Source organism: Mesorhizobium sp. M0862, assembly GCF_040319795.1.
In the GTDB taxonomy this organism is placed as follows: Bacteria; Pseudomonadota; Alphaproteobacteria; order Rhizobiales; family Rhizobiaceae; genus Mesorhizobium.
On record NZ_JAMYOJ010000008.1, the window covers coordinates 110,628 to 165,811 of the forward strand.

General features: G+C 62.4%; 57 protein-coding genes and 1 pseudogene (2 of these 58 cut by a window edge). 25 read left to right on the forward strand and 33 right to left on the reverse strand.

Annotation, left to right across the window (positions count from 1 at the left end; all coding sequences use genetic code 11):
- A protein-coding gene (locus NKI15_RS14565; RefSeq protein ID WP_352514871.1) for a LysR family transcriptional regulator crosses the window boundary here: on the reverse strand, positions 1-429 show its 5' end (the start). It extends 465 nt beyond the left edge of the window; the window shows 429 of its 894 coding nt (coding positions 1-429); its start codon is at positions 427-429; its stop codon lies off the left edge, out of view.
- 119 nt (positions 430-548) lie between these two features.
- Between NKI15_RS14565 and NKI15_RS14570 the strand changes: the two genes are divergently transcribed.
- Together NKI15_RS14570 and NKI15_RS14575 are read left to right on the forward strand one after the other, a co-directional pair.
- Positions 549-1,433, forward strand: a complete 885-nt coding sequence (locus NKI15_RS14570) for an NmrA/HSCARG family protein (protein ID WP_023751008.1) — start codon at positions 549-551, stop codon at positions 1,431-1,433.
- A 47-nt stretch (positions 1,434-1,480) separates the two neighbouring features.
- Positions 1,481-1,750 carry a DUF2798 domain-containing protein gene (locus NKI15_RS14575; protein WP_023729801.1) on the forward strand — a complete coding sequence of 90 codons (270 nt, stop codon included), beginning with the start codon at positions 1,481-1,483 and terminating at the stop codon, positions 1,748-1,750.
- A 237-nt stretch (positions 1,751-1,987) separates the two neighbouring features.
- Here the strand turns inward: NKI15_RS14575 and NKI15_RS14580 are convergent, their stop codons facing one another.
- From NKI15_RS14580 to NKI15_RS14595, 4 genes are all read right to left on the reverse strand, one after another.
- Positions 1,988-2,596 (reverse strand): hypothetical protein, encoded by a 609-nt coding sequence (locus tag NKI15_RS14580; RefSeq protein ID WP_023751009.1) that lies wholly within the window; start codon positions 2,594-2,596, stop codon positions 1,988-1,990.
- Positions 2,597-2,833: 237 nt separating this feature from the next.
- Positions 2,834-3,484, reverse strand: a complete 651-nt coding sequence (locus NKI15_RS14585) for a YiaD family glycine zipper/OmpA-like lipoprotein (RefSeq protein ID WP_023667470.1) — start codon at positions 3,482-3,484, stop codon at positions 2,834-2,836.
- Positions 3,485-3,634: 150 nt separating this feature from the next.
- Positions 3,635-4,003: a GFA family protein gene (locus NKI15_RS14590; protein ID WP_023667471.1), complete on the reverse strand. Its 369-nt coding sequence runs from the start codon at positions 4,001-4,003 to the stop codon at positions 3,635-3,637.
- 147 nt (positions 4,004-4,150) lie between these two features.
- Complete coding sequence (locus NKI15_RS14595) at positions 4,151-5,041, reverse strand: LysR family transcriptional regulator (RefSeq protein WP_352514870.1); 891 nt, start codon at positions 5,039-5,041, stop codon at positions 4,151-4,153.
- A gap of 103 nt (positions 5,042-5,144) precedes the next feature.
- Here NKI15_RS14595 and NKI15_RS14600 point away from each other — a divergent pair, with 103 nt between their 5' ends.
- Complete coding sequence (locus NKI15_RS14600; RefSeq protein WP_023708479.1) at positions 5,145-6,014, forward strand: NmrA/HSCARG family protein; 870 nt, start codon at positions 5,145-5,147, stop codon at positions 6,012-6,014.
- 54 nt (positions 6,015-6,068) lie between these two features.
- On the opposite strand, the gene NKI15_RS14605 is transcribed toward NKI15_RS14600, so the two are convergent.
- From NKI15_RS14605 to NKI15_RS14625, 5 genes and pseudogenes are all read right to left on the reverse strand, one after another.
- Complete coding sequence (locus NKI15_RS14605) at positions 6,069-6,464, reverse strand: hypothetical protein (RefSeq protein ID WP_023751010.1); 396 nt, start codon at positions 6,462-6,464, stop codon at positions 6,069-6,071.
- Positions 6,465-6,751: 287 nt separating this feature from the next.
- Positions 6,752-7,172, reverse strand: a pseudogene (locus NKI15_RS14610) (GFA family protein).
- A 118-nt stretch (positions 7,173-7,290) separates the two neighbouring features.
- Positions 7,291-8,422, reverse strand: a protein-coding gene (gene prfB / locus NKI15_RS14615; protein WP_155922402.1) for a peptide chain release factor 2 whose coding sequence is annotated in 2 segments (ribosomal slippage) — positions 7,291-8,355 and positions 8,357-8,422 — 1,131 coding nt in all. Because the reading frame shifts where the segments join, the coding sequence is not laid out codon by codon here.
- Positions 8,423-8,552: 130 nt separating this feature from the next.
- Positions 8,553-11,009, reverse strand: coding sequence for a penicillin-binding protein 1A (locus tag NKI15_RS14620; RefSeq protein ID WP_023751012.1), 2,457 nt, complete (start codon positions 11,007-11,009; stop codon positions 8,553-8,555).
- Positions 11,010-11,222: 213 nt separating this feature from the next.
- Positions 11,223-12,482 (reverse strand): N-acetylmuramoyl-L-alanine amidase, encoded by a 1,260-nt coding sequence (locus tag NKI15_RS14625; RefSeq protein WP_023751013.1) that lies wholly within the window; start codon positions 12,480-12,482, stop codon positions 11,223-11,225.
- Positions 12,483-13,131: 649 nt separating this feature from the next.
- Between NKI15_RS14625 and NKI15_RS14630 the strand changes: the two genes are divergently transcribed.
- The gene (locus tag NKI15_RS14630; RefSeq protein ID WP_352514869.1) at positions 13,132-16,050 is read left to right on the forward strand and encodes an Rne/Rng family ribonuclease; all 2,919 of its coding nucleotides are present in this window, start codon (positions 13,132-13,134) and stop codon (positions 16,048-16,050) included.
- 93 nt (positions 16,051-16,143) lie between these two features.
- Here the strand turns inward: NKI15_RS14630 and NKI15_RS14635 are convergent, their stop codons facing one another.
- Positions 16,144-17,073 (reverse strand): glutaminase, encoded by a 930-nt coding sequence (locus NKI15_RS14635; protein WP_023715789.1) that lies wholly within the window; start codon positions 17,071-17,073, stop codon positions 16,144-16,146.
- Between the two features lie 11 nt (positions 17,074-17,084).
- Entirely contained in the window at positions 17,085-18,233 is a 1,149-nt protein-coding gene (locus NKI15_RS14640; RefSeq protein ID WP_023715790.1) for a pyridoxal phosphate-dependent aminotransferase, read from the reverse strand.
- A 152-nt stretch (positions 18,234-18,385) separates the two neighbouring features.
- On the opposite strand from NKI15_RS14640, the gene NKI15_RS14645 reads away from it, so the two are divergent.
- The 6 genes from NKI15_RS14645 (at position 18,386) to aat (ending at position 23,735) form a co-directional block, all read left to right on the forward strand.
- Positions 18,386-19,798: a M48 family metalloprotease gene (locus NKI15_RS14645; protein WP_023691221.1), complete on the forward strand. Its 1,413-nt coding sequence runs from the start codon at positions 18,386-18,388 to the stop codon at positions 19,796-19,798.
- A gap of 58 nt (positions 19,799-19,856) precedes the next feature.
- On the forward strand, positions 19,857-20,660 hold the full coding sequence (locus tag NKI15_RS14650) for a DsbA family protein (RefSeq protein WP_023667484.1): 804 nt from the start codon (positions 19,857-19,859) through the stop codon (positions 20,658-20,660).
- A 150-nt stretch (positions 20,661-20,810) separates the two neighbouring features.
- Complete coding sequence (gene aroQ / locus NKI15_RS14655) at positions 20,811-21,245, forward strand: type II 3-dehydroquinate dehydratase (protein WP_023667485.1); 435 nt, start codon at positions 20,811-20,813, stop codon at positions 21,243-21,245.
- A 26-nt stretch (positions 21,246-21,271) separates the two neighbouring features.
- On the forward strand, positions 21,272-21,736 hold the full coding sequence (accB, locus tag NKI15_RS14660; protein ID WP_023681496.1) for an acetyl-CoA carboxylase biotin carboxyl carrier protein: 465 nt from the start codon (positions 21,272-21,274) through the stop codon (positions 21,734-21,736).
- A 10-nt stretch (positions 21,737-21,746) separates the two neighbouring features.
- Positions 21,747-23,090: an acetyl-CoA carboxylase biotin carboxylase subunit gene (gene accC / locus NKI15_RS14665; protein WP_023681497.1), complete on the forward strand. Its 1,344-nt coding sequence runs from the start codon at positions 21,747-21,749 to the stop codon at positions 23,088-23,090.
- Between the two features lie 27 nt (positions 23,091-23,117).
- Entirely contained in the window at positions 23,118-23,735 is a 618-nt protein-coding gene (gene aat / locus NKI15_RS14670) for a leucyl/phenylalanyl-tRNA--protein transferase (RefSeq protein ID WP_023688381.1), read from the forward strand.
- Between the two features lie 42 nt (positions 23,736-23,777).
- Here the strand turns inward: aat and NKI15_RS14675 are convergent, their stop codons facing one another.
- From NKI15_RS14675 to NKI15_RS14685, 3 genes are all read right to left on the reverse strand, one after another.
- Positions 23,778-24,161, reverse strand: a complete 384-nt coding sequence (locus tag NKI15_RS14675; protein WP_023667489.1) for a hypothetical protein — start codon at positions 24,159-24,161, stop codon at positions 23,778-23,780.
- Positions 24,162-24,236: 75 nt separating this feature from the next.
- A complete protein-coding gene (locus NKI15_RS14680) occupies positions 24,237-24,788 on the reverse strand; it encodes a DUF2155 domain-containing protein (RefSeq protein WP_023741414.1) in 552 nt (183 codons plus the stop codon).
- A 115-nt stretch (positions 24,789-24,903) separates the two neighbouring features.
- Complete coding sequence (locus NKI15_RS14685) at positions 24,904-25,302, reverse strand: NADH:ubiquinone oxidoreductase subunit NDUFA12 (RefSeq protein WP_023667491.1); 399 nt, start codon at positions 25,300-25,302, stop codon at positions 24,904-24,906.
- Positions 25,303-25,625: 323 nt separating this feature from the next.
- Here NKI15_RS14685 and panB point away from each other — a divergent pair, with 323 nt between their 5' ends.
- From panB to NKI15_RS14705, 4 genes are all read left to right on the forward strand, one after another.
- Complete coding sequence (gene panB, locus NKI15_RS14690) at positions 25,626-26,456, forward strand: 3-methyl-2-oxobutanoate hydroxymethyltransferase (protein ID WP_352514868.1); 831 nt, start codon at positions 25,626-25,628, stop codon at positions 26,454-26,456.
- Positions 26,457-26,467: 11 nt separating this feature from the next.
- On the forward strand, positions 26,468-27,325 hold the full coding sequence (gene panC / locus NKI15_RS14695; protein ID WP_023706622.1) for a pantoate--beta-alanine ligase: 858 nt from the start codon (positions 26,468-26,470) through the stop codon (positions 27,323-27,325).
- A gap of 224 nt (positions 27,326-27,549) precedes the next feature.
- Positions 27,550-28,710 carry a helix-turn-helix transcriptional regulator gene (locus tag NKI15_RS14700; protein ID WP_023706621.1) on the forward strand — a complete coding sequence of 387 codons (1,161 nt, stop codon included), beginning with the start codon at positions 27,550-27,552 and terminating at the stop codon, positions 28,708-28,710.
- Positions 28,711-28,892: 182 nt separating this feature from the next.
- Positions 28,893-30,293 (forward strand): ArnT family glycosyltransferase, encoded by a 1,401-nt coding sequence (locus NKI15_RS14705; RefSeq protein ID WP_352545890.1) that lies wholly within the window; start codon positions 28,893-28,895, stop codon positions 30,291-30,293.
- 16 nt (positions 30,294-30,309) lie between these two features.
- On the opposite strand, the gene NKI15_RS14710 is transcribed toward NKI15_RS14705, so the two are convergent.
- From NKI15_RS14710 to NKI15_RS14725, 4 genes are all read right to left on the reverse strand, one after another.
- The gene (locus NKI15_RS14710; protein WP_023702477.1) at positions 30,310-30,798 is read right to left on the reverse strand and encodes a GNAT family N-acetyltransferase; all 489 of its coding nucleotides are present in this window, start codon (positions 30,796-30,798) and stop codon (positions 30,310-30,312) included.
- A 1-nt stretch (position 30,799) separates the two neighbouring features.
- A complete protein-coding gene (gene gatB, locus NKI15_RS14715; protein ID WP_023715796.1) occupies positions 30,800-32,299 on the reverse strand; it encodes an Asp-tRNA(Asn)/Glu-tRNA(Gln) amidotransferase subunit GatB in 1,500 nt (499 codons plus the stop codon).
- A gap of 201 nt (positions 32,300-32,500) precedes the next feature.
- A complete protein-coding gene (locus NKI15_RS14720) occupies positions 32,501-32,932 on the reverse strand; it encodes a CBS domain-containing protein (RefSeq protein WP_023667498.1) in 432 nt (143 codons plus the stop codon).
- Positions 32,933-33,070: 138 nt separating this feature from the next.
- The gene (locus NKI15_RS14725) at positions 33,071-33,838 is read right to left on the reverse strand and encodes a rhomboid family intramembrane serine protease (RefSeq protein ID WP_352514866.1); all 768 of its coding nucleotides are present in this window, start codon (positions 33,836-33,838) and stop codon (positions 33,071-33,073) included.
- 403 nt (positions 33,839-34,241) lie between these two features.
- Here NKI15_RS14725 and NKI15_RS14730 point away from each other — a divergent pair, with 403 nt between their 5' ends.
- The 3 genes from NKI15_RS14730 to NKI15_RS14740 all read left to right on the forward strand — a co-directional run bounded on the left by NKI15_RS14730 (position 34,242) and on the right by NKI15_RS14740 (position 36,516).
- Positions 34,242-34,877 carry a PAS domain-containing protein gene (locus NKI15_RS14730; protein ID WP_023695380.1) on the forward strand — a complete coding sequence of 212 codons (636 nt, stop codon included), beginning with the start codon at positions 34,242-34,244 and terminating at the stop codon, positions 34,875-34,877.
- Between the two features lie 124 nt (positions 34,878-35,001).
- Positions 35,002-35,619 carry a PilZ domain-containing protein gene (locus tag NKI15_RS14735; protein WP_023667501.1) on the forward strand — a complete coding sequence of 206 codons (618 nt, stop codon included), beginning with the start codon at positions 35,002-35,004 and terminating at the stop codon, positions 35,617-35,619.
- Between the two features lie 288 nt (positions 35,620-35,907).
- On the forward strand, positions 35,908-36,516 hold the full coding sequence (locus NKI15_RS14740; protein ID WP_352514865.1) for a transglutaminase-like cysteine peptidase: 609 nt from the start codon (positions 35,908-35,910) through the stop codon (positions 36,514-36,516).
- Between the two features lie 243 nt (positions 36,517-36,759).
- On the opposite strand, the gene NKI15_RS14745 is transcribed toward NKI15_RS14740, so the two are convergent.
- The gene (locus NKI15_RS14745; protein ID WP_352514864.1) at positions 36,760-37,287 is read right to left on the reverse strand and encodes a gamma carbonic anhydrase family protein; all 528 of its coding nucleotides are present in this window, start codon (positions 37,285-37,287) and stop codon (positions 36,760-36,762) included.
- A gap of 83 nt (positions 37,288-37,370) precedes the next feature.
- Positions 37,371-37,739, reverse strand: a complete 369-nt coding sequence (locus NKI15_RS14750) for a DUF6949 family protein (protein ID WP_352514863.1) — start codon at positions 37,737-37,739, stop codon at positions 37,371-37,373.
- A 110-nt stretch (positions 37,740-37,849) separates the two neighbouring features.
- Between NKI15_RS14750 and NKI15_RS14755 the strand changes: the two genes are divergently transcribed.
- Positions 37,850-38,575, forward strand: a complete 726-nt coding sequence (locus NKI15_RS14755) for a hypothetical protein (RefSeq protein ID WP_352514862.1) — start codon at positions 37,850-37,852, stop codon at positions 38,573-38,575.
- Between the two features lie 289 nt (positions 38,576-38,864).
- Here the strand turns inward: NKI15_RS14755 and NKI15_RS14760 are convergent, their stop codons facing one another.
- A complete protein-coding gene (locus NKI15_RS14760) occupies positions 38,865-39,068 on the reverse strand; it encodes a DUF3126 family protein (RefSeq protein WP_006200852.1) in 204 nt (67 codons plus the stop codon).
- Positions 39,069-39,324: 256 nt separating this feature from the next.
- Positions 39,325-40,173: a serine O-acetyltransferase gene (cysE, locus tag NKI15_RS14765; protein ID WP_023667506.1), complete on the reverse strand. Its 849-nt coding sequence runs from the start codon at positions 40,171-40,173 to the stop codon at positions 39,325-39,327.
- A 133-nt stretch (positions 40,174-40,306) separates the two neighbouring features.
- Here cysE and NKI15_RS14770 point away from each other — a divergent pair, with 133 nt between their 5' ends.
- Positions 40,307-40,921 carry an HD domain-containing protein gene (locus NKI15_RS14770; protein WP_023681513.1) on the forward strand — a complete coding sequence of 205 codons (615 nt, stop codon included), beginning with the start codon at positions 40,307-40,309 and terminating at the stop codon, positions 40,919-40,921.
- On the opposite strand, the gene NKI15_RS14775 is transcribed toward NKI15_RS14770, so the two are convergent.
- From NKI15_RS14775 to NKI15_RS14800, 6 genes are all read right to left on the reverse strand, one after another.
- Complete coding sequence (locus NKI15_RS14775) at positions 40,918-41,418, reverse strand: GNAT family N-acetyltransferase (RefSeq protein ID WP_352886255.1); 501 nt, start codon at positions 41,416-41,418, stop codon at positions 40,918-40,920. The two genes, NKI15_RS14770 and NKI15_RS14775, sit on opposite strands and share 4 nt — an antisense overlap.
- Before the next feature lie 39 nt (positions 41,419-41,457).
- Complete coding sequence (locus NKI15_RS14780; protein WP_023667509.1) at positions 41,458-41,772, reverse strand: hypothetical protein; 315 nt, start codon at positions 41,770-41,772, stop codon at positions 41,458-41,460.
- Between the two features lie 70 nt (positions 41,773-41,842).
- Positions 41,843-42,214, reverse strand: coding sequence for a hypothetical protein (locus tag NKI15_RS14785; RefSeq protein WP_023741428.1), 372 nt, complete (start codon positions 42,212-42,214; stop codon positions 41,843-41,845).
- Positions 42,215-42,270: 56 nt separating this feature from the next.
- Positions 42,271-43,038 (reverse strand): alpha/beta fold hydrolase, encoded by a 768-nt coding sequence (locus NKI15_RS14790; protein ID WP_023681517.1) that lies wholly within the window; start codon positions 43,036-43,038, stop codon positions 42,271-42,273.
- Positions 43,039-43,048: 10 nt separating this feature from the next.
- Positions 43,049-43,621, reverse strand: coding sequence for a DUF192 domain-containing protein (locus NKI15_RS14795; protein WP_023681518.1), 573 nt, complete (start codon positions 43,619-43,621; stop codon positions 43,049-43,051).
- A gap of 113 nt (positions 43,622-43,734) precedes the next feature.
- Positions 43,735-44,331 (reverse strand): cold-shock protein, encoded by a 597-nt coding sequence (locus NKI15_RS14800; protein ID WP_031244492.1) that lies wholly within the window; start codon positions 44,329-44,331, stop codon positions 43,735-43,737.
- Between the two features lie 355 nt (positions 44,332-44,686).
- Here NKI15_RS14800 and NKI15_RS14805 point away from each other — a divergent pair, with 355 nt between their 5' ends.
- Both NKI15_RS14805 and NKI15_RS14810 read left to right on the forward strand, forming a co-directional pair.
- On the forward strand, positions 44,687-45,127 hold the full coding sequence (locus NKI15_RS14805; protein WP_023667513.1) for a VOC family protein: 441 nt from the start codon (positions 44,687-44,689) through the stop codon (positions 45,125-45,127).
- Positions 45,128-45,260: 133 nt separating this feature from the next.
- The gene (locus NKI15_RS14810; protein ID WP_023681521.1) at positions 45,261-45,554 is read left to right on the forward strand and encodes a DUF2218 domain-containing protein; all 294 of its coding nucleotides are present in this window, start codon (positions 45,261-45,263) and stop codon (positions 45,552-45,554) included.
- Positions 45,555-45,659: 105 nt separating this feature from the next.
- On the opposite strand, the gene NKI15_RS14815 is transcribed toward NKI15_RS14810, so the two are convergent.
- From NKI15_RS14815 to ilvA, 3 genes are all read right to left on the reverse strand, one after another.
- Positions 45,660-46,364, reverse strand: a complete 705-nt coding sequence (locus NKI15_RS14815) for an outer membrane protein (RefSeq protein WP_352514860.1) — start codon at positions 46,362-46,364, stop codon at positions 45,660-45,662.
- A gap of 145 nt (positions 46,365-46,509) precedes the next feature.
- On the reverse strand, positions 46,510-47,055 hold the full coding sequence (locus NKI15_RS14820; RefSeq protein WP_352514859.1) for a DUF1697 domain-containing protein: 546 nt from the start codon (positions 47,053-47,055) through the stop codon (positions 46,510-46,512).
- Positions 47,052-48,308, reverse strand: coding sequence for a threonine ammonia-lyase IlvA (gene ilvA / locus NKI15_RS14825; RefSeq protein WP_352514858.1), 1,257 nt, complete (start codon positions 48,306-48,308; stop codon positions 47,052-47,054). The genes NKI15_RS14820 and ilvA overlap by 4 nt, the downstream gene beginning before the upstream one ends.
- 126 nt (positions 48,309-48,434) lie before the next feature.
- Between ilvA and NKI15_RS14830 the strand changes: the two genes are divergently transcribed.
- The 3 genes from NKI15_RS14830 (at position 48,435) to NKI15_RS14840 (ending at position 52,355) form a co-directional block, all read left to right on the forward strand.
- A complete protein-coding gene (locus NKI15_RS14830) occupies positions 48,435-49,838 on the forward strand; it encodes an aminopeptidase P family N-terminal domain-containing protein (RefSeq protein WP_352514857.1) in 1,404 nt (467 codons plus the stop codon).
- 146 nt (positions 49,839-49,984) lie between these two features.
- The gene (locus tag NKI15_RS14835) at positions 49,985-51,058 is read left to right on the forward strand and encodes an alpha/beta hydrolase (RefSeq protein ID WP_023695396.1); all 1,074 of its coding nucleotides are present in this window, start codon (positions 49,985-49,987) and stop codon (positions 51,056-51,058) included.
- Positions 51,059-51,191: 133 nt separating this feature from the next.
- Positions 51,192-52,355, forward strand: a complete 1,164-nt coding sequence (locus NKI15_RS14840; protein WP_352514856.1) for an alpha/beta hydrolase — start codon at positions 51,192-51,194, stop codon at positions 52,353-52,355.
- A 21-nt stretch (positions 52,356-52,376) separates the two neighbouring features.
- On the opposite strand, the gene ade is transcribed toward NKI15_RS14840, so the two are convergent.
- Positions 52,377-54,188: an adenine deaminase gene (gene ade / locus NKI15_RS14845; RefSeq protein WP_023706606.1), complete on the reverse strand. Its 1,812-nt coding sequence runs from the start codon at positions 54,186-54,188 to the stop codon at positions 52,377-52,379.
- Between the two features lie 256 nt (positions 54,189-54,444).
- Between ade and NKI15_RS14850 the strand changes: the two genes are divergently transcribed.
- A protein-coding gene (locus NKI15_RS14850) for an alpha/beta fold hydrolase (RefSeq protein WP_023706605.1) crosses the window boundary here: on the forward strand, positions 54,445-55,184 show its 5' portion. It continues 112 nt past the right edge of the window; only the first 740 of its 852 coding nucleotides appear in the window; its start codon is at positions 54,445-54,447; its stop codon lies off the right edge, out of view.

Here is a 55,184-nt window from a genome sequence, read left to right on the forward strand (position 1 = left end):
TATTGCCAGGTCGAGACCTTCGGCGCCAAGATCGGCAAATCCATCGGAAAGTTGAAGATCGACCTCGACCCGGGGAAATGTCCGCATGTATTCCGCGATGACAGGCATCAGGACGTTCGGGCCAAACAGAACCGGCGCCCCGATGCGCAGGACGCCTGCCGGCTCCGATCGTTGGTTGATCGCCTGAAGTCTTGCGTCGTTTATGTCGTCGACCGCGGGTTTGATCCGGTTGAAAAAGGCTGCTCCGACTTCACTCGGTGTCGAGCGACGCGTTGTCCTGTGGATCAGCTCGACGCCGACTGATTGCTCCAGTGCCGCCAGGGACCGGCTGACCGACTGCAGCGAGCGGTTCAGCCGATGTGCGGCAGTCGTCAGACTTCCATGCTCGACGATCGCGATGAAAGCCTCGAAATCGTCCATCCGGCTCATGCATTCTCCCGACATTCGACATAATATATCGCAAAAACGGGTAATCGTAACGACAATTGCGACGTCGTACCTCTCTGCAAGTTGTCCCGCGAGGACAGGCTTGATGGAAGGAAATCGTCATGCAAGTAGCCAATCCAACTGTTCAGGTTGTTGGTGCCACAGGCCGAGTTGCGGGACTTGTCGTGCCTGAACTTGTCCGCCGCAATGCCAATGTTCGAGCGCTCGTTCGCGACCCTGCGAATGCCGAAAAGGCCCGGAAGCTGGGGGCATCCGAGGTTGCGACAGGAGATTTGCGAAATCGTCAGAGCCTCGAAAGGGCGGTCGCGGGAGTCGACGGCGTCTTTCACATTGGGCCGGCTTTTGCTCCCGATGAAGCAGCCATGGGCGTTGCCATGGTTGAGGCCGCCACGCGAGCAGGAGTTCGAAAGTTCGTCTTCTCGTCGGTGATCCAGCCTACCAATACGCGACTGAAGAACCATGCCAGCAAGGTGCCTGTCGAGGCTGCTCTCTACTCGACGACGATGGAATATACGATTCTGCACCCTGCCAATTTCATGCAGAACCTCGCAGCGGCCTGGGCGTCCGTCGTTGAACATGGTGTTTTCTCGGAACCGTTTCCAAAGACGGCGAAGCTGGCCCGCGTCGACTACCGCGATGTCGCTGAGGTGGCGGCGATCGCCCTAACCGAAGCGCGATTGTCCTACGCGACCCTCGATCTGTGCGCTGACGGCATGCACAGCCGGGAAGACATCGTTGCGATGATGAGTGAGGAACTTGGCCGACCCATCTCTTCTGGTGAGCCGACATTTGGCGAGTGGGCGGCCGAGGCACGCCTTCCCTACAATGACCGCCAAATGCAGGTGCTGGCCAAAATATACGCCCACTACGCCCACTATGGCCTTGGTGGGAACAGTCTGACATTGCGCGCCGCCCTGGGCCGCGAACCGCGTTCGTTGCGCGGCTTTATTCGAAACCTGGCCCTGCAAATGGCGCAGGCCGCCTGACTGCGCCCAGCCGCGCATACTTCCACTTTTTGAGAAGGAGATATTTGATGCGACCGTCATCCCACAAGGTTTTGAAATCGAGGAAGCTACCGGCCTCTTACAATGTGCTGGTAATGCCATTCGTACTTTCCATCCTGATGTCGTGCATTGTTTCCGCGGTAGCGACGCTAATCAATGCGGGCTGGACAACCGGTTTCGTGGCGACCTGGCCGTATGCATGGGGAGCATCATGGCTAGTGGGCTTTCCAAGTCTGCTGCTGGTCTTGCCGATCGTGCGCCGTATCGTGGCGGCAATTGTCGATCAGCCGACCTCGTAGGCCTTGATTACAGGGTCCGACATGCCAAACAAAACGGCCCTTGCGGGCCGCTTTTACCTTCGACTCACGGCTCGCAGCGCCATTGTCGGCTTCTGCGACCAGATACCTGTCTTCATGCGGGCAGCCTTCCTGCGCGCCAGCCCTCATGCCGATCGTCCTCCGAACCTGATCCCGAGCGCCCTCAAATGGCAGCCGGCCGGCTTGCACTCTTGGCAAGCTCCTATCCTGGCCCGTCCGTCACATCGGGCCGGGCATCATCTTGGTCGGCTCTTCCAGCATCGGAAACTCTGCCTTGCTGCATTTCACGTTCGGGTTGGTCGGACTGAACATGCCGTTCGGATTGTCTCTGAACAGCCAGGCATGAAGGTCGTAGTGGACGAACTCCCTCGGAATGAGCGGATAGTGCCCTTCCATCGGTCCCATGAAGGTCTGGCCAAATAGTTTTGGAGGTTCCTTGGTGTCTGGCGTCAGGGGCATCAGCCATTCCACGCCAACCAATTTCAAGCCTTTCTTGGTCGGCTCGTAGATCAGCACATTGGGGCGCATCGGATCGAGTTTCTGACCGACACTCGGGACGTTGACGAAATGGATGCCCATAGCGCCCTTCGGATAGTCCATAGCGCCCTCGATCCTGTCCCCGCTGTAATAGACACACCCGACAGTCGACAGATAAAGGTCGCGGACGGCGACCGTGTAGTCCTCATATTTGGCGAGCGATTTCTTCAAAGCTTCGATGTCGGCTTTGTTGGCGTCCTCGGCTCGAGCCGTGGCGGCTGCGCACCAAGCTGAGGCCAGACCTGTCAAAATGAGGACGCCGCAACGCCCAAGACGAGCTGTTCTTGTCATGCATTCCTCCCAGATTTCCTTATCTGGCCGTGCAGGACCGGGGCCGACTAAAAGTGACTGCGCGGCCGTTTGTACCGCCCCATCCCCTCTGGAACCGCACCAATGCTAATCCCTTCCAAGGCCTCCGGAAAGGATTATTAGAAATCTCTAATGCGTCAGACCTTTTGGCGGACCACAGGAGCCCAAAAAGAAAGCGGCCCCTTGCGGGGCCGCCTTCGCATTTCGATGCCGAACAATTCAGGTCAGCGGCGAAAGCTGGATCTCGACGCGCCGGTTCTGCGCACGGCCGGCCGCCGTTCCATTGGACGCGATCGGACGGGTCTTGCCGAAACCGGTGACGGCGAAGCGGCGCGAATCGACACCTTGGCCCGAGAGATAGTTGGCGACCGCCAATGCACGGCGCTGCGACAGATCGAAATTGTGTTCGTCGCCGCCGGTCGAATCGGTGTGGCCGAACACGTCGACCGTGGTCTGCTTGAACTTCTTCAGCACCAGCGCAACCGAGTTCAGCACCTGGTAGAAGCCAGGCTTCACCGCATCCTGGTCGACGTTGAAAGTAATGTCGGACGGCATGTTGAGGATGATCTGGTCGCCGGTGCGGGTGACGCTGACGCCGGTGCCTTCGAGCTGGCGGCGCAGTTCAGCCTCGTTCTGGTCCATGGTCGCGCCGATGGCGCCGCCGGCCAGCGCGCCGATACCGGCGCCGATCAGCGCGTTGCGGCGGTCATTGCCGCCGGCAAGCAGGCCGAGGCCCGCGCCCGCCAGGGCACCAAGGCCGGCGCCGGCTGCGGTGTTCGAAACCTTCTGCTCGCCGGTGTACGGATCGGTCGTGGTGCAGGCACTCACCAGCACAGCCGTCGCAACGGCGACGAGCACAGTCTTTTTCATAGAATCGTCCCTCTCCAAAGCGCGGCCTTTGCGGCTCGCGCATATAAGCCCTTCTCCGGTCTTGTAACATGAAATGCGGCGAAAAACCGAGCGGCGAAAGCGGCTTTTCCCCGCTCGCGCCACTCTTCCGCTTCGGTGGCTGGTGCTGGCCTACCAGAGGTTCTTGCCGTCAATGACGACCACCTCGACCTTATCGAGGTCGAAATCGTCGAACAGCCGCGAATTGACTGATATCTTGGGATTGTCGAAGTCCGGTTTGCCGGTTGACCAGTCCGGCGTTTCGGTGAAGGTGCCGCAGCCGCAAATGGCGCAAAACCCGTGTTTGACGGTCTTCGATCCCCATTGATAGAAGGAAACGTTTTCCGGCGAGCTGGTGAGCTTGAATTGCGACGGAACGTAGTAAGCCCACAGCGAACCGCGCTTGGAGCAGAACGAGCAGGTGCATTGTGTTACCGTCTCGGGCGCCTGCGAAACCTCGAACGTCGTCGCCTTGCAATGACAGCTGGCCTTGATGGTCATGAAAAGCCTTCCTCTCCGTTGCCCGCCACCCATGCGGCAAGGCACCATAAAGGAAGGCTCCTGACAACTGTCTGTCAGCAGGCTCCGGTCGACCGAGCCGACCGGCGCTCTGGCTAAAGCGGGCCCGTCGTCACCTCCCAATCGTCGTCACCTGCCGATATAGGCGGCCAGTTCGTCCGGCGTCCCGTTTGGGAAAGCCTGTTTCAGAAAATCCAGGAATGCCGACACGCGCGCGCTGAGCAGCCGCCGCGACGGGTACAGCGTCCATAGAGAAATTTCGGGGCCGTCAATATCCCCCCAATTCACCAGTGTGCCGTCAGCCAGGTCGTGGGCCACCAACGAAATGGGAAGCCGTCCTGCGCCGATTCCGGCTCGCACCGCATCGCGGACCATGATGAGTGTCGACAAGGCGAGGATCGGCTCGATTCTAAGTGTTGCCCAGCCACCTGGTGTCTTCACCTGCCATGTTTGCCGCTCGCCTGTCCCGCGCGCAACGCCAGGAGCGGCGAGCCCATCGGTCGGGCGAGGAAGGTCCGGGCTCGCCACAACGACCAGGCGGTCGCGGAGAAACGCCCGTCCGACCAGGCTTTCATCGGGATCCGGATTGATCCGGATTACCAGATCGTAGCCTTCCTCGATCATGTCGACATGCCGGTCTTCGGTGGTCACTTCAAGCCTCACCTCAGGATACCTCAGGGCAAATCCCGCAGCGATCCTCCCCATTGCAGTCTGCGAAAAATGCAAAGGCGCGCTGATCCGCAATCTGCCCTTGGGTCTCTGACCGCCCGAGGCAATCGCCGATGCCGTCTCGTCCAGTTCGGCAAGCAACGCCCCCGTCCGCTCGAAGAGCGCCCGTCCTTCTTCGGTCAGCTTCAGGTTACGCGCACCCCGTTCGAACAGACGCAGATCGAGACTGCTTTCCAATTCGCCAACGCGCCGGGACAATGTTGCTTTGGGCCGGCCGGTGGACCTTGCCGCTTTGCCGAAGCCGCCATGGCGAGCCACGAGGTTAAAATCGGCAAGGGCTAAAAGATCCATGACTGTCCCACCAGTGAGACGACGTGTCTAAAATTGCCGTCTACTGGGGTCTTTGTGAGCCACACATATTGGGGCTGTCAAGCAACCCAACAGGAGAAATTCCATGACCATTCTCGTTACCGGCGCCACCGGCAATATCGGCCGCCAAGTCGTCGAACAGCTCGCCAAGCGCGGCGCCGATGTGCGTGCTCTCGTGCGCGATCCGTCGAAAGCCAGTTTTCCGGCAGGCGTATCCGTCGCGCAAGGCGACTTTCTCGATGTCGATTCGCTGCGCAAAGCCATGTCTGGCGTTTCCACGCTGTTTCTCTTGAACGCCGTGGTGCCGGACGAATTCACCCAGGCTTTGATCGCCTTGAACGTCGCCCGATCGGCCGGCATCGAGCGGATCGTCTATCTCTCGGTGATCCACGCTGACGTCTATGTGAACGTGCCGCATTTCGCGGGCAAGTTCGGCGTCGAGCGAATGATCGAACACATGGACTTCAAAGCTACGATCTTGCGCCCGGCCTACTTCATCCAGAACGATCTGACGGTCGAAGACGTCATCACCGGCTACGGCACCTACCCAATGCCGATCGGACCCAAGGGTCTCGCCATGATCGACGCCCGCGATATCGCCGAGATCGCCGCCCTTGAGCTGCTGCGTCGCGAACAGTCCAAGGAGCCGCTTGCGTTCGAGCGGATCAACCTCGTCGGTCCGCAGACACTGACCGGGACGGATATTGCCGCAATCTGGTCAGACGTACTCGCCCGCCCGATCAGCTACAGCGGCGACAATACGGAGGGTTTTGAGCAAAATCTCAAGCAGTTCCTGCCCGCCTGGATGGCCTACGACATGCGCCTGATGGGCGAGCGTTTCTTCACCGACGGGATGCTGCCCGAGGCCGGCGACGTCGAGCGCCTGACGGCACTTCTGGGTCGCCCACTGCGCCCGTATCGCGACTTCGCCTCAGCACTCGCTGCTTCCGTCTGACGCAAGCGCCTTCAGCACCAAGGCCGGCCTTCCGATGAGAACTGCCAACAGAACTCAGTAGGAACGCGGTGGCACGAACAGGCAGATCGTCTTGCCTGCGTCGAGGCCGGCCTGGTGCGCGCACCAGTGGAAATCGCCGTCGGGTGAATCCTTGACCCGCTTGTCGCTCATCGGAACGACCTCCCCCGTTCCGGCGATGACATAGCCCTCCGGCTTTTCCAGCACCTCGCCGGTATGGGTGGTGCGGCAGTCGTAGTTTGCGCAGCAGGCGAAGGGATAACTCCAGCCTTGCGGCTTCGCCGCCGTAGGCTTGGCGTCATGGGCGAAGGCGGGTGCGGTCAGCACCGCAGCAAGCATCTCGATTGCAAAGATCGGGGTCACGAACAAGGAAAACAGGAGTCGGCCAGCCGGTTGAACGGCTCTGGCCGATCGGAGAGTGGCAGCAGACATGGAAGCGTTCCTTTCAAACGAGCATCAAGCGTTTCGCTTGCCCGTTCCCGGAACGTGTCTTCCCAGTGGCCGGATCGTCAGGTCGCAGATATGCCGCGTCCGGCCATAAATGCTTTTTCTCTTCCAGCCCTCGGATGCTGGGCTGATTCCTAGGCCGGCGCAAGAAGTTGCTGCGCGAGGCCGCACAACTACGCCGCTATCTGCAACCGCTGACGAGATCCAAGGCCAGGCTCAACTCCCGGCAGACGGGCATCGAAACAACGGGATTGGCCGTATGTGGTTCCAGCCTATACGTCGTCTGGACCGGCGATCACATGCCCTTCATATTGCGGCAAGTCGTCGGCGATGGTGAACCATGGCGCCTTGGAGCCGACGAAAATATGCGCGGTCGGCCGGATCGTCGGATCGTCGACCAGCGTGCCCATGGCGACATGGACATAGGCGCCGTCGCGGACCAGCGAATACAGCAACGAGCCGCAGCGGCTGCAATGCGCATCGTGGCCGCTGCCATCGCCGAAATGGATGAGCCCGTGATGCCCTTCGGCAAGGGCAAGTTTCTCGCGCTCGATGCCGGCGAAGGGCTTGAAGGCGGAACCTGTGGTGCGCCGGCAGTTCGAACAATGGCAGATCGCGGCATTAGACGAACTCGTCCGCCACTTCATACTGAACCGTGCCGCAAAAGCATTTGCCGGTGAGCCTGCGAGTCATGGTTCCTCCTTCGCTCCCCCGCCAAGGGATGTTCTTATTCAAGTCAGCCGAGTCGAAAGTGGCGGAAGCGCAGGTATCATCCATTCGCAGGCCGGCCTCAGCTGAATATGAACATATCCTAGTCGAGGTCGGCCACGGCTTCACCGGCACCGCCCTCGATGCGCTGCGACAACGAGGCTTCCATGAAGTCGTCGAGGTCGCCGTCGAGCACGCTCGACGGGCTGGTGCTCTCGACGCCGGTGCGCAGGTCCTTCACCAACTGGTAGGGCTGCAGCACATAGGAACGAATCTGGTGACCCCAGCCGATGTCGCTCTTCGACGCTTCTGTGGCATTGGCCACCGCTTCGCGCTTCTTCAGCTCTTCCTCGTAAAGGCGCGAGCGCAGCATTTCCCAGGCCTTCGCCTTGTTCTTGTGCTGCGAGCGTTCGGCCTGGCAGGCAACCGCGATGCCGGTGGCGATATGGGTGATGCGAACCGCCGAGTCCGTGGTGTTGACGTGCTGGCCGCCCGAACCGGATGAGCGGTAGGTGTCGATGCGTACATCGGATTCCGAGACGTCGATCTCGATCCTGTCATCGACGACCGGGTAGACCCAGACGCTGGAGAAGGACGTGTGGCGGCGCGCATTGCTGTCATAGGGTGAAATGCGGACCAGGCGATGAACGCCCGACTCGGTCTTCAGCCAGCCATAGGCATTGTGGCCCTTGATCAGGAGCGTGGCGGACTTGATGCCGGCCTCTTCGCCGTCATGGACTTCCAGCACTTCGACCTTGAAACGGCGACGCTCGGCCCAGCGCGTGTACATGCGCAGAAGCATCGAGGCCCAGTCCTGGCTCTCGGTGCCGCCGGCGCCGGCATGGACTTCGAGATAGGTGTCGTTGGCGTCGGCCTCGCCCGACAGCAGCGTCTCGACCTGGCGGGCCTTGGCCTCGCCCTGCATCGAGCGGAGGGCTGCTTCCGCCTCGGCGATCACGCTCTGGTCGCCCTCTTCCTCACCCAGTTCGATCAGGCCGATATTGTCTTCCAGCGCCTGAGTCAGGCTTTTGACGCCGGCGATCCCGTCTTCGAGGCCCTGGCGCTCGCGCATCAGCTTTTGCGCTTCCAGCGGATCATTCCAGAGGCTGGAATCCTCGGCGCGCACGTTCAGGTATTCAAGCCGCTTTATGGCCTGATCCCAGTCAAAGATGCCTCCTCAGCAGGGTGATCGCCTGCCTGATCTCGTCGACAATATTCTGCGTTTCCGCGCGCATGGCTGGTTGTTCTGTCCTGTTTTTGAAGTGGCGCTTGGGTCGGCGCGATACATAGGCACGGCATTGCTGCCTGTAAAGCGAAATGGGCCGGCTCAACAAGCCAGCCCATTCGACGTAAAAAATCAGGTCGTCAGTAGAGTCCGCCGCCGGGTGCCTGGATGGCTTCCGTAGCCTGTGGCGATAGCGGTCCGCCGGCGCCGTTGGACCCGTCGGCGCCCATGCCGATCACCCAATAGCTGTCGGCGGGGCCGGTGCCGGGCTTGAAGGCTTCGATGATGGTGCCGGGATCGCCCGACGCGGCACGCATGCCGGTCTTGCGGTTGATGGCGACCATGTTCATGCCTTCCGGCACCTTGAAGTCGACATTGGGCGTGCCGTCCAGCGCAACGCGCATGAAGTCCTTGAAGATAGGCGCCGCCAGACCGCCGCCGGTGGCGCCATGGCCAAGACCGCGCGGCGTGTCGTAACCCATGTAGAGGCCGACGACGAGGTTCGGCGTATAGCCGATGAACCAGGCGTCTTTCTCGTCATTGGTCGTTCCGGTCTTGCCGGCGATGTGGCGGCCAAGCTCGGCGATGGTGGCGCCCGTGCCGCGCTGGACCACGCCTTCCATCATCGAGGTGATCTGGTAGGCGGTCATCGGATCGAGCACCTGCTCGGAATTGTCGACCAGTTCCGGTTCGGACTGGTTGTTCCATTCGGGCGCATTGCAGCCTTCGCAGCCGCGCTCGTCCTGCTTGAACACGGTCTTGCCGTAGCGGTCCTGGATGCGGTCGATGAGCGAGGGTTTGATCGACTTGCCGCCATTGGCCATGATCGAATAGGCCGACACCATGCGCATCACCGTCGTCTCGCCGGAGCCCAGCGCCATCGGCAGATACGGCGCCAGATGGTCGTAGACGCCGAACCTCTCGGCATATTCCACCACCAGCTTCATGCCCATGTCGTTGGCGAGCCGCACCGTCATCAAATTGCGCGACTTTTCGATACCGGAGCGCAAGGTCGCGGGGCCGGCCACCGTGCCGTCATAGTTCTTCGGCGTCCAGGTCGTGGTGCCGCTCTGGATGGTGATCGGTCCGTCCATGATCACCGAGGCCGGCGTATAGCCATTGTCGAGCGCGGCCGAATAGACGATCGGCTTGAAGGACGATCCCGGCTGGCGCATCGCCTGCGTGGCACGGTTGAACTCCGACTGCGCATAGGAGAAGCCGCCGACCATGGCCAGCACGCGGCCGGTATGCGGATCCATCGCGATCAGGCCGCCCTCCACTTCCGGCACCTGGCGCAGCGTGTAGGCGCCTTCCGACCCTTCGTTCTTCTGCACGAAGATGACGTCGCCGGGCTGCAGTACATCGGCCGGAGACTTGGCCTTGACCGTCTTGCCATCGACCACATGGCGCATGGCAAAGCTCATGTCTTCCTTGCTGACGGCGCCTTCGATGCGTTCCTTGACGATATCGCCCGAAATCTGCCGCGTCGGCTGCAGGCCGATGGAAAGGCCGGTCGCGGAGCTGTCGAGCACGACGGCAAGCGACCATTCCGGCACGTCTTCCAGCCCCTTGACGTTGCCCAGCGCCACGCCCCAGTCGCCGGAAGCATCGATATGCGTCACCGGTCCGCGATAGCCGCGCAGCGTGTCGTATTTGAGCAAGCCGTTCTGCATCGACTTGCGGGCGATGAGCTGGATCTTCGGATCGAGTGTCGTGCGCACCGAAAGGCCGCCCTCATAGAGCGCGTTCTCGCCATAGCGCGAGATGATCTGGCGGCGCACTTCCTCGGTGAAATATTCGCCCGCAAACAAATAAGAGCCGTTGCGGCGCGGAGTCACGCCGAGCGGCTCGGCCTTGGCCTTGTCGCCTTCCTCGCGCGTCACGTAGCCGTTCTCGACCATCTGGTCGATGACCCAGTTGCGGCGCTCGATGGCGCGGTCGGCATGCTTGAAGGGATGGTAGTTGTTGGGCCCCTTCGGCAGCGACGCCAGATAGGCGGCTTCCGCGACGGTGAGTTCGTTGACCGACTTGTCGAAATAGGTCAGTGCCGCGCCCGCAACGCCATAGGCGCCGAAGCCGAAGAAGATTTCGTTGAGGTAGAGCTCAAGGATGCGGTCCTTCGAATAGGCCTGCTCGATGCGGAAGGCCAGGATCATCTCCTTGATCTTGCGCTCGTAGGTCTGGTCCGAGGACAAGAGGAAGTTCTTCGCCACCTGCTGGGTGATGGTCGAGGCGCCGACCTGGCGCCTGCCCGAACCAAGATTCTGCAGGTTGACGTAGATGGCGCGGCCGAGCCCGGTGATGTCGATGCCGGGATGGTTGTAGAAATTCTTGTCCTCGGCCGACAGGAACGCCGCCTTGACCCGGTCCGGAACCGCCTGGATCGGCAGATAGAGCCGCCGTTCGCGCGCATATTCGGCCATCAGCGAGCCGTCGGAAGCATGGATGCGGGTCGTCACCGGCGGCTCGTACTTGGCCAGCACCTCGTAGTCGGGTAGGTCTTTCGACAGATGGCTGATGTATATCGCCACGCCCGCGGCGACGATAAGCGCCAGCGTCGTGCCGATACCAAAGAAATACCCGATAAGACGAATCATGCCCGCTCCAGTCCGAGGTCCGGGAATTTCCTAGACGAAGCCGCCTTTCGCGCAAGCCTTCGCAACTGTCCCGATCCGTGATGGAAAACCCATGTCGCCACCATGTGGGCAAAATACGGCAGTGCCCGGTTTCGGCATCCCCCACCGGAAATAAAAGCGCCTGGTGTTGTCCCCGTGCAACGCTGCCTCCGGTCGTGGGCGGCGGCGACCATCTCAGCCTCCGGTTCCCGTTCCCATCTTGGCGGAGGCAAACAGGGCGACGGCGTTGGTGATGCTCTGCGCCGCCTTGCCGCGCCAGTCGGCGTCGAGCAGTTGCGCCTCATCCTTAGCGTTGGAGAGATAGCCGAGTTCGACCAGCACCGACGGCACATCGGGCGCTTTCAGCACTTTGAAGCCGGCCGAGCGCTGCGGATTGTTGATCAGGCCGACGCTGGTGGACAACTGGCCGACCAGAGTGTGGGCAAAGCTCATCGAGAAATTATGCGTCTCGCGGCGGATCAGGTCGATCAGTATGTCGGTGACTTCCTTGTTGTCGTCCTTGATCACCATGCCGGCGAACTGGTCGGAGAGGTTTTCGCGGTCGGCAAGCGCCTGCGCTTCCGGGTCGGATGCCTTGTCGGAGACGGTATAGACGGTGGCGCCTCTGATACCCTTGACGCTGATCGTGTCGGCATGGATCGAGATCAAAAGGTCGGCCTCGTGCTGACGGGCGATGCGCACGCGGTCATCGAGCCGCAGGAACTCGTCGGTATCGCGCGTCATGAACACGTCGTAGTTGCCGACGGCGGCGAGCTTGTCGCGCAGTTCGGTGGCGAAGGCCAGCGTCACGTTCTTCTCGATGGTGCCGTTGAGGCCTTCGGCGCCACCGTCGATGCCGCCATGGCCGGGATCGATGACGATGGTGAAGCGATGCCCGGGATTGGAGATCGGCCCTGTGCCGACCCTGGAGCCCTTGTCGGTGGAGACGGTCGAGCCGGTGGTCAGCGCCTGGTTGGCAAGGGCTTCGTCGAACTCGCGGTCGGAGGCTGCCGACATGTCGATGGCGATGCGATAGCCTGCGCCGTCCTCGTTCTTGAGCACCTCGAGCTTGTCGACCGAGAACGGCCCCTTGCCGGTCAGGATCAGCCGCGATCCCTCGCCCTGATCGCCATAACGCACCGCCTTGACCAGGCCGCGGGCCTTGGCGTCCTTCGCGCCGATGGCGAATCGGGTGCGCGGCAGGTCCACGACCAGCCGGTTGGGGGCGCGCAGCAGGAACCATTTGATGTCGGGCTCGCGGTCGAAATCGATGACGATGCGCATCTTGGTTGCGTCGCCGGCCATCTTGTAGGCGGTGGCGCCGAGTGGCGCATCGGCGGCGCGTGAAACCGGCGCAAAAGCAAGGCAAAGCGCCAGCAGCAACAGCACACCGGCAGCGCGCAGGAAACGGCCTGCATGGCCATGGCCCTTGTCTGTGGTGCCCGCCAGTCCCATTTCTTTGCAGTCGCTCCTGGTTTGGCGCCTTGCGCCCGCGTGGTTGGTCGAAATGCCGGTCAGGCCGCAGACTCGATTAACGATTGGTATCCAGAGAAGGTTAACCAAGCCTTTTCATTGAGGATTAAGGCCTGTGCTTCCGTTACGGCACTGCTTTTTGCCGGCATCCGAAATCGGGGTTGCCTTCCACCCCGTCAAATCATAAAAGCGATGGTGGATCACTGCAATCCTGGAACCGCTTCTCCCGCAGCTTCCTGCTACAGGTCAGATGAAAGGCGGCTCCTTTCGCTTCCCGCGAAAAGGCTTCAGGTGATCGCGACGAATTTCGCAGGTGTGCGCCCGTGGCGGGGGAATCGCCTGCGTGAGGAAAACGGCCGGGTTTGTTCCCGTGCCGGCTCTGTATGAGCAAACAAGCTGGTCCGGTTCGTCCGGGCTTTGGTTCAAAAGGTTCTGCTGGTGACGATGGCTTCAAGCGCAATCATGGAAAGGTCCGCATCAAACCGCGCCATTGTGGCAGCGGGCGGCACCGCCATGGCGCTCAAGCGGCGTCCGGCGGACATTCAGACATCCGGCACCCACATCCCAGACACGCAGCAGCGGGCTTTGCCTCGCAAGCTGCGGCTGACGGCTGCCGGGAGGAAACGAAATAATGCCCAACAAAATGCTGATAGACGCCTCCCACCCGGAGGAAACACGCGTTGTCGTTATCCGCGGTAACCGTATTGAAGAATTCGACTTTGAATCTCAGGACAAGAAGCAGCTCAAAGGAAACATCTATCTCGCCCGCGTAACGCGCGTCGAACCTTCCCTTCAGGCAGCCTTTGTCGAATATGGCGGCAACCGTCACGGTTTCCTCGCCTTCAGTGAAATTCACCCCGACTATTACCAGATCCCGGTCGCCGATCGTCAGGCTTTGCTGCGCGCTGAAGCGCAGGAAGCCGAGGACGAGGAGAACGAGGACAATGACGGCGACGACCGCCAGAGCCGCGATCGCGGCCGGCGCGGCCGCCGGCGCGGCGGCAAGGGTCGTGAGCGCGGCGAACACAAGCGCGACGCCGGCGCCGATGATGAGAACGGCGAACATGGCGATGCCGGCAGCGATGCCGTCTCCGAAGCGCCTGCTTCCGAGCATGCCGCGGCCAATACCGGCGGGCATGACGATCATGCCGGGCATGGCGACAGCGAAGCCTCCGACGCCGAGACATCCGGGACCGAACCGTCGGAAGGCGGCCCGACATCGATCGCGGCAAGCGTCGAAGCGGATGTGATCTCCGAAGCTGTCCCTGCGGCGGAGCCGGGTGACGAAAGGTCGTCCAGCGAGGCAAGTGGCGAAGCCACCTCCGAGGACAATGACCGCGGCATGCTGGAAGAGGTGCAGTCCTCGCATCCGGACGACCACGAGATCGAATCCGTAGGCGCCGAGGATGCGCTGGAAGAGGTGCGCAGCCGCCGCAAGCCGGTGCGCCGCCAGTACAAGATTCAGGAAGTCATCAAGCGCCGGCAGATTCTGCTGGTGCAGGTGGTCAAGGAAGAGCGCGGCAACAAGGGCGCGGCGCTCACCACCTATCTGTCGCTTGCCGGCCGCTATTCCGTGCTGATGCCCAACACCGCACGCGGCGGCGGCATTTCGCGCAAGATCACCAGTGCGGTCGACCGCAAGCGCCTCAAGGAGGTCGTTGCCGATCTCGAAGTGCCGCAGGGCATGGGCGTCATCCTGCGCACCGCCGGCGAAAGCCGCACCAAGGCGGAAATCAAGCGCGACTACGAATATCTGATGCGGCTTTGGGAAAACGTCCGCAATCTGACGCTGCAATCCACCGCCCCTGCCCTCGTCTATGAGGAAGGCAGCCTGATCAAGCGCTCGGTGCGCGACCTCTACAACAAGGATATTGACGAGATTCTTGTCTCCGGCGAGGAAGGCTACCGCGAGGCCAAGGATTTCATGCGCATGCTGATGCCGAGCCACGCCAAGGTGGTTCAGCCGTTCCGCGACACGACGCCGATCTTCGTGCGCAACGGCATCGAGGCGCAGCTCGACCGCATGCTGCAGCCGCAGGTGACGCTGAAGAGCGGCGGCTACATCATCATCAACCAGACCGAGGCGCTGGTCGCCATCGACGTCAATTCGGGCCGCTCCACCAAGGAGCACTCGATCGAGGACACCGCTCTCCACACCAACCTTGAAGCGGCGGAAGAAGTCGCCAGGCAATTGAGGCTGCGCGATCTCGCCGGCCTGATCGTCATCGACTTCATCGACATGGAGGAGAACCGCAACAACCGCTCCGTCGAGAAGCGGCTGAAGGATCACCTCAAGAACGACCGAGCTCGCATCCAGGTCGGCCGCATCTCGCATTTCGGCCTGATGGAGATGTCGCGCCAGCGCATCCGCGCCAGCGTGCTGGAATCGACCATGAAGCCCTGCCCGCATTGCGGCGGCACCGGCCATGTGCGCTCCGATTCGTCGGTGGCGCTGATGGTGGTGAGGGCGATCGAGGAATTCCTGCTCAAGGATTCGCGCAGCCACATCACGGTGCGGACCCCGGCGGCGACCGCTCTCTATGTGCTCAACCACAAGCGCGGCACGCTGGTGGAACTCGAAAGCCGCTTTGGCCTGACCATCACCGTCGAGGCCGATGATACGGTGGGTGTGCAGCACTACGCGATCTTCCGCGGCGCCATTGCCGAAAAGCCGGAAGGCTTTGTCGAAGCGCGAACCTTCCCGGCCTATGTCGAGCCGGAAGAGCCCGAGGACGAGATCGTCATCGAGGAGGAAGACGACGAGGTTGTGGTACAGGCCGAGCAGCCGCGCCAGGCGCAGCCGCAGTCGCAGCAGCAGCAGCCGAGATCGGCTGAGGACGGCGAAGGCCGCGATCGCAAGCGTCGCAAGCGCCGCAGGCGGCGCGGCGGCAAGGATCGCGAACGCGAACATGGCGATCGCGAGCATGGCGCCGAAGGTGCTTCGGTTTCGGCGGCAAGCGACGACTTTGCCGCTGAACCAGGCGGTGACGATGCAACACAGCAAGACGAAGCCCAGGTTGGCGCCGTCGAAACGGTGGAAGCATCAGATGACGCCCAGGGCAAGAAGCGCCGTCGCGGCAAGCGCGGCGGCAAGCGCAATCGTCGCGAAGACGGCACGGAGACCGAAGCCGGCGAAACCGCCTCGGTGGCCGAGGCCGCTGAAGTCGGAACGGCCGCAAGCGAGCCCGTAGCAGCCGTAGCGGTTGAAGAAGCAGCGGCTCCCGCCGCGGCGAACGACGACGCTCCAGCCGAAAAGCCGAAGAAGAAGCGCGCTTCAAGGGCAAAGAAGGCTGTGGTGGAAGTCGCCGATGAGACGGCGGCCGAGGCTGCACCGGAAGCTGCCGTCGAAGCAGCCGCCCCCGCTGCGGCCGATGCCGCCACGGAAACGACCGTCGACGACGAGCCCGCCAAGGCTCGCCCGTCACGGCGCAAAGCCGTGGCCGCGGATACCTCCGCGGTGCCGGTGGTTTCCTCCAGCGTTGCCGACGAGGCAAAGGCCGAGGAAAAGCCGAAGCGCGCCGGCTGGTGGCAGCGGAAGGGCTTTTTCTAAGCTATTCAGCCGATTAAGATAGGTTCCTGACAAAAATCCCGCGCCGTTCAAACCACGGCGCGGGATTTTTTCATGCGCGAATGGCGGAAAGCATCAGGGGGCGAAAATCGACCAGTTCATCATCCTGGCCAGTTTTTCCAAGGCGATCGACCCCAGCTTGGAATTGCCGTTGGCGTTCAAGCCCGGCGACCATACGGCGAGTGAAGCCACACCCGGCACGATCCCCAATATGCCGCCGCCGACGCCGCTTTTGCCGGGAATGCCGACACGGAAGGCGAAATCGCCGGAACCGTCATAGTGGCCGCAGGTCAGCATCATGGCGCCGATGCGCCGCGCCCGCTCGGCAGACACCACGGAGTGCCCGGTTGCCGGGTTTCTGCCGCCATTGGCGAGGAAGCGGCCGGCCAGCGCCAATTGCCGGCAGCTCATGGCGATGGCGCAATGGTGGAAGTACACGCCCAGCGCCAGCTCCGGTGCATGGTGGAGATTGCCGAAGGATTTCATGTAGTTGGCAAGCGCGAAGTTGCGATAGCCGGTGGCGCGTTCGGAAGCCGCGACCTCGCGGTCGATGATGATCGCTTCGTCATCGGCAAGGAACTGGATGAAGCGCAGGATTTCGCCGATCGCCTCGCGCGGCTGGTGGCCGGCAAGCAGTATGTCGGAGACGACGATGGCGCCGGCATTGATGAACGGATTGCGCGGAATGCCGTTCTCATGCTCGAGCTGCACGATCGAGTTGAACGGATTGCCCGACGGCTCGCGTCCGACACGCTGCCACAGCGCGTCGCCGACATTGCCGAGCGCCAACGTGAGCGTAAACACCTTGGAGATGGACTGGATCGAAAACGCCTGGTCGGCGTCGCCGGCGACCAGCACGCGGCCGTCATTGGTCACGGCGGCAATGCCGAATTTCTTCGGATCGACCTTGCCGAGCTGCGGAATGTAGGTGGCGACCTCGCCGCGATCGGAGCGCTCGGCCATCTCGGCGGCGATGTCGGCCAGCGTTTGTTCAAGATCCGGCATGCTCGTCCCCGCTATTTCAGCCAGCGCTCGATGCGCGCCATCGCATCGACCATGTCGTCATGGCTGCCGGCATAGGAAAAGCGCATCGTGCGGTGTCCTGCCAGCGGATCGAAATCGCGACCGGGCGTCGCCGCCACATGCGCTTCGGCCAGCATTTTGCGCGCAAAGGCCATGCTGTCATTGGTATGCCGGGTGACATCGCAGAAAGCGTAGAAGGCACCGTCCATCGGCGCCGCCAAGGGAAATCCGAGTTCCGGAAGGCGCCGCATCAACAGCTCGCGGTTCCAGGCATAGCGCGCCTTCACTGCTTCCAGCTCTTCCGCCGCCTTGAAGGCTTCGATCGCCGCGATCTGCGACAGTTCCGGCGGCGAGATGTAGAGGCTCTGGGCGATGCGTTCGATCGGCCTCACCAGAGCTTCCGGCAGCACCATCCAGCCGATGCGCCATCCGGTCATGCAATAATATTTCGAGAAGGAATTGATCACCGTCACGCCTGAGCCATGGGCCAGCGCCGTGGTGTCGGGCGCGGCATAGGCCAGCCGGTGATAAATTTCGTCCGAAATCACCGCGATGCCGAGTTCTTCGGCTGTCCGCACCAGTGCCGACAACTCGTCGACGGGAATGACCGCACCTGTCGGATTGGCCGGGCTGGCGAACAACACACCCTTCAGCGGTTTTTCCCGGTGCGCCGATTTCAAATGTTCGGCATGAAGATAGGCGTCGCTGCCGAGCTCGATCTCGACGATCTGGATACCGAGCGCGGCCATGATGTTGCGGTAGGCCGGATAGCCGGGTGCTGCGATGGCGACGCGGTCGCCGGGATCGAACATCGCCAGGAATGCCAGATTGAAGGCGGCCGACGATCCCGTGGTCACGGCGATCCGGTTCGGCGCGACATCGATCCCGTAATGGTCGCCATAATGCGTGGCGATCGCCTTGCGCAGATCCGCCAGACCGAGTGTGTCGGTATAGCCGATGCGTCCGATCCTCAGCGCATTTGCGGCTGCTTCCCTCACGCCCACGGGCGCCGGATCGGATGGCTGGCCGACGGCCATGGAGACGACAGGCACGCCCGTCGCCTTCAGCCGGTTGGCTTCGGCCAGAATGTCCATGGCGTGAAACGGCTCGACTTCACCGCGGCGCGACAGCGAAACTACCATTTGACCTCAATCTTTCCGTCCGGCCCGCCGCTCAAAGCCATCAACCGGCGGCAGCGCCGCACAAATGCCCGATTGATGTGAGGATCACAAGTTCGCCTAGTTTCGGTGCCGTGACTTTTCATCGTTCGCGCGCTCGTTTACCAGTGGACCTCATGCTGAGCCGACCCAAATCAACGATGTCCAAATCTTCCATCGGGAAGACAGCGCGCGGCTTCGCGACGCTTTTGCTTGCCGCCGCCGTCGCTGTCACCGGCTCGGTGACGGCCTTCGCCCAGGCGGTGCCGGTCGTGCGCGATGCCGAGATCGAGGCGCTGGTGCGCGACTATGCGCGGCCGATCTTCAAGGCGGCCGGTCTTGCCAATGACGGTGTCGATATCGTTCTGGTCAACGATCAGAGCTTCAACGCCTTCGTTACCGGGCGCCGGCTGTTCATCAACACCGGCGCGCTGATGCAGGCCGAAACGCCCAACGAGATCATCGGCGTCATCGCCCATGAGGCCGGCCACATCGCAGGCGGCCATCAGCAGAAATTGCGCGACCAGCTCGAGCGCGCCAAGACCATGGCCATCATCGCCACGCTGCTTGGCGCCGGCGCCATCGTTGCCGGCGCCACCACCAACAGCCGCGGCCTTGCCGGCGCCGGCATGGGTGTCGCCGCGGGCGGCGGCGAGATGGCGCAGCGCAGCATTCTTGCCTACCAGCGCACCGAAGAGTCGACCGCCGACCGCTCTGCCATCACCTATCTCAATGCCACCGGCCAGTCCGGCATGGGCATGCTGAAGACCTTCGCCCGCTTCCAGAGCGCGCTGTCGCTTTCCGGCACGCAGGTCGATCCCTACCGCATCAGCCACCCGATGCCGCAGGAGCGCATCGCCAATCTCGAAGTGCTGGTCAAGCAGAGCCCTAACGTCGACAAGGTCGATCCGCCGGCACTGCAGCAGCGGCACGACATGATGCGCATCAAGATCGCCGCCTATATGGGCGGCCAGGCCGCCGCCACGCGGCTGATCCGGAAAGCCCCGGGCAGCCTCGCCTCGCGCTATGGCGAAGCGCAGATGGCCTATCTCTACGGCAATCTGGGTGCGGCGCTGACCAAGGCCAATGCACTGATCAAGGAACAGCCGAAGAACCCCTACTTCCAGGAAATGCGCGGCGACATACTGATGAAGGCCAACAAGCCCAAGGACGCCGCGGACGCCTATGCCAAGGCGGTCAGCCTCGATCCGGTGAGGTCGGGCCTGTTGCCCGTTTCCCTCGGCCAGGCGCTGATGGCCATCGGCACGCCCGACTCGCTGAAGAAGGCGGTGGTGCAGATCAACAACGGTCTCGGGCGTGACAAGGAAAACACGGTCGGATACCGCTATCTCGCCCAGGCCTATGGCGAGCTTGGCAACATTCCGGCGGCGGAACTCGCCACCGCCGAGGGCCACTTTTATTCCGGCGATTACACGAATGCGAAAATTTTCGCCATGCGCGCGCAAAAAGACTTGAAGCGCGGCGAGCCCGGCTGGATTCGGGCGCAGGACATCATAAACTACAACCCTTCAGGCAAACTCAAGAAATGAACCTTCCGGTCGCCCGCGGCGACTAGGATAGACCGGAACCGGTAAAGAGGATGAGACGATGAACAAGGCAATATTGCTCGGCACGACGGGAGTGGCGGCTGCTCTTGCCATGCTCGCTTTCGGGTTCGTCGCCGGCAGTCCGCAGGTGGCCAAGGCCGGCACGGCGCAGACCGTGCAGACCGCCTCTGCCGACACCAAGATCGATCGCACTGAGGTCGAGGGCATTATCCGCGACTATCTCCTGAAGAACCCCGAAGTGCTGCTCGAAGTGCAGGAGGCGCTCGAGGCCAAGCAGAAGGAAGAGCAGCGCATAGCCAGCCTCGGCGTCATCGAGAAGGCCAAGTCCGAGATTTTCAACTCGACCTTCGACGGCGTCGTCGGCAATCCGAAGGGCAAGGTCACCATCGTCGAATTCTACGACTACAATTGCGGCTTCTGCAAACGCGCCATCGACGACATGCAGGCTCTGACAAAGGCCGATCCGGAGCTGCGCTTCGTGCTCAAGGAATTCCCGATCCTCGGGCCGGATTCGCAAAAGGCCAGCGTCGTCTCGATGGCTTTTCACCTGATGCATCCGGAGAAATACGGCGAGTTCCACAACGCCCTGCTCGGCGGCCAGGGCCGCGCCACCGAGGCGGCGGCCATCAAGGTTGCGCTGTCGCTAGGCGCCGATGAGGCGAAATTGCGCGAGAAGATGAAGGACCCGACCATCACCGAGGCCTTCTCCAAGACCTTCGACCTCGCCAACAAGCTGGCCATCACCGGAACGCCTTCCTACGTGGTCGGCAATGAGGTGGTGTTCGGGGCGCTCGGCCAGGAAGTGCTGGCTGAAAAGATCGAGGCGGCGAAAGCCGCGCTCTGATCTTGCACGCGAGCCTATTTCTCACGGGCACATTTCCGCCTGTTGTGGACAGTGAAAGATCGCACTTGTGCTCTTTCCGCGGGCGGCTATGCCCATTATAGAAGGCCCTGCGCGCCGGCTTGAGGCCGGCGTCGGAAAAGGTCGGCATTTTTGAAAACGATTTTCGTCCTGAACGGCCCCAACCTGAACGCGCTCGGCAAGCGCGAGCCGGGCATCTATGGCGGCAAGACGCTTGCCGCGATCGCCGACGACTGCAAGCAGGCGGGCGCCGCGCTTGGCCTCGAGATTGATTTTCGCCAGTCGAACCATGAGGGCGACCTCGTCGACTGGATCCAGGAAGCCGGCGACAAGGCAGCCGGCATCGTCATCAATCCGGGTGCCTACAGCCACACCTCGATTGCCATTCACGACGCCATCCGCGCTGTCGCGCCGCTGCCCGTCGCCGAAGTTCACCTCTCCAACATCCACGCGCGGGAACCATTCCGCCACGTCTCCATGGTCGCGCCGGTCGCTGTCGGCATGATCTGCGGGTTCGGGCCGCTTGGCTACTCGCTGGCGCTGCAGGCGCTGGCGGCACGCCTATGACCGGCCCACAAACAGAAGGCTCGAAAATGTCGATAAAGAAGACCGGTGTTGACCAGCAACTGATCCGCGATCTGGCGGGCATACTGAACGACACCAATCTCACCGAGATCGAAGTCGAGCTCGGCGACCTGAAGGTGCGCGTATCGCGCCAGGCGCCGGCCGTCCACGCCATCGCCGCACCGCAGGCCGGTTATGCTCCGGCAGCGCAGCAGCCCGCGGCGGGCGCGGCTGCCGCACCAGCAGTGGCCGATCCGTCCAAGAACGCGGTCCCCTCGCCGATGGTCGGCACCGCTTATCTCGCGCCCTCGCCCGACGCCAAGGCCTTCATCGAAGTCGGCCAGAAGGTCAAGGAAGGCCAGACGCTGCTGATCATCGAAGCGATGAAGACGATGAACCAGATCCCTTCGCCGCGCGCCGGCACGGTGACGGCGATCCTGTTCGAGGACGGCCAGCCGGTCGAGTACGGCATGCCGCTCGTCGTGATCGAGTAGAGCGGGCCGGATGTTCCAGAAGATCCTCATCGCCAACCGCGGCGAAATCGCGCTTCGGGTGCTGCGCGCCTGCAAGGAACTCGGCATCCAGACCGTGGTCGTGCATTCGACCGCCGACGCTGACGCCATGCATGTCAGGCTCGCCGACGAAAGCGTGTGCATCGGTCCGCCGCCGTCGCGCGACAGCTATCTCAACATCCACCAGATCGTCGCAGCCTGCGAGATCACAGGCGCCGATGCCGTGCATCCGGGCTATGGCTTCCTGTCGGAAAACGCCAAGTTCGCCGACATTCTCGCCGCCCACAACATCACCTTCATCGGCCCGTCGGGCGACCACATCCGCATCATGGGCGACAAGATCGAGGCCAAGCGCACCGCAAAGCGGCTCGGCATTCCGGTTGTGCCGGGCTCCGACGGCGCCGTCACCGATCAAAAGGAAGCCAGGCGCATTGCCGCCGAGATCGGCTATCCCGTGATCATCAAGGCATCGGCAGGCGGTGGCGGGCGCGGTATGAAGGTCGCCCTTACCGAGGCTGACCTTGAGATCGCCTTGCAGACAGCGAGCACGGAAGCGGGAGCCGCCTTCGGCGACGATGCCGTCTACATCGAGAAATACTTGGAAAAGCCGCGCCACATCGAGGTGCAGGTATTCGGCGACGGCGCCGGCCGCGGCGTGCATTTCGGCGAGCGCGACTGTTCGCTGCAACGCCGCCACCAGAAAGTCTGGGAAGAGGCGCCCTCGCCGGCCCTTAACGCCGAGGAGCGCGCCCGCATCGGCAATATCTGTGCCAAGGCCATCGCCGACCTCGGCTACTCCGGCGCAGGCACCATCGAATTCCTGTACGAGAATGGCGAGTTCTACTTCATCGAGATGAACACGCGGCTGCAGGTCGAGCATCCGGTGACGGAGGCGATCACCGGCATCGATCTCGTCCACGAACAGATCCGCGTTGCCTCCGGCGGCGGGCTTTCGGTGCGCCAGGAGGACATCAAGTTCAACGGCCACGCCATAGAATGCCGCATCAATGCCGAGGACCCGCGCACCTTCACGCCTTCGCCAGGCACGATTACACATTTCCACACGCCTGGCGGTCTCGGCATCCGCGTCGATTCCGGTGTCTATTCCGGCTACAAGATCCCGCCCTATTATGACAGCCTGATCGGCAAGCTGATCGTGCACGGCCGCAACCGCGTCGAATGCATGATGCGGCTACGGCGGGCGCTCGACGAGTTCGTCGTCGACGGCATCAAGACGACGCTGCCGCTGTTCCGCGACCTGGTCGGCAATGCCGATATCGCCAATGGCGACTACGACATCCACTGGCTGGAAAAGTATCTGGCCAAAGAGGAATAGCGCCCGACTTGCCGCTATGATGCCGCGATGACCCGTCCTTACGCTCCCGGCTATCGCATTCCGACCGACCTGTTGCTCAAGGCCTATGCCTCGGGCGTCTTCCCGATGGCCGAGAGCGCTTCCGACCCGGAAGTGTTCTGGGTGCGGCCGGAGACGCGCGGCATCATACCGCTCGATGGCTTCCACACGCCGAAGAGCTTGAAGAAGACGATCCGCAAGCACCCGTTCGACATCCGCTTCGATTTCGATTTCGAGGCGACGATCGACGGCTGCGCCGAAAAGCGCGAGGAGCGCCGCTCGACCTGGATCAACGCGCCGATCCGCGAAGCCTATATCGAGCTGCACCGTCTGGGGCACTGCCATTCGGTCGAGGCATGGCGCGAGGAACGGCTGGTCGGCGGCCTCTATGGCGTCTCGCTCGGTCGCGTGTTCTTCGGCGAAAGCATGTTCGCCCGGGAAACCGACGCGTCCAAGACCTGCCTGTATCATCTGGTCGAGCGGCTGAAGGCGCGCGGCTTTGCCCTGCTCGACACGCAATTCACCACCGAGCATCTCAAACGCTTCGGCGCGGTCGACGTGCCGCGCGTCAAATACGAGAAGATGTTGGCCGACGCGCTGAAGGGCGAAGCCGTTTTTTATCCCTGACCGGAGACCGAGCGGCCGAGCCGGCTCGACCGGTGAAAGGGGTCAGCCCTTCGCGGTTTCCATCGGCGTCTGCGAATGGAACATCATCTTCCAGCCGTTGACACGATGAACATAGCCGGTGCTGACCAACGCGGCGTAGGGCTCGCCGTTTTCTCGTGTCGCATGAGCCTCATAGGTCAGCATGATAATGTCGCTGCCGGGCTCGATGATACCCTTGAGGTCGATCTGAAGGTCGCGCCAGCGGTTGGGCTTGGTCGCGGTCTTGGCCAGATCGGCATTGTCCATTGCCTGTGCCATCTCAGGAAATGCTACCAGGCATTCTGTGTCGACATTGGCGGCGTAGTAAGCTTCGTCGCCCGTCCAGAACCCCTTTTCGAGTTCGAGCAGGTCGTCTTTGCTGGCCGTGATCCGTTTGCTGTCCGACATCAGAATATCCTCCAAGCGCGCAAATGCGCGGTCGTCCATGGCCCAACGCATGGTGGCCATGACGGTTCCGGAGGATCAGTTGGTGTTGGTCGCGTCAGGCTCCGTGGGGTCCGGCTGTTCGGCGGCCGGAGCAGCGGCGGGCTTTGGCTTGGACGTGTCGACCTTGGGCGTCTCGGCATTGGCCGCGTCGGGCGGCGGCACATCCGACTTCTGCTTGCAGCCCTTTAGCCAGACGTCATAGACGGCGTGCTCGACGGCGTTTAGGCCGGGGCTCTCGGCGAACATCCAGCCGGTGAAGATGCGGCGGATCTTGCGGTCGAGCGTGATTTCGTCGACTTCGACGAAGGAATCGGTCTTCGGCTCTTCATTCTCCGGCCGCGAATAGCAGATGCGCGGCGTCACCTGCAAAGCGCCGAACTGCACGGTTTCGTCGATGTAGACATCGAAGGTGATGATACGGCCGGTGATCTTGTCGATGCCGGCAAATTCGGCGACCGGATTGGTGATGCGATCGGAGATTGCGGGTGCTGCCGCAGGCGCCTGCGCCGCGGCAAACGCTGTCGGGAACATGGCGACAGCGGCAATTGCCGCCAGTCCGGCCATCGATGTCAGGCTGAAAATGTTCATGCGGAGATACCGGTGGTTTGGGCCCGGGTGATTCTGTCACGCCCAAGGCTATTCGCCGTTGTCATATCAGCAAGCAGCTAAACGCCAATTGTGGCGACAAAGGACCGGCCGGCGGTCAAGAACCAGGCGTCCACGCATCGTAGTCGCCCGTCACCTGCGGACGGTGCTGATTGGTGAGCACGGAACCCTTTGGGCGATAAGCCGCCGGTGTTCCCGTGAGGTTCGGCTCATGCGCCTTTTCCCATTCGCGCGGCCGATAGTCATCGCTTGGCGGCGCCACATCGACGCGGTGATGCATCCAGCCGTGCCAGCCCGGAGGGATCGCCGACGCCTCCGAATAATTGGCGTAGATGACCCAGCGGCGGGTGCGGCCTTCCGAATCGACGCCGCCTTCGTAGTAGACGTTGCCGGCCCCATCCTGGCCGACCTTGTTGCCGTGGCGCCAGGTGTGGAAACGGGTTCCCAGCGTCTGGCGGTTCCACCAGGTGAAAAACTGCAGAAGGAAAGTTTTCATTCAGATCCTCGCGGGCGCGCGGCGGTGGCTGTCCCTGCTTATGGCGTCAGGCCTTGGCGAAGGCAAGGGTTTTGCGGCGCCTGCGGCACTGACGGCATGCCGAAACGCTCGGTCATTGGCCGATCCATTTCGCACCTGCGAACCGACGCTTGCCAAGCCGGCTGCGTCTTCCTAAAGCTCTCATCGCCCGGCGCTGCCGCATGACCCCGAAAATCGAAATCGATTTTCGGAAAGGATCATGCGCAACCCAAGTGCTACAGCGTCCTTTGCGCGTCCACGGGACGCGCGGCGCTGTAGTCAACGCCGGCTGCGGGAGGTGAGGAATGGCCTTAGCTGTCGCCAGGATCAGTGCGGAGACAATACGCGCCCGCAAGGGCGGCGTGCCGGTCGTATGCCTTACCGCTTACACCTATCCCGTCGCCCGCCTGCTCGACGATCATGTCGACCTTCTCCTGGTCGGCGACAGCGTTGCCATGGTGCTGCATGGCCACAAGACCACGCTTGGCGCGTCGCTGGAAATGATGATCGTCCATGGCCAGGCCGTGATGCGCGGCTCGGCAAAGGCCTGCGTGGTGGTCGACATGCCGGCCGGCAGCTACGAGACTTCGGCCGCGCAAGCCCTTGCCTCGGCGCGCCGCATCTCTGAGGAAACCGGCTGCCAGGCGGTGAAGCTGGAAGGCGGCGTCGACGTCGCCCTCCAGATCGCCGCAATCGTCGCGGCCGGCATTCCAGTGATGGGCCATATCGGCTTGCAGCCGCAATCGGTGGAAAAGGACGGTGGCTACAAGATCAAGGGCCGCACGCCGGAGAATGTGGCCGCGCTCATGCGCGACGCCGACGCGGTCGCAAAGGCCGGCGCGTTTTCGCTGGTCATCGAAGGCACGGTCGAGACCGTTGCCGCCGACCTCACCCGGCGCATTGCCATTCCCACCATCGGCATCGGCGCCAGCCGCGATTGCGACGGCCAGATCCTGGTCATCGACGACATGGTCGGCCTGACGGTCGACCGGGTGCCGAAATTCGTCAAGGAATACGCCGATTTGCGCAGCGCGGTCGCCGATGCCGCGGCGCGTTATGCGGCGGAGGTGCGCAGCCGCACCTTCCCCGGGCCGGGCCACGTCTTTTCAGCCGCGAGCGACAAGGACAAGGCATGAACCGGCCCCCCATAAGCCAGCCGCTCGTCGTCGACACCGTGCCCGGCCTTCGCGCGCAGATCCGCGAATGGCGGCGCGAAGGCCTGAGCGTCGCCATGGTGCCGACCATGGGCGCTTTGCATGACGGCCATATCTCGCTGGTCGGGGCCGCGCTCGCAACGGCCGATCGCTGCGTCGTCTCGATCTTCGTCAACCCGGCCCAGTTCGCCCCCACTGAAGATCTCGACAAGTATCCGCGTCAGCTGGCCCGCGATCTCGACCGGCTGACCGAGGCCGGCGCACAGCTTGCCTTCACGCCTACGGTTTCCGAGATGTATCCGGCAGGCTTTGCGACGAAGATTTCGGTCGGCGGCCCGTCTTCTGGCCTGGAATCGGATTTCAGGCCGACCTTCTTCGAGGGCGTCGCCACGGTCGTGGCCAAGCTCTTTCTGCAAGCCCTGCCCGACTACGCCATCTTCGGCGAAAAAGACTACCAGCAGCTTTGCGTCGTCCGAAAGCTCTGCCGCGATCTTGACCTTCCGGTGGAAATCGTCGGCGCGCCAACCGTGCGCGATGCGCATGGCCTGGCAATGTCGTCGCGCAACGCCTATCTCGACGCCGCCGAGCTCGACGTCGCGCGACAGCTCAATGTCATCTTGCGCCAGACGGCGGCAGCGCTCGCGGCCGGTGCCGATGAAAACGGCGTGACCGGTAAAGCCACTGCCGCGCTTCTCGAGGCAGGCTTCGACAGCGTCGACTATGTCGCCGCGCGCGAGAGCCTGACGCTCACCTCGTGGCGGCGTGACGGCGATGGCCGCCTGCTTGCCGCGGCGTGGCTTGGCAGAACCAGGTTGATCGACAATGTGGAAGTTTACTCATTTATTCCCTGAAAAATTCCAATTCCGTTCACTTTGATTTGTATCGCAGAGCGGCCCGAGCGCTCTTAGACAACGGCTCATCAGGTACGTTCTGGCCAGCCCGTAAGCGCTCACGATACACCGAACGCCGCTGTGAGACGTTTCACAGACGTAACCAAGCCGGCTATGTTGTGTGCGACCCCAGGCAGAGACAGTGTGTGACCTGCCACTACGCTGCAATCCTTACGAGGCTCTACGTGTCTGTCCAGGCCAACATAGTCGGTCGCGCCCTGCCGCAGATCGTCGAGGCAATCTACGATTCGATTGTCGATGTCGGCCGTTGGCCATCGACGCTTGAATCAATCTGCAAATTGGCGCTCGGCCGGCTTGCCATGCTGGCGGTCGTCGATACGGCGAGAAACTCGGCCCGGTTTTCGACTTCCTGCGGCGATCCGGTTCTGCTTGAGCCGCTGCAGCGCGACTACGCCTGCGAGGTGCCCTTTTTCAAGGCGGTGCCGAAGATGGAAGTCGACATACCGTTCACCGTCGACAGCGTCTACGCCCTGCAAGGCCCTGACGCCCGCCAGAACTGGCTCGAAAGCCGCATCGTGCGCGAGTGGGTGGAACCCAACCGTCTCGACGATTTCTTCTGGGTAGCGCTGATGAAGCAGCCGGCGCGCACCGGCACGCTGATGGTGGTTACCGACAAGGACAGGCCCCAGATTTCAGCCAGGGATATCGACCTGATGTCCAGGCTCGCCCCCCATGTCCGGCGTGCGGTGACCATCGGCGACCTGTTCGAGGCCGAGCGGCGCAAGGCCGACATCTTTCGCTCGATCCTTGAGAGCCTCGACCATCCAGTGCTGATCGTCGCCGACGATATGCAGATCATTTTCGCCAATCCGGCAGCCGAAGCCCTGCTCACCGAAACCGCCTCAGTGTCCTCGGTGCGCGGCCAGCTGTCCTTCGCTTATGCCAACGCCAACACCGCCATCGGCCGCGCCGTCCAGCTCGGCACGCGCGACGAATTCGCGCTCGGACCGTCCGGCATCAACATTCCGCTGGTGAAGGCCATGTCTCCGGCGGTGGCGCATGTCATGCCTCTGGCGCGACGCGACATTTCGGCCCGCATATCGCCGCGCGCCGCCGCGGCCATTTTCATTGCCGCCGCCGGCGCCGCATCAGTGCCGGCGCTGGAAGCGATCGCTGCGCTGTTCGGACTGACCGCAGCGGAAAAGCGTGTCGCCGGCCATGTCGCCGCCGGGCTGACACGGCGTGAAATCGCGGCTGCCAGCGGCGTCTCGGACGGCACCGTCAAATCACAGCTGGCGACGATCTTCGACAAGACCGCCACTGGCGACCAGCGAGAGCTGGAACTCCTGATGCGCGAATTGACGCCGCCGCTGCGCTCGGCCTGAAGCCATACTCGGAGCCAATCGTCAGATTTTTCAACTATTTGCCGGTACGCAGGCGTAATCCACAATACCAAGCCGGCATCGTTGCAATTCGGCCAAAATCATGGTGCGGTTCTGCTCCGGTCCGGAGACGGTGCATCGTGCACGACCGGACGTGGAAACCATTTCCTGGGCGGTCCCCGAACTTGATACCGACACGAATTGAACGGCTGCTGCCTTACCTCTTCCTGCTGGCCCTGCTTTGCATCGCGCTCGCTTTTCGTCCGCTATTGCCGGTCGATGAGACGCGTTATCTCAGCGTCGCCTGGGAGATGTATCTCGGTGGACATGTCTTCGTACCGACGATGAACTTTGCGCCCTATCTGCAGAAGCCGCCGCTGTTGTTCTGGCTCATCGATCTCGTCTGGAACATCTTCGGTGTGAGCCGCGCGGCGGCGATGCTCGTCATCTTCGCCGCCTCGTCGCTGGTCATCTGGCTGACGACACTTCTGGCCAAAACCCTGTTTCCCGAGCGCCCGGACATTGCCAGTCGCATCCCCTGGCTGGTGGCCGGCAGCACCGTCTTTGTCATCTATTCGACCCTGATCCTGTTCGACATGCTTTTGACGGCTTGTGTGGTCGCCGCACTGCTGTCGTTGCTGGCCTTCGCCAGGACCGGCAACCGGTGGCAGGCGGTGCTGGCGGGTCTGTTCATCGGGCTCGGCGTGCTGGCCAAAGGCCCGGTCGTGCTCATTCACATCGGCGCGCCCGTCCTGCTCTATCCTCTCTGGCGTGACCGGCGAGCCGGCCTTGCCCCTTTGCAGTTCTTTGCCGGAGCCGGCCTGGCAATTCTCGCCGCCCTTGTCCCGGTCGCCATATGGCTGGCGCCCGCGACCATCCTGACCAAGGGCAGTTTCGTCTACGATCTCGTGTGGAACCAGTCGGCAGGTCGGGTTACCGGAAGCCTGCACAATTCGCATGGCCGGCCGTTTTACTTTTACCTGATGCTGTTGCCGCTCATGTTCGTGCCCTGGGCCTTTATCCCCCCGGTGTGGCGGCTGAAGCCGGCTGCCCGGATACGCAGCCTGATCGGCACGAAATCCCCGGATCTGCGTGCCCTGCGCCTGCTGTCGTTCTCGTTCATTGCGGTGCTGCTGGTCTTCAGCGCCATATCCGGCAAGCAGCCGCACTATGTCGTGCCGGCACTACCATTCGCGACCATTCTGCTGGGCTACTTCATGGCCGAGATTTCAGTCGCCAGGCTGAGGGCTACGGCCTTTGTCATGCTTGCCCTTTTCGCCATCGGCCACGCCGCCGCCTCGGCAACCGTGTTCAAACGCTACGATCTCACGCCGCTGGCGAGCTTCATCGACGAACGAAAGGACGCGGACTGGGCCGTCGCTTACGACTATCAGGGCGAGGTCGGTTTCCTTGGGCGAATAGAGAAGCCATTCGAGAACGCCGACAAGCCTGAGGAATGGCTCAAGTCTCATCCCGGCGGCTACGTCATCGAAAAGCAATCGAAAGATCCGGGCACATCCGAACAGATCGCCTTCCGGCAGCCGGTGGAACGCGGCTATCTGGTCGTGCTGAAGGGACAGCACTGAACGTTTCGTCGGACGCCTATCCCAGCGGCTTCTCGAAGATCAGCGCCGGCAACCCCGAACCGCCGCCGCAATCGGCGGTGCTGCCGACCGGCAAAAATCCCTTCGAACGGTAGAAGGCGATGGCCGGCACGTTGGCCTCTTCCACCTCGACGCGCAACCTGTTCGCCTCGGGAAAGCTGGCTTCGACCTCGTCCAGCAAGGCCTGGCCGATGCCTTGCCGCTGGCAGGCCGGCAGTACATAGAGCTGGTTCAGCAGCACGATCTTCGTATCCGTCGTTGCGGCGGCAAAAGCCATGCCGCCGATACGCTTGCCGTCATCGGCGACCAGGAATTCCGAGTTCGGCCTTGTCAGCCGCGCCTTGAGCGAGGCGATCGAATGCCAGTCGTCGGTAATTTCGGTCACCCGCTCGGCGCCATAGATCGTGTCGTACGTTGCGTGCCAGGTTTCGACCAGCAGCGCGCGGACGGCAGCAAGGTCACGTTCGCTGGCGGTGCGGACGAACATTCTATTCGATACCGAGCTTGGCCTTGACCAGATCGTTAACCGCTTGCGGGTTGGCCTTGCCGCCGGTGGCCTTCATCACCTGGCCGACGAACCAGCCGGCCATGGTCGGCTTGGCGCGAGCCTGCTCGACCTTGTCGGGGTTGGCGGCGATGACTTCGTCGACCGCCTTCTCGATGGCGCCGGTGTCGGTGACCTGCTTCATGCCGCGGCTTTCCACCAGCTGGCGCGGATCGCCGCCCTCGTTCCAAACAATCTCGAACAGATCCTTGGCGATCTTGCCGGAGATGGTGCCTTCCTTGATCAGGTCGATCACGGCACCGAGCTGCTCCGGTGTTACAGGAGCATTTTCAATGTCCTTGCCGGCCTTGTTAAGCTGGCCGAGCAGGTCATTGATGACCCAGTTGGCGGCAAGCTTGCCGTCGCGGCCCGAGGCCACCTGCTCGAAATAGTCGGCGATCGGCTTTTCCGACACCAGGATCGAGGCGTCGTAGGTCGACAGGCCAAGTGAAGAGATCAGGCGCGCCTTCTTGTCGTCGGGCAGTTCCGGCAACTCCTTGGCCAGCGCGTCGACATAGGCCTGATCGAATTCCAGCGGCAAAAGGTCGGGATCGGGGAAGTACCGGTAGTCATGCGCCTCTTCCTTGCTGCGCATCGAGCGCGTCTCGCCTTTGACGGCGTCGAACAGCCTGGTTTCCTGATCGATCTTGCCGCCATCCTCGAGGATGGCGATCTGGCGGCGCGCCTCGAACTCGATGGCCTGGCCGATGAAGCGGATCGAATTGACGTTCTTGATCTCACAGCGCGTACCGAATTCGCCGCCGGGCTTGCGAACGGAGACGTTGACGTCGGCGCGCATCGAGCCTTCGTCCATGTTGCCGTCGCAAGTGCCGAGATAGCGCACGATGGTGCGCAGCTTGGTGACATACGCCTTGGCCTCGTCGGCGGAGCGCATGTCCGGCTTGGAGACAATCTCCATCAGCGCCACGCCGGAGCGGTTGAGATCGACATAGGACATGGTCGGATGCTGGTCGTGCATCGACTTGCCGGCGTCCTGCTCCAGGTGCAGGCGCTCGATGCCGATCTCGATGTCCTCGAACTCGCCCTGCCGGTCGGGACCGACCGAAATGACGATCGTGCCTTCGCCAACGATCGGCTGCTTGAACTGCGATATCTGGTAGCCCTGCGGCAGGTCGGGATAGAAATAGTTTTTCCGGTCGAACACCGACTTGTGGTTGATCTGCGCCTTCAATCCGAGGCCGGTGCGGATCGCCTGCTTGACGCATTCCTCATTGATGACCGGCAGCATGCCGGGCATGGCCGCGTCGACGAGGCTGACATTGGCGTTGGGCGCCGCGCCGAAAGTCGTCGACGCCCCGGAAAACAGCTTTGCTTCCGAGGTCACCTGCGCATGAACCTCGAGGCCGATGATGATCTCCCAATCGCCGGTAGCGCCGGGAATAAAACGTTTGGCATCGGGCGTGCGGGTATCGATAAGGGTCATGGTGGCCTGCGCTTTTGGCTCGCGAAAACTGCGATTTTCGCGAATTTGGGTATCGGTCTTCGCTAGTGCAAACCGCTTCGCGAGACAAGCGCCCAAAGCAGCGCAGAGCAGTGGGCTGGCCTTTTCAGCCCTTTTCGGCCGCTCGGCAACCGATGAATGAACGCCGCCGGCCGGTATTCGGTCGGCGGTCCTTTCGTCAGGTCAGGCCGTTGCGATATAGGCCCTGATCTCGTCGGCCTCGCGCTCGACATCCTCGATGCGGCGCTTGACCACGTCGCCGATCGACACGATACCGTCGAGCAGCCCGTCCTTTTCCACCGGCAGATGGCGGAAACGGCCTTTGGTCATGATCTCCATCACCTCGTTGACCGTGTGGTTCTCGTTGCAGATCTTCACTTTCGGCGTCATCGCCGAGCGTACCGTTATATCAAGTGCGGCAGCGCCTTCCCTGGCGACGACCCGCACGATGTCACGCTCGGAAAGGATGCCGACGATCTTGCGATCGCCATTGGTGATGACCAGTGCACCGATCTTGTGGTCGGCCAGGATTCGAATGGCTTCGCTGAGCTTTACATTCGGCCCGAGCGTGAACACGTCATGGCCTTTTCTCTCGAGAATTGCCTTAACCGTCATGGCGTCCTCCTCCTCCTGCTTGGCTAGCCAGCTCCCGCCCTGACCGGCTTCACATAAGAGTGAACATCGTGCGCCGTGATCGGTTGCTTTTCAAGTGTGCCAGTGGGGTGTGCCAGTGGGCTGCGCCAATAGAGTGCGCTAGTCGGGGGTGCGCTGGTCGTCGGGGATCTCCCATTCAGGCGCCCGCCAGCGCCGGTCGAACCAGCGCAACCCGAAGAAGCCTGCGACGAGGCCGCCAATGTGCGCTTCCCAGGCGATCTGGCCGGGCTCTCCGAGCCCGAGACCGTAAAGGCCGGTGGCGAGATTGATGACCATCCAGGCGCCGAGAAAATTGACGACGCCGCGCATGCGCAAAACGATTGCGATCGGCAGCACGGGACCGGCAAAGGCCGCCCTGCCGGAGGAGCGGTCGGTACGGAACCCGAAGCGAGCCGCCGCACCCATCATGCCCGATATCGCCCCGGAAGCGCCGACCAGCGGTGCTTCGCCGTATGGATGGACCGCCCAGAACAGCACCACCGCGGCCAGCCCGGTGGCGGCGAAAAACAAGGCGAACCAGAACCAGCCGAGACGGTTGGCCAGCGGCGACCCGAAGGCGGCCAGCGCAACCATGTTGATGGCAATGTGAGCAACGCCGCCATGCATGAAGGCATAGGTGAAAGGACGGGTGAAGAGGAACCAGTCGAAACCGTATTGGCCGGTGTAGAGGACGGGAATGAAGGCGCCATCGGTGAGCAATGTTATCTGCTGCTCTTCGGTCAGCACATATTGCTGCAGCAGGAAGACGGCAACGCAGATGCCGATCACCGCCAGCACCACCGGTGGCAGGTTGAACACCGGCTCGCGGCGCGGCGGCGGCGCCTCCGCGGTCTGTTCGGTCTCCGAGGGGCCGGCCGGTTCGCTCATATGCTCTGATCCAGGGATTTGCGTGTCGTCGCGAGCATCTAGGCCATGCCCGGACAAATCACAAACTACGAATCACAACCGCGAATCACCAGGGGCGCGTATCAAAAAGAAGCCGTCCAAGGTTTCCCTTGAACGGCTGGTCGAGCCCCCTGCTCCCCTAAACTATTGACCGAAGTGCTGTTGGTCGTCGCGAAACGACCGCTTCTGGAGTGGTTTTGGTGTGCCATGGCAAGCCTGCGCGCGCAACGTAAACCACTTGTTAACCTTAACGCCCCCGACCCGTGAACAAGTCTTAACGACGCTGGCACGCATCCTGCTCCGGAACGCATGTAGGTCATCGGAGGGCGCCCTTTCTGTTCACCGATGGGACCATCAGACGGCAGAATGCGCGGAGTTTCATAGCATGAACCAGAACGGATCAATCGCGCTGTTCCATTATTGGAATCGCCTGCGTGGTGGACGTCCTGCCCCAAAGCGTTCGGAGGTCGAACCGGCCGACATCAAGGCGCTTTTGGCCGACACGTTCATCCTGGAAAGGGATACGCGCGGCGAAGCGGTGTTCCGGCTTGCCGGCACCAGGCTTTGCGCCGGCTACGGCCGCGAGCTCAAGGGGTTTTCGTTCCCCTCGCTATGGCGTGAGAAGGACCAGCGGCTGGTGTCGCGCCTCATTCACGGCGTTTTCGAGCAGAAATCCGTGGTGTCGATCACTTATGAGGGATTCAGCCGCAACGGCCGTTCCAACCACTTCGAACTGCTTGCGCTGCCGCTCGATGGCGGCGTCGAGAACCCGCGCTGCCTCGGCGTCATCAGCGCCGTGGAAAAGCCGTTCTGGCTGGGCGCCGACCCGATCACCGATGCGCTGATCGATGCCATCCGCGTCATCGATCCCGACAAGGACCCGATGTTCCTGAAAAACCGGCCGGAAATATCCGTTCCGTCGTTGGCTCCCGAACTCGAAGCGCCGGAGACCATCTCTGCGCTCGGTCGGTCGCGCCGTATCCGCCACCTCGTCGTGTTCGACGGCGGGCGCGAGCAATAGTCTCCAAGCCGGCGCTAATCTTAACTATCGGGGGCCCACTTTTCCCCTTTGTTAACCTGCTTGGCTGTAGTTTTTGCCGAGATTCCACGCACGACGCGGGAATGCCAACGGGGTGTAGGCAGTCATGAGGTCAGCGGCGGTCGAATACGCACCGTCCCGCGCCGAAAGGCGTAACTTTCAGCGCGTCCGGGTCAAGATCTACGGGCGCTTCATGCTGGAGGACCGCACCGAGCACCCCTGCCAGGTCGTCGATATGTCGCCGGGCAATGTCGCGTTGCGCACCGAGCGCGTCGGCATGCCGGGCGAAAAAATCATTGCCTATATCGATCATATCGGCCGCATCGAGGGCGTGGTGACGCGCACCTCGCAGGACGGCTTCGCCATGACCGTCATTGCTTCGGATCGCAAGAAGGACAAGCTTGCCGCGCAGTTGACCTGGCTCGCCAACAAGCATGAACTCGACCTGCCGGAAGACCGCCGCCACGAACGCGTGGCGCCGCGCAACCCGACAAGCGTGCTGCAGCTCACCGACGGGCGCCAGTATCAGTGCCGCATCATCGACCTGTCGCTGTCGGGCGCGGCGGTCGAGATCGACGTCAAGCCGGCGCTCGGCATCCAGGTGATGCTGGGCACCATGCGTGGCCAGGTGGTGCGTCATTTCGAGGATGGCGTCGCCATCGAATTCGCCGTCATCCAGCGCCCGGAAACGCTCGATTCCGAGTTCAACGCCCCGCGCGCCTGAACGATCGGCAACAGGCAGCAAAAACGAACCGGCCCTGCGCGGCCGGTTTTTTGTTGCCGGCGTTCCGCCTGCCTCTCCAGCTTGTAGCGGCACGCAGCAAATCCACGGCTCCACCCGGAAATCCGCGCCCCGACACCGCGGTTTTACGCCGAGACCTGAACGATTTTATATTAAAATAGGTCAAATTTTACGCTTATTCTATTGGGGTTTTACTCAATGTCTACTTCGGGTTTTTGCGTCAAATAAATCCTGCGCTGTCATTGTCTCCTCAAACGGGGAGACTGACCAATGGCGAAGATTTGGGGCAGGCTGTTGCTCTTGGCAATGGCGATGCAGCTTTCCGCTTGGGGAACGGCGCAAGCAGCAGGATCGGCCTACATGCACACTGGCGGCCGCACGACACAGCCGGTCGGTCACTACGAATTCTGCCAGAAGCTGCCGCAGGAGTGCGCTCAGCGCACGCCGAAGCAGGCGCCCGTCGAACTGACCCGCAAGCTGTGGGCGGCGATCGTCGACGTCAACAGTTCGGTCAACACCCGGATCGTGCCGCGCACCGATATGGAAATGTGGGGCAAGGAAGAGGTCTGGTCCTATCCCGACAGCGGCTTCGGCGACTGCGAGGACTATGCGCTGGAGAAGCGCCGCGAATTGATGGCGCTTGGCGTTCCCGCCGGCAATCTCTTGATGACCGTAGCGCGCCAACAAAATGGCGACGGCCATGCGGTGCTGACCGTGCGCACCAGCCTCGGCGAGTTCATCCTCGACAATCTGGAGTCCAAGGTGCTGTCCTGGACCGACACCGACTACACCTACCTGAAGCGCCAGTCCGACCAGAATTCCGGCGTGTGGGTGACGATCAACGACGGCCGCGCCGACGCGGTTGCCAGCGTCCGCTAGGACGCCATTACAGAGGTCAAGCACATCGAATAATGCGACGTGCCTAACGAGAAAGCCCGGTCGAGTCCCCACCCTCCCCGTCCCCAACGACCGGGTTTTAAGGAGCCGGCCCCGTCCCCGGGCCGGCTCCACCATTTCAGACCATGATCCCGAACCGAAGGACCGCGTCAGCGAAAGCGAGAACCGGTTTTTGCTGCGCTGACCTGCCGTTCGGAAAAGATCATCGTCAAACAGGAATAGAGTTCAGGCCTTCTTTAGCCCGGCCTTGAAGCGCTTGCCGTTGGCGACATAGTGCGCGGCCGAGGCGCGCAGCCTGGCGACAGCGGCATCGTCCAGCGTCCTGATCACCCGCCCGGGCGAGCCGACGATCAGGCAATTGTCGGGGAACTCCTTGCCTTCGGTGACCAGTGCGCCGGCGCCGACCAGGCAATTCCTGCCGATCCTGGCGCCGTTGAGCACGATGGCGCCCATGCCGATCAGGCTGTTGTCGCCGATCGTGCAGCCATGCAGCAAGGCGCGGTGGCCGATCGTGCAACCCTGCCCGATCGTCAGGGGAAAACCGGGATCGGTGTGCATCACCGTGTGTTCCTGGACATTGCTGTCGGCGCCGATGACGATCGGCTCATTGTCACCGCGGATGACTGCGCCAAACCAGAAGCCGGCATTGCGACCGACGCTGATGTCGCCGATCAAGGTCGCATCGGGCGCGATCCAGTTGCTGTCGGCATCCTCGAAACGGGGCGATTTTCCGTCGAGTGCATAGGTCGGCATTTCCAGTCTCCGATTCGTCGCAGGCCGGACAAACCCTAGAACAATCCTGGGAAAACCGCGTAGCGGTTTCCCCAGCAATTGCCTCAAGGCAAATACCGCGCCAGCGATTCCACCAAAAGCTGAAGCGCACCAGGAGAGCCAATGCCCCAGGAGACAATGGCGATCAGCACGATGCCCAGCGCCAGCGCCCAGGCGATCACCGTGCAGCCGCAGGACACCAGCATCAGCATCGAAATGCGGCCTTCGCGCCGCGCATCGAGCGCATCGTTGGCGAGCATGAACGGCCCGGCGCAAGCGGTCGTGGCCAGCGAGCGCAGGATGTACGCCGGCGACACATAAGGCTCGGCAAAGGCAAGCCGGCGGCCCGCCGGCAGTTCCATTACGGACCCAGCGAGCCCGCAGGCGGTGAGCCCGACGGCAAAAGCGAAGAGAACGGGTAGCAGCAGGCTCATCTTTACCTTCCGTTTACCATGAAATCGCACAGTCGCGTCCAGCGCAGCAAGAGCCATGCCGCGGCATGTGTGCCGCCCAGGGACAGAGGGCGGCGACTATGGGGATTGCGATGAAGCAGGCAGCGACCGCAGAAGAGTTCAACGTCGTCGATTCCGTGCTGATGAAGCGGGTGTTCTATGCTTTTGCCGCACTGGCGCTGCTGTCGCTGGCGATCAGCCTTGGCGGAAAATGGTTCGGCCGCTCGATCGCCATGGCCGGCTACACCGACGACATCACGGTCCACAGGGTAGTGATCGGCAACAATGTCATTGCCGTGCCGGCCAATGCCATCCGCTTCCTGCAGGCGCGCCGCGACGGCATCGCTTCGCGCCTCGACCTCTATCTGCGTTATCCCCAGATGGACGGTTACAGCGAAGCCGCCCGCGACGATTTCAACCACACGGGGGCCGCCAAAAACATCATCTTCCTGTCGTTTGAACCGCAGATGATGTCGCGCGACATGAGCGGCCGTTTCGCGCCGATCTATAGCGCGCTCATCAGCCAGCCCGGCGCGCCCGGCCCCGGCGGCACGACGATTTACGGTTTTACGGAAAAATCAGGCTATCTCAACGAGGTGCTTGCGGTCGCCGGCCGGCCCGGCAAGGACCCGTTCGTCGCCCGCTGCCTGAGCGGACCGAGCGCTGAGGAATCGCTGGCGCCCTGCGAGCGCGACATCCAGGTCGGCGACAGCCTCAGCCTGACCTACCGCTTTCCCCGGGAGTTGCTGGGCAACTGGCCGGCGCTTGACGCCGCTATCGTCGCCGAGGCCACGCGCGTCCTGAAGACGGGGCGCTAGCCTGCCTCTGTTCGGGCGAAGCGAAGCGGCGCAGAAGTTTACGAACGTTGGCGGGACAGCACCCCCCTCTGTCCTGCCGGACATCTCCCCCGCAAGGGGGGAGATTACGCCCCCATCACTGCTTTCGCCAATTATCGAGGTTGCAGAAGAAGAGCCGAGGAACTGCCGATCTCCCCCCTTGCGGGGGAGATGTCCGGCAGGACAGAGGGGGGTGGGAAGGATCGCCGAGGCTTGCTCTTCATCTCCCCACTTCGTTGGAGATAGGCAACTCCGATCCCCAGTTCCGCGATCAGGCCAGATCGATGTCGAGGATCGCCATCGAGAAATTATAGTCGCCGTCGTCCTCGTCCTTGAAGACGATGCCGAGGAACTCGTCGCCGACATAGACCTCGGCCGAATCTTCCTTGCGCGGCCGCGCCTTCACCTCGAGTTTGGGATTCTGGAAGACGCGCTTGAAATAGGCGTCCAGCTTTCTGATTTCGTCCGGCTTCAAAAGTCTTCTCCGATCGTCGGGCTTGCTCGTTGGAACGCGCTTCTGGCACGTCGACAATGGCGATGTAAAGGCAAGCCGGCTGGATAGAACGCGAGCCCTGGAGCCGGATGATTTCAGGTCGAATCCAAATCCGCCTCTAAATCAAGGAGGTAGAGCATGATTTCGTCCGAAAACCGCCTCACACTTTTCGGCATCATGCTCCAGAGGCAACGGCGCCGGCAACCGGACTTCAGTCCGGCACGCCGGGTGTTGCAAATCAGATGTCGAAGCTGACGACCTGGTCCATCGATTGCGACGGCAAAAGCTGGTCCATCTGGCGCGAAGGCTGGTCGCAGCCGGTCTCGCCGACGACGCGGGCCGGTACGCCGGCAACCGTCTTGTTGTGCGGCACCGGCGACAGCACGACCGAGCCTGCCGCGATCTTCGAGCAATGGCCGATCTCGATATTGCCGAGAATCTTGGCGCCGGCGCCGATCAGTACGCCGTAACGGATCTTGGGGTGACGGTCGCCGCCGGCTTTGCCGGTGCCGCCCAGCGTCACGCCATGCAGGATCGACACATCGTCCTCGATCACCGCCGTCTCGCCGACGACGAGGCCGGTGGCGTGGTCGATGAAGATGCCCTTGCCGATGCGGGCGGCCGGGTTGATGTCGGTCTGGAACACCGAGGACGAGCGGCTCTGCAGATAGAGCGCGAAATCCTTGCGGCCCTGATTCCACAGCCAATGGGCCAGCCTGTGCGTCTGGATCGCATGGAAACCCTTGAAATAGAGCACCGGCATGATGAAGCGGTCGCAGGCCGGATCGCGGTCGTAATAGGCCTGGATGTCGACACGCACGATCGACGACCATTCCTTGTCGTCGGCCAGCATCGACTTGAACGTCTGGCGGATGAGGTCGGAGCCGATGTCCTGATGCGCGAGCCGCTCGGCGAGCCGATGGATGACAGCTTCCTCCAGGCTCTCCTGGTTGAGGATGGTCGAATAGAGGAACGCCGCCAGAAGCGGGTCGCGGTTGACCGCTTCCATCGCCTCGTCGCGGACCGAACGCCAGATCGGATCGACCGGCTGGACCATTGTGGGGCGGGAAATGCTGATGCTGTTCATCGACGTCTTGTCCTGCGTCCTGGCCGCTTGCCTATTCTCCGGCGGCACATATAAGCCAGATCATAGCACGATTGAACTCAATTTTCCTTAGTGCTCGGTGAAATGGATTTGGTTCACGGAAATTCAAGCCGCCATGGAAAACGAACCCTTGATCGACGCTCCGCTGAAACGCGCGCTCTCCGCGCTCTATCAAGCTCCGGATCGCCACTATCACAACCTCGCCCATATCGAGGCGTTGCTGGCGCTGGCGGACGAATATCGAGCATCGCTGCATGATTCCGGCGCCGTCGAAGCCGCAATCTGGTTCCATGACGCCATCTATGACAGCCGCGCCAAGGACAACGAGGCCAGGAGTGCGGCACTTGCGCAGGACAAACTTGCCGCCCGCACCGATCCGGAGCGCCTCGGCCGCATAGCGGCGATGATCGTCGCCACCGCCACGCATGAACTGCCCAGCCTTCAACCACGGTGCCTTGCCGATGAGAACGCCCTCCGCGACGCAGCGCTTTTCCTCGACATGGACCTGGCGATACTGGGTGCGTCAGCCGACGCTTTCGACGCCTATGAACAAGCGGTCCGCCGCGAATATGGCTGGGTCGAGGAGCCGATGTGGCGCGCCGGCCGCGGCGCGATTCTCAAGACTTTCCTCGCGCGCCAGCATATTTTTCACACGCAGGAATTCCGCCAGAGGTTCGAGCCCCAGGCCAGGCAAAACCTGGCGCGGTCTCTAGAAACGCTCAAATCCTAATCCGGAAATGTCTCCATGCGCTGCGCATAGGCTTTGAACCCGGCGCGCCTGTAGACCGATTGCGCAGCCGGATGGTCGTATGTGTCGGTATGAAGCCAGACCCTTTGCGGCGCGTGCGACCAGATGGCGCGAAGCGCCTGGTCGAGCAGGAACGGCCCAAGCCTGCGACCCTGGAAGACGGGGACCAGCCCGAAATGGGTTAGCTCGACCTCAGGCTGGCCGACGCCGTTGAATTCGCACAGGCCAGCGGCCACGCCCTCGACGCGCAGCACATGGATATGTGTCGAGGGCAGCGCCAGCAGGCGCTCGAGCTCTTCCGCCGGCATGCGCAGCCGCTGGTCCCACTGCACCGGCTCGCCGACAGCGCGGTAGAGGCTGAGATAGGCGGCCACATCAAGTGTTTCACGCGCCACCGTGGCGCCCGATAGCGGGCAGTCGAAAGCCGGCGCCGAATTCGGTTCGCGCATGTCCATATAGGTGACGAGAAGGTCAACCAAAGCGGCACCGCCTCCGGCTGCAAGCCAGACGAAGATCGATCACCTGAAGGCGCCAACGGACTTGGTGGCCGCCCAAACAAAGAACAGGCCGATCACCAACGACAGCCCGTTGAGGATGATACCGACGATGCCGAGGACACGATTGTCGTTTGAACGTCCCAGTGCCATCAAGCCAAAAACCACGCCGGTGATGTGCGCCAGCGGCGCCGCAACGAGAAACACCAGCAGAAAAACCCCGCCGAGGACGTTTTGAGCGGCCAGCGACGCCTCGCCTGGCATCAACGCCAGCGTGACCACCGCCGCAAAATCCATTGCGAACGCCAGCAGGGCCAGGATCACCGAGCGTTTGCCCAAGCTGCTCCGCCCCGCCACGCCGGGCATTGCTATCGTGCTTCTTCCCCATCCGGCCATTACTCGTCCCCGATCAGGTGAAAGCGCCGATCGTCGATGCCATTGCCACAAGCAGCAGGAAGCCAACCGCCAGGGAGCCGCCGTTGAGCAGGATGCCGACGACCCCAAGCACGCGGCTATCGTTCGAACGCACCAGCGCCATCAGCCCGAAAATCAATCCGGCAATATGCGCCAACGGCCCTGCCAGCAGGAAAACCGCCATGAAGAAACCCGTGGCGATGTTCTGGGCACGCTCGGATGCGTGGGTCGGAAGCGCCACCATTGTGGTCAGCGCCATCACACCGGCACCGAAGGCGAGCAGCGCCAGGATGACGGAACGCTTGCCGAACTTGCTTGTCACGACGGCGCCCGGCAGAGCGTCGGCGCTTCTTCCCCATTGTGCCATTGTTTGCCACCCCTCGCCGGCCGCCCAATCCATATCGCCCGAAAATCGCTTACCGGTTAAAGCGGATTTTCGGCATAAAACTCCAAAACCCGCTGCTTGAAGGTCTTGTCGCCCACAGCCAGCATATGGTCGCGGCCGTCTATGTGAAACACCTTGGCGTTCGGCATCAGCGCGGCGAGCTCGTCGGGCGAGCCGCCGATATCGTCTGTCGTCCCGACCGCAATCAGCGTTGGTTGGGCGATGCGCGTCATGTCGTCTTCGCTGAGCAGTTCGCGCGACGTGGCGATGCAGGCGGCCAGCGCGCGGCGGTCGCTGCGCGTCTGATCGGCAAAGGCGCGAAACGAGCGACCGCGCGGATGGCTGGTGGCGGCCGGATCGTTGGCCAGCAGCGCCTCGGCGATTGGATCCCAGTCGCCGACGCCGTCGACCATGCCGATCCCGAGCCCGCCGAAGACAAGCGTCGCCACCTTGTCGGGATCCGACAGTGCCAGGAACGCCGCGATGCGCGCGCCCATCGAATAGCCCATGACATGCGCGCGGCCGATGCCAAGATGGTCGAGCAGGGCCGCCGCGTCCGAGCCCATCTTGGCCGGGGTGTAGTCGGCCTCGTCATAGCTTTTCGACGACGAGCCGTGGCCGCGATTGTCGAAGGCGATGGCGCGATAGCCGGCATCGTTCAGCGTCTTGAACCAGCCGGGCGATACCCAGTTGACATAGTGGCTGGAGGCAAAGCCGTGGATCATCAGCACCGGATCGCCCGCCCCCGACGCCGGCTGGCGGTCGAGGAAGGCGAAGTCGAACCCGTCATGGGAGAAGAATTGCATCGGGAGCGGCTCAGCCGGCGCCGGGCGTGGGCGCGTTGCCCTTGTCCGATGGCGGCATGCCGGGGCCGGACACCGTGCCCACGGCCGGATGGCGCAGCAGATCGCCATAGTCGATGCCGTTTTTGGCGGCGGTGCCGGCCTTGAGCTCCAGCACGAAGCGCACTGGCACACCCGGCGAGATGACTGCATCGGACAATGGAGTGCCGTGCTTGACGGCCCGGACCTTGCCGTCCTGTCCAACAAAGATCAGGTCGAGCGGCATCGGCGTGTTGTGCATCCAGAAGCCGACCTGCTTCTGCATCTCGAAGACGAACAGCATGCCATGATTGTCGGCCATATCCTGGCGATACATCAGGCCGGCCTCGCGTTCCGAGTCGGTGTCGGCGACTTCGATCGAAAAGGATTTGTCGCCGCCTTTCGTCGCCACGACCAAGGGTGTCGGATCGACGGGAAGGATCATCGCCTGACCGCCGGCGATCGTCTGCTGGGATGCGGTCGGCTGCCCGGAATAGAAGTAAGCGCCTGCGGCTACCGCAACGATGACGCAGAGCGCGCCCGCTGTCAGCCAGTTCCTGTACGCCATTGGAAATCCTCGACCAAAGACCATGATCCCTAAAAGTGGTCTCAGGTATTCGGATAAGATCGTGGTGAAACCAAGAAAAACGCCGTCCTGACTTCCTCAGGAAGGCTCGCGTCCTAATGCGCGACCGGCAAGGTGCCCATATCGGGGTGAATCTCGGCAGCCATGAGGCCCTTGTCACCGCGTCCGAAACGCACCAGCACGACCTGTCCGGGCCTGAGCTCGGTGATGCCATAGCGGCGTAGCGTCTCCATATGGACGAAGATATCCTCGGTGCCCTCGCCGCGCGTCAGAAAGCCGAAGCCCTTGGTGCGGTTGAACCACTTAACCAGCGCCCGCTCGAGCCCGCTTTCCGGCGTCACCGCCACATGGGTGCGCTGTTCCTGCATCTCGGCCGGATGGATCGCCGTAGTGGTGTCCATGGACAGCACCCGGAACGCCTGCAAACCACGGTCGCCGTGCTTGACAAGGCACACGACACGCGCGCCCTCCAATGCAGTCTGAAAACCGTCCTTTCGAAGGCAGGTGACATGGAGGAGGATGTCGCCCGAAGAACCGTCATCGGGAAGTATGAAACCGTAGCCCTTGGCCACGTCGAACCATTTGATGGCGCCGGCGATTTCGACAAGGTCGGCGCTATCGCCGCCACTGTCACTCTTCAGGGCGTCGTCAAGGTTCTCATCCCGCCTCGTGAAAGAGGCCTTATCCCCCATAAGAACGCCCCCTTTTTTCAAGAAAACCACAAGTGATTCTTGACATTAGATTAACACCGCCGCTTCCGGGGTGTGCAAGACCTGCCGTGCCTTTTTTCGCGGTTGAATACAGGAATAGCTGACTTGTTGTTTGCCGGCGTCGCTGCCGACAGCAATGACGATCCATCAAGGCGGTCAACCGGTCGGCAATTTGCAAGGGATTTCGCCGAAATCGGCAACCACTTGTGTCCGGCGCTTTTGTCAGAGCCATCTGATTTTTCCAAAACCGGTGACCACTTTCAGTCCGATGCTCGTTGCCCTTCGGCGGGGTGGACCTTATGTTGCCTCGCAACCCAAACATCCCCGAGGAAATCCCATGCGCTACCTCCACACAATGGTCCGTGTCGCCGACGTCGATGTCTCGCTCGATTTCTACTGCAACAAGCTCGGCCTTAAGGAAGTGCGCCGCTACGAAAACGAGCAGGGCCGCTTCACGCTGATCTTCCTCGCCGCCTCCGAGGATGTAGAAAGCGGCATCACTGAGAAGGCGCCGCTGATCGAACTGACCTACAATTGGGATCCGGAGGAGTACAAGGGCGGCCGCAATTTCGGCCATCTCGCCTATGAGGTCGACGACATCTACGCCACCTGCCAGCATCTGATGGACAATGGCGTCATCATCAACCGGCCGCCGCGCGACGGCAACATGGCCTTCGTCAAGTCGCCGGACGGCATCTCCTTCGAACTGCTGCAGAAGGGCCCGGCCAAGCCCAAGGCCGAGCCGTGGGCATCGATGCCGAACACCGGCACCTGGTAGCGATCACGCCATCTTGAGCGAGGCGGCCGCGCCGACAAGCCGGCCGCCTTTGCCATTTCGAGCAACGGCACCTATTTACCTGCCTGTCGCGCCAGCCAAACAAAGCCAGTGCCTCATCCAGGAGAATTCATTTATGCCGACCAGCCGTGCCGATGTCACCACCGCGTATGCCAGCCGCTATTTGCAGCAGCTGTGCAAGCACTGGGCGCACAAATTTCCCGTCGAGTTCGATCCAAACCACGGCACCATCGATCTGTCGCTCGGCCGCACGGTTCTCGATGCCGATGCGGCAGCGCTGCATATCACGGTGTCGACGGATGAAAGTGGATCGCTGGAGCGCATGGAGAGCGTCGTTGCCGATCACATCAAGCGCTTCGCCTTCCGCGAGGAGCTGACTTTCGAGTGGAAGCAGGCTCCGGCGACCTGATCTGCTGTCAGCCGCAACGCCGAACGCCGGAAGCTGCCAGCCCCGGACAACGTTATGGCGTCACTTGGTTGCGACGCCATCTGAATTGTCGGAACGACGGATCGATCAGAACTTGTAGTTCAGGCCGATCTTGATCGTATGGGCGTCGATCTTCACCCTTGCGTCGTTGCCCTCGATATCTGTCAAACGGACCTTGCCGAAGTCGAAGTACTGGTATTCCAGCTTCGTGGTCCATTTGTCGGCGAAGGCCCATTCGACACCGCCACCGATCGTATAGCCGAAGCGGCCTCCGCTCCTCGATGCGCTGCTGTCCGGGTCGGGCACCCCGTCAAAATCGAAAGTATCGCCATAACTCAATTTGTAGTGAGTCGCCGCCGCGCCGCCCTTGGCGTAGATCAGCAGCCTGTCGGTGGCGTAGCCCAGACGTGCCGTCAGATCGCCATAGACGCCCAGTTTCGCCGATCCGAAATTGTCCGGCTCTTCGACGATAGTCCTGTCGCCCTCGATGCCGAGATAGCCCAGATCGGCTTCGACGCCATAGACGAATGCTCCGGACTGCCAGTTGTAACCGGCCTGAACGCCGCCGAGGAAGCCGTCGGTATCGACGTCATGGGTCTGACCAAGCTCCTCGTCGAAGAAGGAATCCGTCTGGTCGACCGCGTCACCGCGTCCCCAGCCATAGCCGGCGTTGATGCCGACATAGCCACCCGACCAGACAAACCCTGCCGGTACGGTCTCAATCACGTCGGCGGCGAACGCCGCGCCGCAAGCCGAAATCAGGAAAGTAGATGCGAGAAGCAGACGTTTCATGAAACTCCCCAATGCGTCGGAAAGAGCATAGCACAGACATGCAGTATTCATTAAGCTGCCTAGGCCGGATAATCGAAAATTGTTGCAGAAAAACAACTGTTTAGCCGAGGCTTAATTAGCATCGCGACCGCAACGTAGAAGCGGTTCAAAGCGAACGCGCTATCTGCAGCAGCGCCAGCACCGAGCGCCAGTTGCGCGCGGTGCCGGGCACTTTCAGCACGCGCGGGATGAGATTGGCGAACACCGATTTGCCGAGCCCGTCCGGCGCCTTGAGGTAGAGCACGTCGTCCCTGACCTCGAAGCTTTCCGGGCCGGTGCATTTTTCGGCAAGCCTGGCGATCTCGTCCGCCGTCGGCTGGCGCTCCAGCGTGTAGGCGTGAAGCTTGGTCGGATCGCCGGCGACTTCCGGATAAGGATTCTCCTTCACCAACCGTTCGAACCAGGAGAGATCGCGCACCATGATGCGCGAGTGAAAGCCCCATTTTTTCTCGAACGCCATTTCGATCTGTTTCGCCAGCGTGGCGGCGTCGCCCTTCTTGGTCCGGAACACGACATTGCCGCTCTGCACATAACTGGCGACATCGGTGAAGCCTAGCGCCTCGAATAACGCCCGCAACTCCGCCATCTGGACGATGCGGTTGCCGCCGACATTGATGCCGGAAAACAGTGCGACGAAGACAGTGCCGCTCATATGATGAACCCGGCCAGGGTCTCGTTGTCGGTGATGTCCTGATAGTGCACGCCCTCGGCCTCGAAATTCGCCCTCAGCAAATCGAAGTTTCGCCGGTCTTTGGTTTCGATGCCAATAAGCACAGAGCCGAAATTGCGCGCCGATTTCTTCAGATATTCGAAGCGCGCGATGTCGTCGTCGGGACCGAGCAGTTCGAGGAAGTCGCGCAGCGCGCCCGGCCGCTGCGGAAAGCGGATGATAAAATATTTCTTCAGCCCCTCGAAGCGCAGCGCCCGCTCCTTCACGTCGGGCAGCCGCTCGAAATCGAAATTGCCGCCCGACACCACCGCGACGATGGTCTTGCCGCGGATTTCCTTGCGCGAAAAATCCTTCAACGCGTCGATCGCCAAGGCACCGGCCGGCTCCAGCACCACACCTTCGATGTTGAGCATCTCGATCATGGTGGCGCAGAGCCGGTTCTCAGGGATCAGCCGCACCGCCTGAGCGGCGAACTCCTTGAGGTGGCGCAACGGCTCGCGGCCGATCTCGGCCACCGCCGCGCCGTCGACGAAATTGTCGACATTGGCGAGCCGGACGCGCTTGCCGCTGGCGAGGCTCTGATGCAGGCTCGGCGCACCGGCCGGTTCGCAAAAGACGTACCGCGCGTCACGTTGCTGCTCGGCGAAATAGTGCGTCACCCCGGCCGCCAGGCCACCGCCGCCAACCGGCAGCATGATGATGTCGGGCATGCGCGCGCCCGGCATCTGGTCGGCGATCTCATAGGCGACCGTCGCCTGCCCCTCGATAATGTCCTTGTGGTCGAAGGGCGGCACCATATGCGCGCCGGAACTTTCGGTGAATTCGAAGGCGGCGCGGTAGCAGTCGTCGAAGAAGTCGCCGACCAGCCTGATCTCGACGAAATCGCCGCCGAACAGCCGCGTCTTGTCGATCTTCTGCTGCGGCGTCGTCACCGGCATGAAGACCACGCCCTTCTTGCCGAAATGGCGGCAGACGAAGGCAAAGCCTTGCGCATGGTTGCCGGCCGAGGCGCAGACGAACAGCTCGGCCTCGTTGCCGGCGGCAAGCGCCTTGCGGAAAAAGTTGAAGGCGCCGCGGATCTTGTAGGAGCGCACCGGCGAAAGATCCTCGCGCTTCAAGAGCACCCGAGCCCCCGTCTTCTTCGACAGATAATCGTTTTCCTGCAGCGGCGTTTCGGGAAAGATTTCACGGATCGCGGCTGCGGCAACGGCAACGCGGGAGGAAAAACTGTTCATGGCGCCGTCACCTCTGGATCGATGTTCGAAGGCGAAGCCTATTGCACAATTCGCCGTTTGCGGCCACCGCTGCCCTGCTGGCCGCCGCTTTGATGGGCCGGCACGAAATCCACTGGAGCCATCCTCATGCCTGTTTCGGCTGTCGCCCTGAAGACCGTAGACCTTCCTGAATTCGGCGAGCCAACAGTGATGCCGCTGCTTGCGCGCCGGACCTACGAAGCGCGCATCGAGGCTCTGCTGGCGCGCGGCGCCGAGGCCGGGCTCGACGCCTTTGCCGTCTATGGCGACCGCGAGCACGCGGCCAATGTCGCCTATCTCAGTGGTTACGATCCGCGTTTCGAGGAGACGCTGCTGGTCATCATTCCCGGCAGCCAGCCAAAACTTCTCGTCGGCAATGAGGGTTGGGGCTATGCCGAAATCTGCGACGGGCCTTACGAGCGCGTCCTTTACCAGACCTTCTCGCTGCCAGCGCAGCCACGCGACCGCTCCGCCTCACTTGCCGACACGCTTGCCGCCTGCGGCCTGAAAGCCAGCCAGAAGATCGGCGCCATCGGCTGGAAGCCGTTCGGGCCCGGCGATGGCGGCGTTGGCGAGACGACGCTCGACCTGCCGTCCTTCATCGCCGATACGCTGCGCACACTGGCCGGCGACAGGGGCGCCGTGGTCAACGCCGCCAACCTGTTGATGAACCCATCCGACGGCCTACGCGCCATCAACGAGGCAGACCAATTGGCGTCCTTCGAATTCGCCGCGACCTTTTCCTCGCAGGGCCTGCGCAACGTGCTTGGGAATATTGAGCCCGGCATGAGCGAATTGCAGGCCGCGCGGCTGATGGGGATCAACGGCCTGCCCCTGTGCTGCCACCCGATGCTGTCCGCCGGCAGGCGTGCGCCCTACGGCTTGCCTAGCCCGCGCCTCGACATCATCAAGCGCGGCGATCCCGTCACCATGGCCTATGGCATCCAGGGCTCGCTCAACGCCCGCGCCGGCTTCCTGGTCGAGAGCGCCGCGGAACTGCCGCGCGAGATCGACGACTATATCGACAAGCTGGTAGCGCCCTATTTCGCCGCCGTCGTCGACTGGTACGAGACCATCGGCATAGGCGTTGCCGGCGGAGCGCTTTGGAAAGCCGTGCATGACCGCATAGGCGACCCGTTCTTCGGCGTCTCGCTCAATCCCGGCCATCTCGTCCATATGGACGAATGGATGCATTCGCCGGTGTTTTCCGGCTCGGACATCAAGCTGCAATCGGGCATGGCGCTGCAGGTCGACATCATTCCGGCGACCGGAACCAGCTATTTCACCACCAACATCGAAGACGGTATCGCGCTTGCCGATGAGTCCCTGCGCGAGGAGATCGCGGCCCGCTATCCCGAGGCATGGCGCCGCATCGAGGCGCGCCGCGCCTTCATGGGCGACGTGCTGGGCATCAGGCTCAAACCCGAGGTATTGCCCTTCTCCAACATTCCGGCGTTCCTGCCGCCATTCTGGCTTTCGCGCAACAGTGCGATGGCTGTGACCCGACGCTGACCACATTTCGGCTGGACACGACTTACTTCTGCCGCACTCTCACTGTCCGGGAGGTGTCGCGGAGGGTAGACGGGCCGAGGGTAGACAGGCCTTTGGGCCTCAAAGTGAATTCTATGTGAATTCATCTTTCGATTGGAATTTTTGACGTGCGTTTGAAGACGATTTGCATTCTTGCACTTGCCCTGTTGATCGCCGGCTGCGGCGGCCGCAAAACCGAGGAACTGCTCGGCAGCGCCGTCATGTCCACGCCGGTGACCGAAATCTCGGGCAATCACTCGATCTTCATTGCCACCACACGTAAGAAATCCGACGATCCCAACAAAGTTTTCGACGGCGAACGCTCGGCGACGCTGAACTACGCCCGCGTCACCGTCACCGTTCCCGGCACCCACCAGACCGGCCAGATCGAGCGCCGCTCGCGCGGCAAGTCGAACGACCCGGCGAAATACTTCATGGCTTCCGAGGTCGTCGGCTACGATGCGCAGCCTCAATTCTCAAGCGCGCTCAATGCCGACATTGCCGCGCGCGGCGGCCGCGTCATGGTCTTCGTGCATGGCTACAACACCGGCTTCGACGACGCGGTCTACCGCCTGACCCAGATCGTCCACGATTCCGGCTATCCCGGCACGCCGGTGCTGTTTTCCTGGGCATCCGGCGCCAGAACCACCGACTATGTCTATGACAAGGAAAGCGCCAGCGCCGCCCGCGATCAGCTGGAGGTGACATTGCGCATGCTGCAGCAGTCCGGCGCGCGGCGCATCGACATCGTCGCCCACTCGCTCGGAACCTGGGTGACCATGGAAACGCTGCGCCAGATGGCCATCACCGGCGACCGCGATCTCGGCGGCAAGCTCGGCGATGTCGTGCTGGCCTCTCCCGACATCGACGTCGACGTCTTCAAGAGCCAGATGCGCCGCTACGGCAAGCCGGACAAGCCGTTCATCCTGCTGCTCTCCGACGACGACCGGGCGCTGCGGCTCTCAGGCCTGATCGCCGGCTCGCGGCCACGCGTCGGCGACTACAAGGATGCCGCCGACCTCGCCGCTTATGGCGTCACCGTGGTCGACCTCTCCAAGGTCAAGGGAGGCGACAGCTTCAACCACACCAAATTCGCCGACAATCCCGAACTGGTGAAGATGATCGGCCAGCGGCTGCGCGAGGATGACGGCTTTGCCAGCGACCAGACGGTGACCGACCGTATCAGCGCGCTCGGACAATAAGGCTGTCGCCTTGCGGCGACCGTCGCCGCGTGAGGTCGCGAATGCCGCTCGGCCCGATCACTTTCAACTGGACCGGGCCGGTCTCTGCCTCTACGACATTGAAATCGGCGCCAATGCGCCAGCGGGAGCCCGCGTGAACGAGCGTTGGAAGACTGTCCTGGTCCTTGCGTTCGCGCTCGCTGCCGCCGGCTGCGCCGGCCCGAACACCCATGACCTGTTGAACGAGACGACGGTTTCGGTGCCTGCCTCCGACATCGCGGCCACCCACGAAATCTTCGTCGCCACCACCCGCAAGCAGGCGACCAAGGACCCACGCCAGGTGTTCGATGGCAATCGCTCGCTGACCACCAGCTACGCCCGCGTCGACGTCACCGTGCCGAAGGTCCACCAGGTCGGCGCCATCGAGCGCGCCAAGGGCTCGGCAAATTCGAACCCGGCCAAGCAATTCACCGCCACCGACGTCGTCCACTATGGCGACGCCTCGCAATTCGCCAAGGCCGTCGGCGCCAACATCACCATGAATGGCGACCGCGCGCTGGTCTTCGTCCACGGCTTCAACAACGGCTTCGACGACGGGGTCTACCGGCTGACGCAGATCGCCCACGACACCGAATATCCCGGCACGCCGATCCTGTTTTCGTGGGCTTCGAGCGGCAAGACCACGGGCTATATCTACGACAAGGACAGCGCCAACGCCGCGCGCGACGACCTCGAGGCGACGCTCAGGATGCTCGCCAAGACAAAGGTCAAGAGCATCGACATCATCGCGCATTCGATGGGAACCTGGGTGACGATGGAAGCGCTGCGCCAGCTCGCCATCACCGGCGACCGCGATCTCGACGGCAAGCTCGGCCGTGTCGTCCTGGCATCGCCCGATATCGATGTCGACGTCTTCAAGAAGCAGATGATCCGCTACGGCAAGCCCGACAGGCCGTTCGTCATCCTGCTTTCCGCCGACGACCGTGCTCTGAGACTGTCCAGTCTGCTATCCGGCGACAAGCCGCGCGTCGGCGACTACGGCAACGCCGCCGACATTGCCAGTTACGGCGTCGTTGTGGCCGACCTCAGCCAGATCAAGGGCGGCGACCGCCTGAACCACGCCAAATTCGCCGACAACCCGTTCCTGGTGCAATTGCTCGGCGACCGTCTGCGCGCTCCAGCCGGCCTGGCATCGGACGAACCCACGCAGGGCCAGATCGACAATCTCGGCCAAGGCATCGGCAAGGCCGTCGGCTCCGTCGCCGAGATCATCATCACCACGCCATTCAAGGTGCTGACCATCGCCACCGGCGGATGAGAGCCAAGCACCGGGCTGATCTCAGATAAAAAGATCGACCTTCTGGAACGTCGTCACGTCGATCAGGCCGACATCGGAAATCCTGAGCTCCGGAATGACGACCAGCGCCAGCAGCGAGTGCTGCATGTAGGCGTTGTTGAGCGAGCAGCCCATCTTGCGCATCGCCTCGGTCAGTTTCTCCGCCTTGGCCGCCACGATTTCCGCCCGCTCGTCCGACATCAGCCCGGCGATCGGCATTTCGACCAGCGCAAGCTCCTTGCCCTTCGAAAACAGCACCACGCCCCCGCCGACCTCGCCCAGCCGGTTGACGGCCAGCGCCATGTCTTCCTTGTTGGTGCCGACGCAGATGATGTGGTGGGCATCATGTGCGACGCTCGACGCCATGGCGCAGTCGCCCATATAGCCGAAGCCTGAGACGAAGGCATTGGTGACGCCGCCGGTGCCGCGGTGGCGCTCGACCAGCGCGATCTGGCAGATGTCGTTGCGGCGGTCCATGGCGACCAGCCCGTCCTCGACCGCCAGGTCGGCCTCCAGCGCCCGCGTCGGCGCCTGGTTTTCGATCACGCCGATGACCCGCACCCGCACCTCGTTGGCGCCCTTGGGCGCCGCAATGTCGAAGTCGCCTGGCTTCAGCTTCTTGCCGAGCTTGACGGTGTTCTTCGCCGATTTGGGGTAATCATAGGCCGGAATGTCGATCTCGAGCTTGCCGCCCTTGGCCAGCCTGATACCGCGGCCATAGACCTCGTCGATGGTCATGGCGGCAAGATCGGAGACGATCAGCAGATCGGCCAGCCGTCCCGGCGCGATCGAGCCCAGTTCGCGCTCCAGCTTGAAATGCTGGGCGGTATTCAGCGTCGCCATCTGGATCGCCGTCACCGGCTTCAATCCCTGTTGGATGGCGTGGCGCACCACCCGGTCCATATGGCCTTCATGCACCAGCGTGCCGGAATGGCTGTCGTCGGTGCACAGGATGAAGTTGCGCGGGTCGAGACCGCTCTCGGTCACCGCCTTGATCTGCGAGGCAACATCGTACCAGGCCGAGCCCAGCCGCAGCATTGCCTTCATACCCTGGCGCACACGGGCGATCGCGTCCTCGGCGCGCGTGCCTTCATGGTCGTCCTCCGGCCCGCCGGCGACATAGCCATGGAACGGCAGGCCGAGATCGCGCGACGCATAGTGGCCGCCGACCGTCTTGCCCGCTCGCACCGTGGCGGCGATCTCGCCCGACATCACCGGATCGTTGGCCACGACACCGGGAAAATTCATCACTTCGCCGAGCCCGATGATGTTTTCCCAGGTCATCGCTTCCGCGACATCGGCGACCGTCAGTTCGGCCCCGGCATGCTCCAGCCCCGGCGCGGATGGCACGCAGGACGGCATCTGGACATGGACGTTGATCGGCATGGCGACGGCCTCGTCATGCATCAGCCGCACGCCGGGCAGACCCAGCACATTGGCGATCTCGTGCGGATCGATGAACATCGAGGTGGTGCCGTGCGGGATGACGGCGCGGCAGAACTCGGTCACCGTCACCATGCCGCTCTCGACATGCATGTGCGCGTCGCACAGGCCGGGCACCAGATAGCGGCCGCCGGCATCGACCACCTTGGTGCCCTGGCCGATGGCATGGCTGGCATTCGGCCCGCAATAGGCGAAGCGGCCGCCGGCAACGGCGATGTCGGTGCCGGCTATGATTTCGCCGGAGTGCACGTTCACCCAGCGGCCGTTGCGAATGACGAGATCGGCAGGCTTGCGCCCCGTCGCGACGTCGACCAGATGCGTCGCCATCTCGGTCCAGGGCTTGGGTTTCGTCGCCGACGGCTGCTTGGCCATGAAAGACTCCTGTTTGCCAGACTGTGCCAAGCCGGCAAGGTTTTGGCCAGCGATCACGGACGAAATCCGCTCGATGAGAACTCGCCCTGGCGGATGCGCCGCACCTGTTCACACCGGCGAGCGTCACGGCGGTCATTCAGTTTGGCCTGTGCCGGCACTTATGCTACTATTCTGCCGACGGTGCTGATTTGCGCCGACGACCCGCCGCGAGGCGGGTTTTTGTTGTGATGAGGCCGAAACCTCCTGAGGTGAAGTCATGACCCGGTTCCTGAAAGCACTCGCCTTCGTCACCCTGTTCCTGATCTCGGCCGGCTTTGCATCCGCCGAGGAACGTTGGCAGACCTTGCCCGAACCGGCGGCCATGCCCAAGCCTGAACAGAGCGGATATGCGCCGGTCAACGGCATTCAGATGTACTACGCCGTTTTCGGCGCCGGTGATCCGATTCTCCTGATCCATGGCGGCCTTGGCCATGGCGACATCTGGGCAAGCCAGGTGGCGACCATGTCCAAGACGCACAAGGTTATTATCGCCGACAGCCGCGGCCATGGCCGCTCTACCCGCACCGAGCAGGCTTACGGCTATGACCTCATGGCGTCGGACTATCTTGCGCTGCTCGACTATCTCAAGATCGACAAGACCGCTCTTGTCGGCTGGAGCGACGGCGGCATTATCGGCATCGACATCGCGCTGCATCATCCGGAGCGGCTGACACGGCTCTTTGCGCAGGCCGCCAACGTCACCACCGATGGCGTCGATCCGGGTGTGCTGACCAACAAGACCTTTGCCGCCTATATCGACCGCTCGGGCCGCGACTACAAGAAACTGTCGAAGACTCCCGACCAGTACGATGCCTTCGTGGCGCAGATCAGCCACATGTGGGAGTCGGAGCCGGCCTGGACCAAGGAGCAGCTCGGCAAGATAACCACGCCGACCGCGATCGTTGCCGGCGACCATGACGAGGCGATCAAGCGCGAACACACCGAATACATGGCCTC

What these genes read in the sequence shown, in the direction of transcription:
- NKI15_RS14570 (WP_023751008.1), top strand. Translation starts at nt 549, where the DNA reads ATGCAAGTAGCCAATCCAACTGTTCAGGTTGTTGGTGCCACAGGCCGA.
- NKI15_RS14575 (WP_023729801.1), top strand. Translation starts at nt 1,481, where the DNA reads ATGCGACCGTCATCCCACAAGGTTTTGAAATCGAGGAAGCTACCGGCC.
- NKI15_RS14580 (WP_023751009.1), bottom strand. Translation starts at nt 2,596, where the DNA reads ATGACAAGAACAGCTCGTCTTGGGCGTTGCGGCGTCCTCATTTTGACA.
- NKI15_RS14585 (WP_023667470.1), bottom strand. Translation starts at nt 3,484, where the DNA reads ATGAAAAAGACTGTGCTCGTCGCCGTTGCGACGGCTGTGCTGGTGAGT.
- NKI15_RS14590 (WP_023667471.1), bottom strand. Translation starts at nt 4,003, where the DNA reads ATGACCATCAAGGCCAGCTGTCATTGCAAGGCGACGACGTTCGAGGTT.
- NKI15_RS14595 (WP_352514870.1), bottom strand. Translation starts at nt 5,041, where the DNA reads ATGGATCTTTTAGCCCTTGCCGATTTTAACCTCGTGGCTCGCCATGGC.
- NKI15_RS14600 (WP_023708479.1), top strand. Translation starts at nt 5,145, where the DNA reads ATGACCATTCTCGTTACCGGCGCCACCGGCAATATCGGCCGCCAAGTC.
- NKI15_RS14605 (WP_023751010.1), bottom strand. Translation starts at nt 6,464, where the DNA reads ATGTCTGCTGCCACTCTCCGATCGGCCAGAGCCGTTCAACCGGCTGGC.
- NKI15_RS14620 (WP_023751012.1), bottom strand. Translation starts at nt 11,009, where the DNA reads ATGATTCGTCTTATCGGGTATTTCTTTGGTATCGGCACGACGCTGGCG.
- NKI15_RS14625 (WP_023751013.1), bottom strand. Translation starts at nt 12,482, where the DNA reads ATGGGACTGGCGGGCACCACAGACAAGGGCCATGGCCATGCAGGCCGT.
- NKI15_RS14630 (WP_352514869.1), top strand. Translation starts at nt 13,132, where the DNA reads ATGCCCAACAAAATGCTGATAGACGCCTCCCACCCGGAGGAAACACGC.
- NKI15_RS14635 (WP_023715789.1), bottom strand. Translation starts at nt 17,073, where the DNA reads ATGCCGGATCTTGAACAAACGCTGGCCGACATCGCCGCCGAGATGGCC.
- NKI15_RS14640 (WP_023715790.1), bottom strand. Translation starts at nt 18,233, where the DNA reads ATGGTAGTTTCGCTGTCGCGCCGCGGTGAAGTCGAGCCGTTTCACGCC.
- NKI15_RS14645 (WP_023691221.1), top strand. Translation starts at nt 18,386, where the DNA reads ATGCTGAGCCGACCCAAATCAACGATGTCCAAATCTTCCATCGGGAAG.
- NKI15_RS14650 (WP_023667484.1), top strand. Translation starts at nt 19,857, where the DNA reads ATGAACAAGGCAATATTGCTCGGCACGACGGGAGTGGCGGCTGCTCTT.
- accB (WP_023681496.1), top strand. Translation starts at nt 21,272, where the DNA reads ATGTCGATAAAGAAGACCGGTGTTGACCAGCAACTGATCCGCGATCTG.
- accC (WP_023681497.1), top strand. Translation starts at nt 21,747, where the DNA reads ATGTTCCAGAAGATCCTCATCGCCAACCGCGGCGAAATCGCGCTTCGG.
- aat (WP_023688381.1), top strand. Translation starts at nt 23,118, where the DNA reads ATGACCCGTCCTTACGCTCCCGGCTATCGCATTCCGACCGACCTGTTG.
- NKI15_RS14675 (WP_023667489.1), bottom strand. Translation starts at nt 24,161, where the DNA reads ATGTCGGACAGCAAACGGATCACGGCCAGCAAAGACGACCTGCTCGAA.
- NKI15_RS14680 (WP_023741414.1), bottom strand. Translation starts at nt 24,788, where the DNA reads ATGAACATTTTCAGCCTGACATCGATGGCCGGACTGGCGGCAATTGCC.
- NKI15_RS14685 (WP_023667491.1), bottom strand. Translation starts at nt 25,302, where the DNA reads ATGAAAACTTTCCTTCTGCAGTTTTTCACCTGGTGGAACCGCCAGACG.
- panB (WP_352514868.1), top strand. Translation starts at nt 25,626, where the DNA reads ATGGCCTTAGCTGTCGCCAGGATCAGTGCGGAGACAATACGCGCCCGC.
- NKI15_RS14710 (WP_023702477.1), bottom strand. Translation starts at nt 30,798, where the DNA reads ATGTTCGTCCGCACCGCCAGCGAACGTGACCTTGCTGCCGTCCGCGCG.
- gatB (WP_023715796.1), bottom strand. Translation starts at nt 32,299, where the DNA reads ATGACCCTTATCGATACCCGCACGCCCGATGCCAAACGTTTTATTCCC.
- NKI15_RS14720 (WP_023667498.1), bottom strand. Translation starts at nt 32,932, where the DNA reads ATGACGGTTAAGGCAATTCTCGAGAGAAAAGGCCATGACGTGTTCACG.
- NKI15_RS14725 (WP_352514866.1), bottom strand. Translation starts at nt 33,838, where the DNA reads ATGAGCGAACCGGCCGGCCCCTCGGAGACCGAACAGACCGCGGAGGCG.
- NKI15_RS14730 (WP_023695380.1), top strand. Translation starts at nt 34,242, where the DNA reads ATGAACCAGAACGGATCAATCGCGCTGTTCCATTATTGGAATCGCCTG.
- NKI15_RS14735 (WP_023667501.1), top strand. Translation starts at nt 35,002, where the DNA reads ATGAGGTCAGCGGCGGTCGAATACGCACCGTCCCGCGCCGAAAGGCGT.
- NKI15_RS14740 (WP_352514865.1), top strand. Translation starts at nt 35,908, where the DNA reads ATGGCGAAGATTTGGGGCAGGCTGTTGCTCTTGGCAATGGCGATGCAG.
- NKI15_RS14745 (WP_352514864.1), bottom strand. Translation starts at nt 37,287, where the DNA reads ATGCCGACCTATGCACTCGACGGAAAATCGCCCCGTTTCGAGGATGCC.
- NKI15_RS14750 (WP_352514863.1), bottom strand. Translation starts at nt 37,739, where the DNA reads ATGAGCCTGCTGCTACCCGTTCTCTTCGCTTTTGCCGTCGGGCTCACC.
- NKI15_RS14755 (WP_352514862.1), top strand. Translation starts at nt 37,850, where the DNA reads ATGAAGCAGGCAGCGACCGCAGAAGAGTTCAACGTCGTCGATTCCGTG.
- cysE (WP_023667506.1), bottom strand. Translation starts at nt 40,173, where the DNA reads ATGAACAGCATCAGCATTTCCCGCCCCACAATGGTCCAGCCGGTCGAT.
- NKI15_RS14770 (WP_023681513.1), top strand. Translation starts at nt 40,307, where the DNA reads ATGGAAAACGAACCCTTGATCGACGCTCCGCTGAAACGCGCGCTCTCC.
- NKI15_RS14785 (WP_023741428.1), bottom strand. Translation starts at nt 42,214, where the DNA reads ATGGCACAATGGGGAAGAAGCGCCGACGCTCTGCCGGGCGCCGTCGTG.
- NKI15_RS14790 (WP_023681517.1), bottom strand. Translation starts at nt 43,038, where the DNA reads ATGCAATTCTTCTCCCATGACGGGTTCGACTTCGCCTTCCTCGACCGC.
- NKI15_RS14795 (WP_023681518.1), bottom strand. Translation starts at nt 43,621, where the DNA reads ATGGCGTACAGGAACTGGCTGACAGCGGGCGCGCTCTGCGTCATCGTT.
- NKI15_RS14800 (WP_031244492.1), bottom strand. Translation starts at nt 44,331, where the DNA reads ATGGGGGATAAGGCCTCTTTCACGAGGCGGGATGAGAACCTTGACGAC.
- NKI15_RS14805 (WP_023667513.1), top strand. Translation starts at nt 44,687, where the DNA reads ATGCGCTACCTCCACACAATGGTCCGTGTCGCCGACGTCGATGTCTCG.
- NKI15_RS14810 (WP_023681521.1), top strand. Translation starts at nt 45,261, where the DNA reads ATGCCGACCAGCCGTGCCGATGTCACCACCGCGTATGCCAGCCGCTAT.
- NKI15_RS14815 (WP_352514860.1), bottom strand. Translation starts at nt 46,364, where the DNA reads ATGAAACGTCTGCTTCTCGCATCTACTTTCCTGATTTCGGCTTGCGGC.
- NKI15_RS14820 (WP_352514859.1), bottom strand. Translation starts at nt 47,055, where the DNA reads ATGAGCGGCACTGTCTTCGTCGCACTGTTTTCCGGCATCAATGTCGGC.
- ilvA (WP_352514858.1), bottom strand. Translation starts at nt 48,308, where the DNA reads ATGAACAGTTTTTCCTCCCGCGTTGCCGTTGCCGCAGCCGCGATCCGT.
- NKI15_RS14830 (WP_352514857.1), top strand. Translation starts at nt 48,435, where the DNA reads ATGCCTGTTTCGGCTGTCGCCCTGAAGACCGTAGACCTTCCTGAATTC.
- ade (WP_023706606.1), bottom strand. Translation starts at nt 54,188, where the DNA reads ATGGCCAAGCAGCCGTCGGCGACGAAACCCAAGCCCTGGACCGAGATG.